Origin of the sequence: Streptomyces fildesensis (assembly GCF_016107395.1) — a bacterium.
GTDB lineage: Bacteria > Actinomycetota > Actinomycetes > Streptomycetales > Streptomycetaceae > Actinacidiphila > Actinacidiphila fildesensis.
In genome coordinates this window covers 1-55,852 of the sequence record NZ_JAAIKO010000021.1, presented here as the reverse complement: position 1 = coordinate 55,852, position 55,852 = coordinate 1, and the positions used below count along the sequence as shown (strand labels likewise).

Below are 55,852 nucleotides of genomic sequence, written 5' to 3'. Positions count from 1 at the left end.
GCCGCCAACTGCGAAAACCCGATCTTTATGGGCGCGTTAAGGGGCCCCTGAGAGCTGATTAAGAACGCGCCCCGGTGATCGGCCGTGGCAGGGTGGCGGCATGACTGAACCGAGCCGACGGCCTGCCGCGCTGGAACTGATCGAGGCCGTCGTCGACGCAGGCAGCTGGCGTCGGTGGGACGAGCCCGTCACCGTGCTGCCCGAGGCGGCGGAGTACCGGGCCGATGTGGAGAAGGCGCGGCTGCGGACCGGACTCGATGAATCCGTCGTCACGGGTGAGGGACGGATCCGGGGTCGGCGGGTGGCGCTGATCGCGGGGGAGTTCGGGTTTCTCGGCGGGTCGATCGGGGTGGCGGCCGGGACGCGGCTGGTGACCGCGGTGGAGCGGGCGACGCGGGAGCGGCTGCCGCTGCTCGCGTCCCCGGCCTCCGGCGGTACGCGGATGCAGGAGGGCACCATCGCCTTCCTGCAGATGGTCAAGGTCGCGGCCGCCATCACCGACCACAAGGCGGCCGGCCTGCCCTACCTCGTGTACCTGCGGCATCCGACCACCGGCGGGGTGCTCGCGTCGTGGGGATCGCTGGGCCATGTCACGGCCGCGGAACCGGGGGCGCTGATCGGGTTTCTCGGTCCGCGGGTCCATGAGGCGCTGTACGGCGAGCCGTTCCCGGCCGGTGTCCAGGTCGCCGAGAACCTGCTGGCCAACGGCCTGGTCGACGCCGTGCTCCCGGCGGGACAGCTGGCCGGGGTCGCGGCGCGGGCGCTGGACGTGCTGTGCGGTGAGGCGGGTGATGACGTGGAGGCTGTTTCCGGTGCCGACCGGCGGGCGGGCACGGTTGCCGAGGTCTCCACCGCCGACTCGATCCGGCGCTCGCGCCGCCCGGACCGGCCGGGACTGCGGGCGCTGCTGGATGGCGCCGGGCGGGAGGTCACCCCGCTGAGCGGTACCGGCGCGGGGGAACGTGACCCCGGACTGCTGCTCGCGCTGGCCAGGTTCGGGCCGACGCCGTGCGTCGTGCTCGGCCACGACCGGCGCCCGGACGAGGCGGGGCCCGCCCCGCTGGGTCCGGCCGGGCTGCGGGAGGCGCGGCGCGGTATGCGGATCGCGGCCGAACTCGACCTGCCGCTGCTCACCGTCATCGACACCGCGGGTGCGGCGCTCAGCCGGGAGGCGGAGGAGGGCGGCCTCGCGGGGGAGATCGCCCGCTGCCTCGCCGACCTCGTCACCCTCCGGGCACCGACCCTCTGTCTGCTGCTCGGCCAGGGCGCCGGCGGCGGCGCCCTGGCGCTGCTGCCCGCCGACCGCGTCATCGCCGCCCGGCACGCCTGGCTCTCGCCGCTCCCGCCGGAAGGCGCGTCGGCGATCCTCTACCGCACGACGGACCGGGCGTTCGAGGTCGCGGAGCGGCAGGGCGTGAGTTCCGCCGATCTGCTCGCCAACCGGATCGTCGACACCATCGTCGAGGAGACTCCCGACGCGGCGGACGACCCCGGCGAGTTCCTCACCCGCCTCGGCGCTCTGCTCGGTACCGAGCTGGCCGCTCTGCGGGCCCGTGACCGCGGCGAACGGCTGGCCGCCCGGCGGGCCAGGTACCGCAACCTCGGGCTGCCTTCGTGAGGCTCGCGCCCTAATGAGAGAGCCCTTCTCCCTCATTAGGGGTCGTAGGCTGGGGTGAGGTCGTCGAACGGCCGGATCCGCGGTGGAGAGGGGAGATCCATGGCACGTCAGCTGGCGTTGGAGCTGGTGAGCACCGTCCGGCACGACGGGGACGGCGGCGTCGCCGACGACCTCACCACCGTCGAGGAGACGACCCGCTGGATCCAGGAGTGGGCCGGCCTGCTCTCCGTGCACAGCGCCGCCGGCGCGGAATTCGCCGCGGACGAGGAGCTCAGAGACCGTGTCGTCGCCCTCCGGCAGGCGGTCCGGGCGCTCTTTGCCCTGGCCGTGAGCCCCGCCCCGCCGAGCCGCGCGGACGCCGACCGCCTCCTGCCCGCCGAGCAGGCACTCGACCGGCTCAACTCCGCGGCCGCGGGTGAACCGGTCGCCCCTCAGCTGGTCTGGCTTCAGGGTGAGACTCCGGCCGTCCGGCTGCTGTCCACCGCAGACGACCCGGGGGTGCGGATCGTCGCCGCTCTGGCCCGTGCCGCCATCGAGTTCCTGGCGGGTCCGCAACGGGAACTGCTGCGGGCCTGCACGGCACCGCGCTGCGTGCGCTACTTCGTCAAGGGACACGGCCGGCAGGAATGGTGCAAGCCGGCGTGCGGCAACCGGGCCCGGGTCGCCCGCCACTATCAGCGCACGCGCACCGGGGCGGACACGGAACCGGACCGGAGCTGACGCGCGCCGACCTGGTCGTGGGTGAACTCGTCGGCCGGGCCCGTTGTGCCAGGATCGCCGCCATGAGCCTGAGGATCACCGTCGCCGCCGACGCGGCCACCGCCCCCTTCGAGCAAGTGCGTGAGCAGATCGCCGATCAGGCGCGCACCGGCCGACTCCCCGTCGGCCACAAGCTCCCGACCGTCCGGGGCCTCGCCGAGGAGCTGGGCCTCGCGGCCAACACGGTCGCCAAGGCCTACCGCGCCCTCGAGGCCGACGGCGTCGTCGAGACCCGCGGCCGGAACGGCACCTTCGTCGCCGCCGCCGGCGACGCCGCCGAGCGCCAGGCCGCTGCCGCCGCCGCGGAGTTCGCGCAGCGCGCTCACCGCCTCGGGCTGGACCGCACGGCCGCCCTCGCCGCCGTCCAGGAAGCGCTGCGCGCCGCCTACGACAGCTAGGCCCCCTCCGGCGGGCACGCCCCCTCCGACGGACAGGCCCCCGCCGTTGGGCAGGTCCTCGCTCCGGGGCGCGCGCCGCACCTGCGACGTCCGCGACACCCGGCCGAAGCCCCACCCGAACCCGGTACCGATCAGAGGTACAGACCGTCCGAGGTCGGGGCCGGAGCCGGGATGGTGGAGCCGGCGCCGCGCCGCAGCGCGTACAGCTCGGCGAGGGTGGCGCCCTCGCGCCCGATGCCCTCGGTGGTGCCGAGCCAGGCGGCGGACTCGTCGCGGGTCAGCGGGCCGACCTCGATCCGCGACAGGCAGCGGCCCGGCCGGACGACGGCGGGGTGCAGCCGTTCCAGGTCCTCGTTGGTGGTGATGCCGACGAGCACGTTGCGGCCCTGGCCGAGCAGGCCGTCGGTCAGGTTGAGCAGCCGGGAGAGCGCCTGGCCGGTCTGGTGCTTGGCCTGACCGCGGATCAGTTCGTCGCAGTCCTCCAGGAGCAGCAGCCGCCAGCGGCCGCCGGCCGTGCCGTCGTCCTCGCCGATGGCGATGTCCATCAGATAGCCGACGTCGTTGAAGAGCCGCTCGGGGTCAAGGACGCAGTCCACCTGGCACCAGTCGCGCCAGGAGCGGGCCAGGGTGCGCAGCGCCGAGGTCTTGCCGGTGCCGGGCGGGCCGTGCAGGAGCAGCAGCCGGCCGGTGATGTCGTCCTTGGTGAGCTTCATGAGGCCGTCCATGGCCTCGGCCACCGGGGCCGTGTAGTTGCCGCGGAGCTCTTCCCAGGTGGCGGCGGAGATCTGCCGGGTGGTGCGGTGCGGGCCGCGGCGCGGTGAGACGTACCAGAAGCCCATGTTCACGGTCTCGGGCTGGGGTTCGGGCTCGTCCTCGGCGTCCTCGACGGCCCGCGCGAGCACCTGATCGGCCAGTTCGTCGGTGACGGCGGCGACCGTGACGTCCGCGCCGCGGTTCCAGCGGGAGATCAGGATCGTCCAGCCGTCGCCCTCGGCGAGCGTGGCGCTGCGGTCCTTGTCGCGGGCCTGGCGCAGCACGGCGGCGTCCGACGGGATCAGCGTCAGGCCGGACTTGACGTTCTCCAGGGACGCGCCGCGGGAGTACGGCTGCTCGCCGGAGGTGAAGCGCCCGAGGAAGAGCGCGTCGACGACGTCGGACGGCGAATCGCTGTCGTCCAGGCGCAGATGGACGGGTACCGCGCGGTGCGGCGGGCGCGGGGCGTGCCGGGCGTGTGCGGGGTCGGGCAGGCTCTGCGGCACAGGCCTCCTCGGGTCATGGGGCTTTGCGGACATGCGGCCCATGATCCGGCACGGGGGCCGCATCCGCCCAGTGCTTTTCCGGGCCGGAAATCAACCCCTGAACCAGGCCGGAAACGCGGCACGGAACGAGGCCGGAACGAGGCCTGGAAGAGGTTTGGACGCGGCCTGGTCGGCGTGGAGTTGAGGCGTTACGGACGTTTCATATGAATGCAATGCACACGACAAAGATTCATGGTCAGGACACTTCCCCCCGTGGGTTACCGGCGGGTACAACAGGTCTCGCAGAGATCCTGCCCAGGGAGGTTCCATGAGACTGTCCCGGTTGGCATCAGCCGTATCCGCGCTGATCCTCACCACTGGCCTCGCGCTCATCGGCGCGGCCCCCGCGCACGCCGCGGCGCCCTCGTACGCAGCCCTCGGAGACTCGTACTCCGCAGGCGTCGGCGCCGGCAGCTACGACAGCTCCAGCGGTGACTGCAAGCGCAGTACCAAGGCCTATCCCGCACTGTGGTCGGCGGCCCACGCCCCGTCCTCGTTCGCCTTCACCGCCTGCTCCGGTGCCCGTACCGGTGACGTCCTCAACAACCAGCTCGGTCCGCTCAACGCGTCCACCGGACTGGTGAGCATCAGCATCGGCGGCAATGACGCGGGCTTCTCCGACGTCATGACCACCTGTGTGCTCAACTCCGAGAGCACCTGTCTGGCCCGGATCGCGCAGGCTCGCACCTACGCGGACAACACCCTCCCCGGTCTCCTCGACAACGTATACGACGCGATCCACGCCAAGGCCCCCAACGCCCATGTGGTCGTGGTGGGCTACCCGCACTTCTACAAGATCAACGGAAATTGCTGGGGCGGGCTCAGTGACACCTCCCGTGCCGCGATCAACGGCGCGGCCGACGAGCTCGACACCGTGACGGCCAAGCGCGCCGCCAACCACGGCTTCAGCTTCGCCGATGTGCGCGGCACCTTCACCGGGCACGAACTCTGCTCGGGATCACCCTGGCTGAACAGCCTGACGTTCCCGATCGACGAGTCCTACCACCCCAAGGCGGCCGGCCAGTCCGGCGGCTACCTGCCCGCGTTCAGCTCCGCCGCCTGATGCGCTGACCGATGCGCTGACCGATCCGTACCGTTCACCCCGGCCGCCGGCGTCGTCGACGTCGGCGGATCCGGTCGGCAGTCCACGGTGAACGACACCGGGTCGGACCGGAACTGCTTCGGGGCCCCGACCTCCACCACGATCCGGTCGGTGCTCTGCTTGCCCGCCTCGAACGACAGCTCGGTGTGCTGGTACGTCCGGGACTTCGGGCCGTCCGCGGCGAACTCGGCGGTCTTCCACCCGGGGTCGGAGTTGCGGCCGCTGTCCGTCGTCCAGCGGAACACCACCGTCGCCGGAGTGCGGTCCACCGTGATCACCGCGGTGAACTCCGGTGCCTGGCCGGACGGCGCCGGGCATGGCCCCGTATAACTCTCCCGCTCGGCGGTCACCTTGATGGTGACCTTGACGACCGGAATGCCGGACGACGAAGGGGACGCCGTGGTCGTCGTGACCGTCGGACCCGCCGTGGTCGTCGGCGGAGTGGTCCGGGTCGTGGACGTTCCCGTGCCGGTGGACGGGGTACTGCTGCTTGAACTCGCTCCGGTCCCGCCGGTGGACGCCTTGTCGTCCTCCGTCCCGTGGTCCAGCAGCGTCCAGGCCACCACGCCCGCCGTCAGGGCGAGCACCAGCGCCCCCGCCGCCAGCACCGTCGCGACCCGCCGGCGCCGCGTCGGATCCGGCTCGGCGCCGTAGGACGAGGGCCCCGGCCCGTACGGGGATCCGTACCCCGGGACGGTCGGCGGTGTCGGGCCGCCGGTCCCGCCGGATGGCATCGGCTGCGGCATCGGCTGCGGCACCGGTCGCGGCAGCGGTTGCGGTAGCGGCTTCGTCCGGGGCGAGGAGCCGGAAGCGGCCGGGGGATACCCGGTGGACGGCGGCCCGGTGCGGCCGGCCGCAACAGCGTCCAGCATCTCCTGGGCCTCGCTCCCGCTGATGCGGTCCGCCGGGCGCTTGCGCAGCAGCCCCTCCAGCACCGGACCCAGCGGCCCCGCCCGGCGCGGCTCGGGCAGTTCGTCGTCGACGGCCGCGCGCAGCGTGCTCAACGCCGAATCGCGGCGGAACGGCGACGCCCCCTCCACCGACCGGTAGATCAGCACCCCCAGGGACCACAGGTCCGACTCCGGCCCGGGGGCGTTCCCCATGGCCCGCTCGGGTGCGAGGTATTCCGGCGATCCGATCAGCTCGCCGGTGCGGGTCAGCGCCGCGGTGCCCTCGATCATCGCGATGCCGAAGTCCGTGAGGACGACCCGGCCGTCATTGGCGATCAGGACGTTGCCGGGCTTCACGTCCCGGTGCAGCACCCCCGCGGCGTGCGCCGCGCGCAGACCGGCCAGGACGTGCGCGCCGATGTCCGCCGCCCGCCGCGGGGTCATCGGGCCGTCCGCGTCGAGGACGTCGGCGAGGGTCAGCCCCCGGACGAGCTCCATGACGATCCACGGCGCGCCGCCGGCCACCGCCACGTCGTACACCGTGATCACGTTCGGGTGGATGATCCGGGCCGCGGCCCGGCCCTCCTGCTCCAGGCGGGCGTACAGCTGCCGCACTTCGCGCTCGTCGAGGCCGGCGGGCGCCCGCACCTCCTTGACCGCGACCTCCCGGCCGAGCAGTTCGTCGCGGGCCCGCCACACGACGCCCATGCCGCCGCGGCCGAGTTCGCCGATCAGCCGGTAGCGGTCCGCGAGCACCCGCTCACCGCCCGTGCCTTCGCTCATGTGCGAACCCCCGCCCGTAACCGGAGTGATTCGGAGGAAATCTACCTCAAGCACGCGTGGTTGAAGCCGGTCCCGGCGATGATGGTGGGAGCGGCCGGGGGTAGGCTCCGGCTGTCGGGTGGCCGCCAACTGCCTTGCGTGCGGCGGCAATTCGCTGTTCAGTCGTCAACACCCAGGACCGGAAGGTGAATCCGGGACCTGGGATGCGCAGGTGACGCGTCGGGGCGATAGGGTTACCCTGCCCGGGCCGGGTGCCCTCGTACGGGTGGGGAGTGTCATGGAACAAATAGCTATGCGAAGCAGGCCGAGAGTGCCTGCCATCAACTGCGGAAGCAGCACGACCAGCACACGTCTGGACCGTCATCTCGCGATACTGGGCGGCCCTGCCGTACCGCACCGCGAGAGTGCGGAGGCGACGTTGCTGATGCGGGAGCTGACATCGCGGGATTCGGCGCGCACCAAGGCGAGCCGCAGTGCACGGGTGTCGCTGTTCGCGCCTCTGCGACGCCTGCGGCGCTCGCTGTTCGGCAGCCGCGGCTGATCCCACCTTCCGGCGGTCACACCGTCCCGGCACAGCGCTGCGGCCAGCGGCGTTGCGGTGTGCTCGCCGTGAACGGCAGGAGCTCTACGCGCGTCCGCGTGCGTTCGGACACCTGTGGCGACCACCCGCGCCGTCCGAACGTGCCACCGTGCGAGCCGACCTGTGCGCCTCGGCCCACGGTTCACAGCAACGCGAACTGACCGTCCGGCCCTTCCTCGTGATGGTCCAGCACCGAGGCGGGGCGCCGTGCTCCCGCGGGAGCGGGCAGCACCCCCGCGAGGCGCAGCGCGTCGGCGGAGATCCCCGCCGCGCGCGCCCGCCGCGACCCCGGTTCCGCCGCCAGCCGCTCCGCCAGCTTCCGCCGCTCCGGACGGAGCGCGGCCAGCAGCGTGAGCACGGTGACGAGTTCGAGCAGCTCCGTGGTCGTCTCCCGGGTCCAGCGCGCGGGGCGGAGCGCCTCCAGCGTCCCCGGGGCCGCGACGGCCGTCCGCCGCTCGTACCAGGCCTCCAGCACCCGCACCCCGCCCGCGTGGAACTCCCAGGCGGCGGCCGGCACCGGTGAGACCAGCCCGTCCCCGATCCGCAGCGCCTCCTCCTCCGGGTCGTACTCCAGCTCCCCGGCCCGTGGCGCGGGGGGAAGCGGCGCGCGCACGTACGGGCGCCGGCCGCCGGGCAGCCGGGGATGGCCGGCGGGCCGGCCCACGGCGGGATCCGCGCAGCGCTCGCCCCGGGTGTGCAGCCAGATCGACGTACGGCCCAGCTCGACGGCCGCGAGCCAGAGTTCCGGGTCGCGGGTGAGCGGCACCACGACACCGTCCCGCTGGTCCCGGGCGGGCAGACTCGCGACGGTGATCCAGGCGAGGAGGTCCTCGGCGCCCACCGGCAGACCGAGGAGCTCACCGAGCAGTTCGGTCAGGCCGGGCGCGAAGTTCGGGTCCTGCCCGCCGGGCCGCCGGTACAGCGGCCGGATCCGGCCCGGTTTCCCAGCGGGGGACCGGCCGTCGGGCAGCACGGCGCCGAACGCCAGTGCGGGACCGGGGACGTTCGGGAGCCGGGCCTGCTCCACGGCGAAGATCTGCCGCTCGTCGGCGACCCGCCACAGCTCCGGGCGGGCGGCGTCGATGAGCCGGTGGTCGGGGATCAGCCACTGCAGGTCGAAGGCGCCGTGCAGGACGCGGACCGGATCAGGGCACGGCCCGCTCTCGCGGGCGAGCCGGGTGGTGGCCGCAGGCGGCCCGTCCCGTCCCGGGACCGCGAGCTGGGGCGCCGGGGTGTGCAGTCCGCGGGCCCGGCTCGGACGCAGCAGCCGCTCACGTTCCGCGTCGTCCGGCGCCGCCAGCAGCGCGTCCCAGCGGGCCCGCAGCGCCTTCGCGTCGGGCGCCACCGCCCAGGACCGCCCGTACAGCAGCGGCGGCACGGACCACGGCATCAGATCGGCGAGCACGGGAGCGCCATGGCCCGCCCCGGAGTTGGAGCCGGCAGCTCGTGGCGGCGTCACGTCACGGGCCTCCCCAGCGCCTGGATTCGCGGATGCGCTTCCCACCGTCGGCATCGTACTGAGCCGCGCTCGCGGCCGCACCGCCACCCGGGAAGCGCGACCTGTGCGGATTGCCACCGACAGCAAAGCGACGGGCGCCCGGTGTCAGCGCGCCTCCATCGTCACGGTGAACGAGAACCGGTCCCCCCGGTAGTGGATCCGCACCACGTCCACCGCGCGGCCCGAATCGTCGTACGTCACCCCGGTGTAGTGCAGGATCGGGCTGAGCAGCGGGACCTGGAGCAGCCGCGCCGTCTCCGGGTCCGCCAGCCGGGCCTCCACCGTGTCGGTGATGCGGCTGATCCGCACGCCGAGCGCGTCCCGCAGGACCTTCGTCATCGGCCACCGTTCGAGATCGGCCAGATCGATGCGCTCGGCGAGTTCCGGACGGACGGAGTTCTCCGCCCAGTTGGTCGGCTCGCCGCTCTCCTCGCAGCGCAGCCGCCGGAAGAAGGCCGCCTCCGCCAGATCGGGGAAGTGCTCGGCGGCCCAGGACGGCACCGGCGCGGTCCCGTGCCCGAGCACCGCGGTGTGCTCACCCGACTGCTGGGCCACGATCGCGTCGACCGAGCCCAGCAGCCGGACCGGCGCGCCGCGCAGCGCGGTCGGCTCGATGAAGGTGCCGCGCCGCCGGTGCCGGCTGATCAGCCCCTCCGTCTCCAGCTCCTTGAGGGCCTGCCGCATCGTCAGCACGCTCACGCCGTAGTGGCCGGCCAGGTCGTCCTCGGTCGGCAGCCGCAGCGGGGCGTCCGGCCGGCGGCCCAGTATCGAGGCGCGCAGCGACTGCGAGACCTGGTACCACAGCGGCAGTTTGCGGTTGAGGACGATCGAGTCCGGGGCGAAGGCGGTCATGAGGTGGGGAAGTGCCGCTCAAGGCCCTGCCACACCTCGTCGTAACCCTCCTGCCGGTGATCGGCGGCGAGCGCGCCGCTGGTCGGTACGACGGGCCAGCGGGTCTCGAACATGAACGCCAGCCCGTCGTCGACCTTCTGCGGCTTCAGCTCGGCGGCGCTGGCCTTGTCGAAGGTGGCGCGGTCCGGGCCGTGCGCCGACATCATGTTGTGCAGCGAGGCGCCGCCCGGGACGAATCCCTCGGCCTTCGCGTCGTACGCGCCCTCGATCAGGCCCATGAACTCGCTCATGACATTGCGGTGGAAGTACGGCGGGCGGAAGGTGTCCTCGCCGACCAGCCAGCGCGGTGCGAAGACCACGAAGTCGGCGTTGGCCAGCCCGGGGGTGTCGGAGGGGGCGGTCAGCACGGTGAAGATCGACGGGTCCGGGTGGTCGTAGCTCAGCGACCCCAGGACGTTGAAGCGCCGCAGGTCGTAGACGTACGGGACCAGGTTGCCGTGCCAGCCGACGACATCGAGCGGCGAGTGGTCGTAGGTCGCGGCCCAGAGGTTGCCGCCGAACTTGTTGATCACCTCGACCGGTTCCTCACGGTCCTCGAAGGCGGCCACGGGCGCCAGGAAGTCCCGTGCGTTGGCCAGCCCGTTCGCCCCGATCGGGCCGAGGTCGGGGAGCCGGAACGCCTGCCCGTAGTTCTCACAGACATAGCCGCGGGCCGTCGGGTCCAGCAGTTCCACCCGGAAGCGCATCCCGCGCGGGATCAAGGCCACCTCGCCGGGGCCGGCCTGGAGCAGGCCCAGCTCGGTGCGGAGCAGCAGGGTGCCGTGCTCGGGCACGATCAGGAACTCGCCGTCGGAGGACGAGAAGACCCGGTCCGCCATCGACGTGTTGGCCGCGTACCAGTGGATGCCGATGCCCTCGCGGCGCAGCACGTCACCGTTGCCGCCGACGGAGACCAGGCCCTGGACGAAGTCCGTGGGGACGTCCGGCAGCGCGGGCGCGCTCCAGCGCAGCCGGTTGGGGTCCGGTTCCACGTCGAGGAAGGGCGCGCTGCGCAGCGCGCCGTTGTCGACCCGGCGGAACGGCGGATGCGCGGCCGAGGGGCGGATCCGGTACAGCCAGCTGCGGCGGTTCTGGTGCCGGGGCTCGGTGAACGCGGTGCCGCTGAGCTGCTCCGCGTACAGGCCGAGCGGGGCGCGCTGCGGAGAGTTCCGGCCGATCGGCAGTGCTCCGGGCACCGCCTCGCTGACGTGCTCGTTCCCAAAACCGGGGGAGTACGTGAGGTCCGTGTCGTGCGTGTTGCCCATCGTGCGCTCCCGGTGCCGTTGTCCCATTCCTATGGTCGACCATAGGAATGGGACCGGCGAACCGTCAATGACCTTGGACCCCGCCGCCGCTAGGGTGGCCGGAAAAGGAGGGTGTGCCGTGACCGGCCAAGGGCTCCGCCGAACCCCGGTGCAGCAGCGCAGCACCGAACGCCTCAGCCGCATCCTCGACGCCTGCGCCCAGCTGCTGGACGAGGCCGGGTACGAGAGCCTCAGCACCCGCGCGGTCGCCGTACGCGCCGGCGTCCCCATCGGCTCCGTCTACCGGTTCTTCTCCAACAAGCGCGCGATGGCCGACGCCCTGGCGCAGCGCAATCTCGACCGGTACCTGGACCGCGTCACGGCCCGCCTCGCGGAACCGGGAGGCGGGGCGGCGCCCGGGGCGGGCGCCGGTGCCGGGCCGCTGTCGCTCGATGTCGCCGTCGGGGTGGTCGTCGACGAGTACATCGCGATGAAGGGCGTCACCCCCGGCTTCGAGCTCGTCGACTTCGGCATCCCCGGCGAATCCGAGCCCAATCGCCACGTCGCCGACCGGCTGCTGGAACTGCTCGCCGGGCGGCTGGGCCTCGACCCGGCGGACGCGTACGCCCGGCTCACCTTCGTGATCAGCGTGGAGGCCGCCGACGCCCTGCTCCAGCTGGCCTTCCGTACCGATCCGGCGGGGGATCCGGCCGTGATCGCCGAGACTAAACGCATGCTGCGCGCTTATCTCGCACGGTAGGCCGCCTCTCTTGGACGGCAGGCCGGTTCGTCGAGCCCTCGCCCCGATTGGGGCCGTCCTGGGGGTTCCCACATGCATACCGGTCGGTATGCTCGCCTGTACGTGCGCTGCCGTCGTCCCAGGAGAGCCCGATGACCCGTACCGCCCTGCGTATCTGCCCGCTGTGCGAGGCCACCTGCGGTCTGACACTCACCCTTGACGGTGACACGGTCACGAGCGCCCGCGGCGACCGCGACGACGTGTTCAGCGCCGGCTTCATCTGCCCCAAGGGTGCGACCTTCGGCGCCCTCGACGCCGACCCCGACCGGCTGAGCCGCCCCCTCGTACGCCAGGACGGCCGGCTCGTCGAGACCGGCTGGGCCGAGGCGTTCGCCGCCGTCGCCGCCGGGCTCGGCGCGGTCACCGCCGCGCACGGGCCCGACGCCGTCGGCGTCGTCCTCGGCAACCCCAACGTCCACACCGTCGCGGGCGGCCTCTACCCCGCGCAGATCGTCGGCGCGCTGCGCAGCCGCAACATCTTCTCCGCCAGCACCCTGGACCAGATGCCCAAGCACGTCGCGTGCGGCTATCTCTTCGGCGACCCGAACGCGATCCCGGTTCCCGACCTGGACCGTACCGATCATCTGCTGATCATCGGTGCGAACCCGCTGGTCTCCAACGGCAGTCTGTCCACCGCCGCCGACTTCCCCGGCAAGCTGAAAGCGCTGCGTCGGCGCGGCGGACGGATCACCGTGATCGACCCCAAGCGCACCCGCACCGCGGAGGTCGCCGACCGGCACGTCTCGCTGCGGCCGGGCACCGACGCCGCGCTGCTCTTCGCCGTCGTGCAGGTGCTGTTCGCCGAGGGCCTCACCGATCTCGGCGCGCTCACGGACCAGGTGACCGGCGTGGAGGAGGTACGCGCGCTCGCCGCCGCCTTCACCCCGGAGGCCGTCGAGGGCGTGTGCGAGGTGCCGGCCGCCGAGATCCGCGCCCTCGCCCGCGAACTGGCCGCCGCGCCCAGCGCCGCCGTCTACGGGCGGCTCGGCAGCACCGCCGTCGAGTTCGGCACCCTGTGCAGTTGGCTCGTGGACGTGCTCAACGTGCTGACCGGCAACCTCGACCGGCCCGGCGGCGCCATGTTCCCGCTCTCCCCGACCGCACGGGCACCCCGGCCCGCCGCGCCCGGCAAGGGCTTCACCGTCGGCCGCTGGCACAGCCGGGTCTCCGGCCACCCCGAGGTGAAGAGCGAACTCCCCAGCACCGCCCTCGCCGAGGAGATCGACACCCCCGGCGAAGGCCGCGTCCGGGCCGTCATCGCCCTCGCCGCCAACCCGGTGCTCTCGGCGCCCGACGGCCACCGCCTCGACCGGGCGCTGGCCGGGCTGGACTTCATGGTCAGCGTCGACCCGTACCTCAACGAGACCTCCCGGCACGCCCACGTCGTCCTGCCGCCGCCGCGGCCGACGCAGAGCGCGCACTACGACTTCGCCTTCTCCACGCTCGCCGTCCGCAACACCGTGCGGTACAGCCGCCCGGTCGTGGAACTGGAGGACGGCCGCCCCGGCGAGCCCGAGATCTACGCCCGGCTGGTCCAGATCCTGTCCGGCGCCGGGCCGGACGCGGACCCCGCCGCCGTGGACGAACAGGCCATCGTCCGGCTGCTCGCCCGCGCGACCGCCGACCCGCTCTCGCCGCTGCACGGCGGCGACCCGGCCGAGCTGGCGGCCCGGCTCGGCGGCCGGACCGGATATGAGCGGCGGCTCGACCTCATGCTCCGCCTCGGCCCGTACGGCCTCACCCTCGACAAGGTCCTCGCCCAGCCGCACGGCATCGACCTCGGTCCGCTCGCCCCCCGCATCCCCGAGGTGCTCCGCACCCCGTCGGGCCGGATCGAACTCGCCCCGGCGCCGATCGCCGCCGACGTGCCGCGGCTGCTGCGCTCCCTGACCGAACGGGCCTCGGGGCCCGTCCTCATCGGCCGCCGCCACCTGCGCTCCAACAACAGCTGGATGCACAACCTGCCGGCGCTCTCCGGCGGCACCAACCTGTGCACCCTGCAGGTCCACCCCGAGGACGCGGCCCGGTTCGGGCTCGCGGACGGGGGGACCGCCCTGGTGAAGGGCGACGGCGGCGAGATCGAGGCACCGGTCGAGGTCACCGACGCCGTACGCCCGGGCGTGGTCAGCCTGCCGCACGGCTGGGGCCACGACCGCGGCGGCACCCGGCTCGCCACGGCAGGGCTGCACCCCGGGGTCAACGTCAACCAACTCCTGGACGGCAGCCGCCTCGACCCGCTCTCCGGCACGGCCGTCCTCAACGGCTTCCCGGTGCAGGTCTCGGCGCTGCCGGGTCTCCCGGGTCTCCCGGGTCTCCCGGGCGGTGACTGATCTCCGTCCGGCGGGCGTGGGCGGTCGCCCGATCCGTCCTGTCAGGGCGGCGCGCGGGCGTGGGTCCGCACGTGAGCCAGAGCACGGAAGGGCCTCTGGCGTGCGAAAACTAACGGCGCTAGTTTGGGTGGGTCAGGCAGACCCGCCCCCTACCGGGAGGACGACGACGTGAAGGCTCACGACGGCATGTACATCGACGGGGCCTGGCGCCCCGCCGCCGGGCACGAGTCGATCGAGGTGGTCAATCCGGCGGACGAGCAGGTCATCGGATCCGTGCCGGCCGGCACCTCGCAGGACGTCGACGCCGCCGTACGGGCCGCGCGCGCCGCGCTCCCCGCGTGGGCCGCGACCGCCCCCGCCGACCGCGCCGCCCTCATCGGCGCGCTGCGCGACCGGCTGGCCGCCCGCCGCGAGGAGATCGCCGGGACGATCAGCGCCGAACTCGGCGCCCCGCTCGGCTTCGCCGCCGCCGTCCACACGGACCTGCCGATCGCCGTCGCCGGCTCGTACGCGCAGCTCGCCGCGTCGTACGCCTTCGAGGAGAAGGTCGGCAACTCCACCGTCCTGCAGGAGCCGGTGGGCGTCGTCGGCGCCATCACGCCCTGGAACTACCCGCTGCACCAGATCGTCGCCAAGGTCGCCCCCGCGCTCGCCGCCGGCTGCACGATCGTCCTCAAGCCCGCCGAGGACACCCCGCTCACCGCGCAGCTCTTCGCCGAGGCCGTCGACGAGGCGGGCATCCCGGCCGGGGTGTTCAACCTCGTCACCGGCCTCGGCCCGGTCGCCGGACAGGCGCTGGCCGCCCACGACGGCGTGGACCTCGTCTCGTTCACCGGCTCCACCGCCGTCGGCAAGCAGATCGGCGCCACCGCGGGCGCCGCCGTCAAGCGCGTCGCCCTCGAACTCGGCGGCAAGTCCGCCAACGTCATCCTGCCGAGCGCCGATCTCGCCAAGGCGGTCAACGTGGGGCTCGGCAATGTCTTCGCCAACTCCGGCCAGACCTGCAGCGCCTGGACGCGCATGCTCGTCGACGCCGACCGGTACGACGAGGCCGTGGAGATCGCCACGGCCGCCGCCGCCAAGTACGTGCCGGGGGACCGGCTCGGGCCGGTCGTCAACGCCAAACAGCGCGACCGGGTCCGCGGCTACATCCGGCGCGGCATCGAGGAGGGCGCCAGGGTCGTCGCGGGCGGGCCCGACGCCCCCGAGGGCTTCGGCGACGGCTACTACATCCGGCCGACCGTCTTCGCCGACGTCACCCCGGACATGACCATCGCCCAGGAGGAGATCTTCGGCCCGGTCGTCGCGATCCTGAAGTACCAGGACGAGGACGACGCCCTGCGCATCGCCAACGGCACCGTCTACGGTCTCGCGGGCGCGGTCTGGGCGGCCGAGGAGTCCGAAGCCGTGGCCTTCGCCCGCCGGATGGACACCGGGCAGGTCGACATCAACGGCGGCCGGTTCAACCCGCTGGCGCCGTTCGGCGGGTACAAGCAGTCGGGTGTCGGCCGGGAGCTCGGTGCCCATGGGCTGGCGGAGTACCTGCAGACGAAGTCGCTGCAGTTCTGAGGTCCGGTTCTCCGGTCCGGTGCTCAGGTTCGGTTCCGAGGGCCGGTTCCGGGTCCGGCCCCCGTCCGGTGTTCCGCAGTGATTGAGTACCGTGCTTCCGGCTGCCCGAACACCGTCAGAGCCGGGTGACCCGAGCAGTCCCAGCAGAGAGTCCGAGAGGAACCCCGTGGTCCGCGCCGCCGTCCTTCCCGCCGTCAGCCAGCCCCTGATCGTCACCGAGATCGAGATCCCGGCACCGGGCCCCGGCCAGGTCCGGGTGCGTCTCGCCGCCGCGGGTGTCTGCCACTCCGACCTGTCGCTGTCCAACGGGACCCTGCGCCAGCCCGTCCCGGCCGTCCTCGGGCACGAGGGTGCCGGGACCGTCATCGAGGTGGGCGAGGGGGTCACGGCGGTCGCTCCTGGCGACCGCGTCGTCCTCAACTGGGCGCCCTCCTGCGGGGCCTGCCACTTCTGCGCCCTGGACGAGCCCTGGCTCTGCGCCAACGCCGGCGCCGCCGCCACCGTCCCGTACGCGAAGCTCTCCGCCGACGGCAGCGAGCTGTACCCGGGCCTGGGCACCGCCGTCTTCGCCGAGGAGACGGTCGTCCCTGAGAACGCGATCCTGCCGCTGCCGGACGGGATCCCGCTCACGGACGCCGCCCTGCTCGGCTGCGCGGTCCTCACCGGTTACGGGGCCGTCCACCACGCCGCGCGGGTCCGCGCCGGGGAGTCGGTCGCGGTCTTCGGGGTCGGGGGCGTCGGGCTGTCCGTGCTGCAGTCCGCCCGCATCGCGGGCGCCGGGCCGGTGATCGCCGTCGACGTCTCGCCGGCGAAGGAAGAACTGGCGAGGGCGGCGGGGGCCACCGAGTTCGTGCTCGCCTCCGACGACTCCTCCGGCACGTCGGACACCGCGAAGCGGATCCGCAAGCTGACGGGCGGGTACGGGACGGACGTCGCGATCGAGTGTGTCGGCCGCGCCGACACCATCCGGACCGCCTGGTCGGCGACCCGCCGCGGCGGGCGGACGACGGTCGTCGGCATCGGCGGCCAGGACCAGCAGGTCACGTTCTCCGCGCTGGAACTGTTCTACTTCGGCCGTACCTTGTCCGGCTGCGTGTACGGGAACAGCGACCCGGCCAGGGACCTGCCGGTGCTCGCGGAACACATTCGGGCGGGGCGTCTCGACCTGGGCGCGATGGTGACGGAACGCATTGGCCTGGACGGCATCCCGGCGGCGTTCGAGGCTATGACGGCTGGGCGGGGTGGCCGGGCTTTGGTGGTTTTCGACTGATGGTGCGTGGTGGGTGCGGTGCCCGGGTCCTGCGGGGCGGCGGTTCGAAATCGACTGCCGCGCCGTCTCTACTCGACCTGGGCGAGCCACCCGCGGTAGGCCGTGGTGAACGGCTCGGCTCCGTCGCCTACTTGCTGCATGAGCCATTGCGCCGCTCCGGCGGCCTGCTCGATGACGTCGGCCGGATATCCGTAGCGCACCTGATGCTCGGCGAACTCGTCCTCGTCCACCAGGAGCGGTGTCGGCTCGCCGCGCTTGCGGATGACGTCGAGATCCAGGTCGATCATGGTGACCTCGGTGGGGGAGAGCCACTGCGGCGGCGTGGTGATGTCGCAGTAGATCTCGGTGCGGCGGGGCGCCGCGTTGAAGGTGCCGGTCCACCACGCTTCGCGGGGGAACAGCAGCACGTACGCGTCGGCGAACACGATCTCCGGGCCGTGGCCCTTCCGCGAGACGCTTCCCTTGGGCGCCCCGAGCCAGACGCCGTGCTCGTCCTCGCCCAGTCGGCGCATGGCCATGTTCCAGTGCAACGATCCGTCGTACTTCCGGTACTCCACCCGCACGTCATCAGACATGCGGGGCATCGTAACCGCCGTCCTTGAACTGGATGGAGAGTCCGTCGACCAGGGCCTGCAAGCCCTGGTCGAAAGCCCCCTCGTCGACCTGCTGCTGATGTTCCGCCAGCAGATGCGCGCTGCCCAGGTGCGGGTAGTCGGCCGGGTCGTACGCTCCCGCGTCGTCGACGAAGCCGCGGGCGAAGGAGCCGAGCGCCGAGCCGGCCACGAAGTACCGCATCAGCGCGCCGATGCGGGTCGCGTGGGCGGGGGGCCAGCCGGCGTCGACCATGCCGCCGAAGACGGCGTCGGCCATGCGGAGGCCGGCCGGCCGGCGGCCGGGGCCCTGGGCGAGGAACGGCACGATGTTGGGGTGGGCGGTGAGGGCCGCGCGGTAGGAGCGGCCCCATTCCAGGAGCGCTGTCCGCCAGTCGGGGCCGCCCTGGAACATCGACAGATCGACCTGGGAGACGACCGTGTCGGCGACCGCGTCCAGGATGTCGTCCTTGACCTTGAAGTGGTTGTAGAGCGACGGCCCGCTGACCCCGAGTACGGCCGCGAGCCGCCGGGTCGAGAGCGCCTGCAGGCCTTCCGTGTCCACGAGCGTGAGCGCCGCGGCGACGATGAGTTCGCGGTTCAGGAGGGGCTTGCGAGGGCGGGCCATGCCACGCATAGTAGGGCCTGCGTACTGAAAACTAGCGGTGCTAATTTATGGGAGGTGCCCCCCGTGGACCTTGCGCTCTCGCAGGAGCAGACCGCCGTCCGGCAGCTCGCCAGGGACTTCACGGAGCGCGAGATCACGCCGCACGTGGTGGAGTGGGACCGCGCCGAGAGTGTGGACCGGGGGATCGTCAAGAAGCTCGGCGCGCTCGGGTTCCTCGGGCTCACCATCGACGAGGAGTACGGCGGCTCGGGCGGTGATCATCTCGCGTACTGCCTCGTCACCGAGGAGCTGGGGCGTGGCGACTCCGCCGTGCGCGGCATCGTCTCGGTGTCGTTGGGGCTGGTCGCCAAGTCGATCGCGTACTGGGGGAGCGAGGAGCAGAAGCGCGCGTGGCTGCCGCGGCTCACGTCCGGTGAGGCGGTCGGCTGCTTCGGGCTGACCGAGCCCGGTACCGGCTCGGACGCCGCGAACCTGACGACGCGGGCGGTGCGCGACGGGGACTCGTACGTCATCACCGGCTCGAAGATGTTCATCACCAACGGCACCTGGGCCGATGTCGTGCTGCTCTTCGCGCGCACCGGCGACCCCGCGACGGCGCCGGGTCACAAGGGCGTCAGTGCCTTCCTGGTGCCCACCGACACCCCTGGGCTGACCCGCACGGAGATCCACGGGAAGCTCGGGCTGCGCGGCCAGGCCACCGCCGAGCTGGTGCTCGACGGTGTCCGCGTACCGGCCTCCGCGATGATCGCGCCCGAGGGCAAGGGCTTCTCGGTCGCGATGTCCGCCCTGGCCAAGGGCCGGATGTCGGTCGCGGCGGGCTGTGTCGGGATCGCCCAGGCGTGCCTGGACGCGGCCGTGGCGTACGCGGGGGAGCGCGAGCAGTTCGGCAAGCCGATCGCTCACCACCAGCTGGTGCAGGAGCTGATATCCGACATCGCCGTGGACGTGGACGCCGCCCGGCTCCTCACCTGGCGGGTCGCCGACCACATCGACCGCGGGCTGCCCTTCGCCACCGAGTCCTCGGTGGCGAAGCTCTACGCGAGCGAGGCCGCGGTGCGCGCCGCCAACAACGCGCTGCAGGTGTTCGGCGGGTACGGGTACATCGACGAGTACCCGGCGGGGAAGCTGCTGCGGGACGCGCGCGTCATGACGTTGTACGAGGGCACCAGTCAGATCCACAAGCTGCTCATCGGGCGCGCCCTGACCGGGGTCTCCGCCTTCTAGCCCGGTCCGATTGACCGACCGGCCGGTATCTAAGCGCTTGCTCACCTTGGCTGTAGGGTGTCGGCCATGGATGTGGAGGCAGGAACGCCCGACGCGTGGAGCGACGTCACCCCCGATGCGGCCCGTCGGCTGGTGATCGCCGCGGTCGAGGCGTTCGCCGAGCGCGGGTATCACGCGACGACGACCCGCGACATCGCCGGGCGCGCCGGGATGAGCCCCGCCGCGCTCTACATCCACTACAAGACCAAAGAAGAGCTGCTCTACCAGATCAGCCGGGTCGGCCATCTGCGCTCGGTCGGGCTGCTCGAAGAGGCCGCCAACGGCGCCGGCGCGCCGGGCGAGCGGCTCGCCGTCGCCGTCCGGGCCTTCGTCAGCTGGCACGCGGAGCGGCACACCACCGCGCGCGTCGTGCAGTACGAGCTGGGCGCCCTCGCCGAGGACCACTACACCGAGATCGTCGCTCTGCGCCGCAAGTCCGAGCGCGCGGTCCGCTCGATCATCGAGGACGGCGTACGGACCGGCGAGTTCGACGTGCCGGACGTCGCCGGTACGGCGCTCGCCATCCTGTCGCTGTGCATCGACGTCGCCCGCTGGTTCAACCCCGACGGACGCCGTACGCCGGACGACGTCGGCGTGCTCTACGCCGATCTCGTCGGGCGCATGGTCGGCCCGCGGCAGCCGTAGGGCTCTCAGAGGTAGAAGCGGGCAACCGTCTCCGCGACGCACACCGGCTTGTCCCCGCCCTCGCGCTCGATCGTCACCTTGGTGACGAGCTGGACGCCGCCGCCGACCTCGGTGACCTCCGCGATCTGCGCGGTCGCCCGCAGCCGGGAACCGACCGGGACGGGCGCCGGGAAGCGGACCTTGTTGACGCCGTAGTTGACGCCCATCTTCACGCCCTCGACCCGGAAGAGGTCGGGCGTGAGCGACGGGATCAGCGACAGCGTCAGATAGCCGTGCGCGATGGTGGTGCCGAACGGTCCCTGCGCGGCCTTCTCCGGGTCGACATGGATCCACTGGTGGTCGCCGGTGGCCTCCGCGAACAGGTCGATCCGCTTCTGGTCGATCTCCAGCCAGCCGGTCGTACCGAGCTGCTCGCCGACCGCCGCCCGGAGATCGTCCAGCGAAGCGAAGATCCTGGCCTGCGACATCTGATGCCTCCTGTGCCCAACTGTCCGACGGGTTACTAAGCGCTTGCTCAGCATGGTTCCGTGCGTCGGCCGTGTCAACGCCCGGACGGCGGACACAGGAGGGTTCAGCGTTGCCTGACGGGTCCGCTCACCACATCGAGGGCCGCCGGTGCGCCCACGGCCGGGCCGCCTCCAGCTGCGCCGACAGCGCGATGAGGGTGGCCTCGTCCCCGTACCGGCCGCCGAACATCACGCCGATCGGCAGACCGGCCGGCGTCCAGTGCAGCGGCACGCTCACCGCCGGCTGGCCGGTGGCGTTGTAGAGCGGGGTGAACGGCGTGAAGGCCGCCAGGCCGGCGAACTCCGCCTCCGGGTCGGCGTCATTGCGCAGCCCGCCCACCGGGGCGGGCGGCTGGGCCAGCGTCGGGGTCAGGATGACGTCGTACGAGGACAGCAGCGCGTCCGCGATCAGCTGTCCCAGCGCGCGGAACGCGTACAGCGCCGCCGCGAACTCCGCCCCCGACACCCGGCCGCCCTGCTCACGCAGATGCCGGGTGAGCGGCATCAGCAGCTCCTCGTGCTCCGGGGCGACCGGGTAGACGGTCGACATCACCCCCCACGCCTTGCTGAACGCGTCGCGGATGCTGTCGTCCACCGGCAGTTCCATCTCGTCCACCTGGTGGCCGAGGCCCCGCAGCAGCTCCGCCGCCGCGTCGTACGCCGCCCGGCAGTCCGGGTGCAGCTCGACGCCCGGCACCGGCGGGGTCGGCAGCGCCACCACCCGCAGCCGCCCGGGCTCGGCCCCGGCGTACGAGGCGAAGCTGGCGCCCGGCGGCAGCGAGGGCGCGGCGTACGGGGCGCCCGGCATCGGGCCGGCCAGGATGTCGAGCAGCGTGGCGGCGTCCGCGACGCTCCGGGCGATCGGCCCCGACGTGCTCAGACCGCTCACGTCGTGCTGCACGGGACCGCCGCTGATCCGTCCCCGGCTCGGCTTGATGCCGAACAGCCCGCAGACCGACGACGGGATGCGGATCGAGCCGCCGCCGTCACTGCCCTGCGCGATCGGCGCCAGCCCGGACGCGACCGCCGCGGCGGCGCCCCCGCTGGAACCGCCGGCGGAGAGCTCCAGGTCCCAGGGGGTGCGGGCGGGCGGCGCGAGCTGGTTCTCGGTGTAACAGGGCAGCCCGAACTCGGGGGTGTTGGTCTTGCCGAGCAGGATCGTCCCCGCCTCGCGGAGCTTCGTCACCACGTGGTCGTCGATGTCGGGAACGTGGTCGGCGTACGCCCGCGAGCCGAGCGTGCAGCGCACCCCCGCCACGAAGTTGAGATCCTTCACCGGCACCGGAACCCCGTGCAGCGGCGGCAGCTCCCGCCCCTCGCGACGCGCGGCCACCGCCTCGCTCTCCGCGTCGGCCGCCTGCTTGCGGGCGATCTCGGGGGTCACGGTGATGTACGCACCGACGGTCTCGTTCAGCCGCTCGATGCGGTCGAGATAGTGCTCGGTCAGCTCGACCGGCGAAATGGATCCGCCTCGTACCTGTTCCGCCTGCTCCACCGCGGTCAGATCGTGCAGCTGCGCCATGGCTGTCCCGTCCTCTGCTTGTTCGACGTCACGTCACCGTGCGTCGCGATCCTCGCACTACCCGCCGGTAGCGACCAGACCCCGCCCGAAGCCGCCGCCCGGAACCGGCCGCGCACCGGCCGGTCAGCTCTCGGCGGAACGGCGGGGCGCGGGACGAGCCGGGCGTGAGGATGGCCGGATGAAGGGTGACACGGCGGTGCGGCGGCTTGATCTCGGCTATTTCGTCCGGCCTGCGGAGGAGGCCGGTCAGGCGTATCCGCGGGTCGAGGCGGTGCTCGGGTATCTGGTGCGCAGGGATGAGGGGCTGATCCTGTTCGACACCGGGATCGGGGACGCCGGTCCGGAGACGGAGGCGCATTACCGGCCCAGGCGGCGTCCGCTGGAGGAGGCGCTCGCGGCGGCCGGGGTCGCGGTGCGGGACATCGCGCTGGTGGTCAACTGCCATCTGCACTTCGACCACATCGGGGGGAACCCGCTGCTGGCGGGCAGGCCGGTCCTGGTGCAGGCGCAGGAGCTGGCGGCCGCCCGGCGGGGCGGGTACACGGCCGGTCAGCTCGTGGACTTCCCGGGCGCGGTCTACGAGGAGTTGACGGGGGAGGCCGAGATCTGGCCCGGGGTCCTGGTCGTGCCGACGCCCGGGCACACCGACGGGCACCAGTCGTTGGTGGTGCGGCAGGGCGACGGCACGGTCGTGCTCGCGGGGCAGGCGCGCGATGCCGCGTCGCACTTCGCGGCGGACCAACTGGCGCGGCGTGCCGCGCTCGACGGCGTGGCGCACCCGCTGCCGCCCTACCCGTCGTGGCTGGACCGGATCTGCGCGTTGGACCCGCGGCGGGTGCTCTTCGCGCACGACGGGTCGGTGTGGGAGCCGGCCGGCGGAGGCGACGTGATTGGGTGAACGGCATGACTGGTACCCCTGCCTTCCGTATCGAGTTCGACGGCCACCCCGCCACCGCCGAGACCCTGGCGCGCTTCGTCATGGTCAGCAGCTACGGCCACTTCACCGCCATGCAGGTCAGAGGGCGCGCGGTGCGCGGTCTCGACTTCCATCTCGACCGGCTGGACCGCGCCACCCAGGAGCTGTTCGGTACCGGCCTGGACGGAGGGCGGGTGCTGGACGCGGTCCGGCACGCGCTGGGTGACGACGTCGACGCGTCGGTGCGCGTCAATGTCTTCCGCCCCGACGAGGCCGGCGACGTCTCCCTCATGGTGACGGTCCGGGGTCCGGGACCCGCGCCGAGCGGTCCGCAGAGCCTGATGTCCGTCGACTACCAGCGGCCCGTGGCCCAGGTGAAGCACGTCGGAGGCTTCGCCCAGGGCTACTTCGGCAACGCCGCGCACGACGCGGGGTTCGACGAGGCGCTGCTCGTCGGACCCGGCGGCGTGATCGCCGAGGGTTCGATCACCAACGTCGGCTTCGCGGACGGCGACACGGTCGTCTGGCCCGACGCGCCCGCCCTGCACGGCATCACGATGCGGATCATCCAGCGGGAGATGGACGCGGCGGGCCTGCCGTGGCGGCACCGGCGGGTCACGGTGGCGGACGTGGCATCGTTCGACGGCGCCTTCGCCTGCAACTCCCGGGGGATCGCTCCGGTCGGCCGGCTGGACGAGCTGATCCTGCCGACGGATGTGGATCTGGTGAAGCGGGTGATCGGGCTCTTCGACTCCGCCCCGTGGGACGCCCTCTGAGCGGTGGTCCGAAACGTCGGTCACGACCGCGGTCGAAACGTCGGTCCCGACTGCGTACTCAACGGCGGTCCCAACCGCCCTCCCAGCGGCGGACGTCCTCTCCTACCTCCCGGTACGGCTGTTGCTTGTCGGTAAACCCGTTGGCGGCCGGAAAAGCCGAACAAAAAGGTGACGCATGTTCACCTTCCGGCGTGAGCGTACCGGCGGTAACCTCCGGCGCATCGGCCTCCGGGAGGAGCAGGAATGCCACAACGCAACGGCAGACTACGCACCGGCAAGGTAGGCACCCGCAAGGGCAAGGCAGTCACCCGCACGTTCAGACGGGTGACCGCCGCGGCGCTGCTCGCGCTCGGCGTCACCCTCGTCGTACCGCTGCCGCAGGCGGCCCAGGCGGCGGACCCCACCACCGACTACTGCCAGGGCCAGTGCGGCGACATCCTGCCGCCCGGTGAGAACGGCAACGCGACGCTCGCCGACATCCTCGCCCACAAGGTCTTCGGCACCCGGCCGGCGCACGCCGCCGACCAGCTCGGACCGTACGCCAACCTGGCCACGGGCTATCCGTCGCTCACCGATGCCACCATCACCAACTTCTTCAACGACGCCTCCTTCGGCGTCCCGTCCGGCCAGGTCGCGTCGGTGACGACACCGCGCGCCGACGTCACCATCACCCGCGACAAGAAGACCGGCGTCCCGCACATCAAGGGCACCACCCGCGACGGAACGGAGTACGGCGCGGGGTACGCGGCAGCGCAGGACCGGCTGTGGCTGATGGACCTGTTCCGGCACGTCGGACGCGGTCAGCTGTCGTCCTTCGCGGGCGGCGCGGCCGCCAACCAGCAGCTGGAGCAGGAGTTCTGGCGGGCCGCCCCGTACACCGAGGCGGACCTCCAGGCGCAGGTCGACCAGATCACGGCGGGCAACGGCGCACGCGGGCAGCAGGCGCTGGCCGACGCGCAGGCGTACGTCAACGGCATCAACGCCTACATCACCCAGTCCAAGAACGGCCGTTACTTCCCCGGCGAGTACGTGCTGACCGGCCAGATCGACGCGATCACCAATGCCGGCGAAATCCAGCCATTCAAACTCACCGATCTGATCGCTCTCGGCTCGGTCATCGGCGCGCTGTTCGGCTCCGGCGGCGGCGGTGAGGTGGAGAGCGCGATCTCGCTGCTCGCCGCGCAGCAGAAGTACGGAGTCACCCAGGGCACCACGGTCTGGGAGACGTTCCGGGAGCGCAACGACCCCGAGGCCATGCTCACCGTGCACGACGGATCCAGCTTCCCGTACGCGGGCAAGCCGGCGAACCCGCAGGGCGCGGCGATGCCCGTGCCCGGAACGGTCGTCGCGGAGCCGCTGGTCTACGACCGGACGGGCGGCGCGGCGACCGCCGCCAAGACCCCGGTCAAGGCAGGCCCGCTCAAGGACGCGCAGGGCATCTTCGACAACGGGGCGCTGCCGGCGAACCTGTTCTCCACCAAGAAGGGCATGTCCAACGCGCTGGTGGTCAGCGGCGCGCACACCGCCAGCGGTCATCCGCTCGCCGTGTTCGGCCCGCAGACCGGCTACTTCGCACCTCAGCTGCTGATGCTCCAGGAGCTCCAGGGCCCGGGGATCAGCGCGCGCGGCGCCTCGTTCGCCGGGCTCGGGATGTACGTGGAACTCGGCCGCGGCCAGGACTACGCCTGGAGCGCCACCTCGGCCGGCCAGGACATCACCGACACCTACGCCGTCGAGCTGTGCCAGGACGCCGTGCACTACGTCTACCACGGTGTCTGCACGGCCATGGAGAAGCTGGAGCGCGTCAACTCCTGGAAGCCCACCGTCGCCGACTCGACCGCCGCGGGCTCCTACCGGATGCAGGTCTACCGCACGGCGTACGGGCCGGTGGAGTACCGCGCGACGGTCGGCGGCAAGGCGGTCGCGTACACGACGCTGCGCAGCTCGTACCGGCACGAGGCCGACTCGATCATCGGCTTCCAGATGCTGAACGATCCCGGCTCCGTCCATGACGCGGCCACGTTCCAGCAGGCCACCCAGCACATCAACTACACCTTCAACTGGTTCTACGCGGACTCGCGGCAGACCGCCTACTACAACAGCGGGACGAATCCGGTGCGCGCCGCCGGCGTGGACCCCTCGTTCCCGGTGAAGGCGGAGGCCGCCTACGAGTGGCAGGGCTGGGACCCGGCGTCGAACACCGCCACCTACACCCCGCCCGCGCAGCACCCGCAGTCCGTCGACCAGGACTACTACGTCTCGTGGAACAACAAGCAGGCCAAGGACTTCACCTCGGCCGGCTTCGGCAACGGCCCCGTGCACCGCGGGGACCTGCTGAACGACCGGGTGAAGAAGCTCGTCGCCGCGGGCGGGGTGACCCGGTCCGCGCTCACCAAGGCGATGGCCGACGCCGCGCTGACCGACCTGCGCGGTGAGGACGTCCTGCCGGAGCTGCTGCGCGTGCTGCGCAGCGCACCGGTCACCGACCCGCAACTGGCCACCGCCGTCCAGCAGTTGTCCGACTGGGGCACGGCGGGCAGCAAGCGCAAGGAGACCTCCGCGGGCTCCCACGTGTACGCGAACGCGGACGCGGTCCGCACCATGGACGCGTGGTGGCCGCTGCTGATCGACGGCGCGTTCCGGCCCGGTCTCGGCGACGGCCTGTACACGGCGCTGACCGCGAACCTGTCGATCGACGAGTCACCGTCCGCCGGCCACGGGCCGACCGGAGCGCACGCGGGCAGCGCGTTCCAGTACGGCTGGTGGAGCTACGCGGGCAAGGACCTGCGGACGGTCCTCGGCGACCCGGTGCAGGGCTGGACGCCGCAGGCCTTCTGCGGCGGCGGCACCCTCGGCGCCTGCCGTGACGTGCTGCTGGCCACGTTGAAGCAGGCGGTCGCGAAGCCCGCGACCACCGTCTACCCGGCCGACGCCAACTGCTCGGCGGGCGACCAGTGGTGCTCCGACACGATCATCCAGCGGCCGCTGGGCGGGATCACCCAGGACAAGATCAGCTGGCAGAACCGGCCGACGTTCCAGCAGGTCGTGGAGTTCCCCGCGCACCGGTAGCGGTTCCGGTCGCGGTTCAGGAAGCACGTGCACGCCGCGGGACGGGGACTCAGTGCGAGATCCGTCCCGCGGCGAGCACCACCCGCGCCAGTTCCTCATGGCATATGTCACTGTGCGCGCCCGCCGGCGGAGAGCCGCTGCACACCACGGCCGACACGTCCACGCTCACACACCCGGACACCGGGAACCGGCCGGCCCGGGCGTCCTCGATCGTCGCCCGCCGGGTGCCGTCGACGGCCTGGATGCCGTCGTGGCCCATCGCGCCCCAGCGGTCGCCGAGCCCGATGAGCGAGGAGTCGTCGCGCGACAGCCGTGACGCGAGCGGGTAGATCACCCCGAGCGCGGTGTCGTGGCTGGAGAAGCAGGACACCACGGGCCCGTCCACCCGGTTCTCCGCGTCGCGCAGCGCCCCCGAGTGCGACGCGTCGCCGGGCAGCCGGCGCGCGTACGCGTAGTGCGAGAACGCGCCCTGGAGCAGCGTCACGGACTTGACGTTGTGCGCCCCGGCGGGCAGTCCGAGCAGCGCGAACGACACCAGGCGGGCGCCGAAACTGTGCCCCACCAGGTGCACCCGTACCGGTCCCGCCGCCTGCGACAGCCGGCCCAGCGCCGGGCCGAGACCGTGCTGCCCGACCGTACCGGCCCGCCGCTTCATCGCGAAGTACGTGGCCTGCCGGAGCAGTTCGTGAGCGCCGTTCCACAGCTTCTTCCCGAGCCCGCCGAACAGTTGCTGTCCACCGGGTTCGTCGGGCCCCAGATCGACCCCGGTCTCCTGGAGCGCCGCGGTGAGCTCCGCGCAGAGCCCGACCGGGTCGTCCGCGAGAATCGCCGGGTCGGGCTGCGGCCCGCCGTCGCCGGAGTCCGCGGCGAACGCGGCGGCGGGGCTGCCCGCCGGCAGTGCCACGAGGTCGCGGACCAGCCGCGCGAACTCCCCTAACGCCTCGGGGGAGTCGGGACACTCCCGCAGTAGCTCCGCCAGTCGCCGCACCGTCGCGTCCTGGCCGGGGAACGTGCCGGTCAGGGCCCGGCAGGTCTCCTCGCTGAGCTCCGTCCGGCCGCCGGGGGCGGCCGGGACGGTCGCGGTGGCTGGGAGGGGGGCGATCAGCGAGGGCGTGAAGTCCGGGATGGGCTCGTCGCTGAACCGCATGGCGGGCCACAGCACGCCGACGTAACCGAGCCGTATCCGCGTGCCGGTGCCGAGCAGCCCGGGGAAGGGCGCGAAGAACCGGTCGTAGAGCCAGGTCGCCATGGACTGGTCGTTGTTCCAGCCGTGCGAGAACATCACCAGATCGGTGACTCCCTCAGCGGCCACTCCCGCCAGTAGTTGATCACGCTGCCGGGTGTCCACGTCCCCGTCCGCGTCGAAGGTCAGTTCCCAGTAGGGCTGCACACTCATCGCTGTCACGGCGGTCCCCCTCGGTCGTATCGCCGAAGTCCCTCTCCCAGCCACCGCTGGGAGGTGCCCCCCAGCCGGCGCGGCCTGCCACGCACGCTCGTGGCCTCGATCCGCGCCATGTGCGCGCATCATCCCGAACAGGGAGGAGACCGGCCATACCCCGCGCAGACGATTTTGCTCTTCCGTCGACCTGACCGACCGCTTAGTATGCGAGAGGAGCCGTAGCCAGTCGAGTCGAAGGAGACACGATCGTGGTCGTGGAAACACTGCGCGATGCCCGAGTGGTCGTCACCGGGGCAGGTGGCGGCATCGGTGCCGCGCTGGCCCGCAGATTCGCCGCCGAGGGCGCGCGGGTCGTGGTCAACGACCTGAACGCCGGAGCCGCGCAGGCCGTCGCCGACGAGATCGGCGGCATCGCCGTACCGGGCGACGCCTCGGGCATCGTCGGCAAGGCGCGCGACGCGCTCGGCGGCACGATCGACGTCTTCTGCGCCAACGCCGGTATCGGCACCGGCGGCCCCGACGCCACCGACGAGGAGTGGGAACGCTCCTGGGACGTCAACGTCATGAGCCACGTCCGGGCCGCCCGCGAGCTGCTGCCCGAATGGCTCGAACGCGGCAGCGGCCGCTTCGTCGCCACCGTCTCCGCCGCCGGGCTGCTCACCATGGTGGGCGCCGCGCCGTACTCGGTCACCAAGCACGGCGCCTACGCCTACGCCGAGTGGCTGTCGCTCACCTACCGGCACCGCGGCATCCGCGTGCACGCGGTCTGCCCGCAGGGCGTGCGGACCGACATGATGCGCGCCGCCGGCACCGCGGGCGAGTTGGTGCTCGCGCCCACCGCGATCGAGCCGGAGGAGCTCGCCGACGCCGTCATGGCGGGCATCGCCGCCGAGCAGTTCCTGATCCTGCCGCACCCCGAGGTCGCCGGGTACTACGCGGCCCGCGCCGCGGACCCGGAGCACTGGATCGACGGAATGAACCGCCTGCAGCAGAAACTGGAGCACATCACGGGCTCCGAGGGCGGGGACCGCACGTGATCTCGTACGCGGCCAAGCCGTGGCTCCAGCACTTCACCGAGGAGCAGCGTGCACTGCCCGACGCCCCGCCGAGCGTGCTGCACGCCTTCCGCGCCTCGGTCGCCCGCGTACCGGACCGCGCCGCCCTCGCCTACTTCGACGGACGGCTGTCCTACCGCGAGGTCGACGAGCTCTCCGACGGCCTGGCGAACCATCTGGCGGAACGCGGCTTCGCACCCGGCGACCGGCTCGCGGTCATGCTGCAGAACATCCCGCAGTTCGTGATCACGCTGCTCGGCGCGTGGAAGGCCGGCGGCACGGTCGTGCCGGTCAATCCGATGTACAAGACGCATGAGCTCGCCCACATCCTCGCCGACGCCGGGGTCCGGGCGATCGTCTGCTCCGACCGTGCCTGGGACGGCTACGTCCGGGAGACCGTGGCCGGCTCGCAGGTCTCGATCGCGCTCGTCACCAGCGAGCTGGACCTGCAGACGCGCGACGACCACCGCGTCCTGCCCGGCGACCGGTTCCCCGCCACGGATGCCGAGGACCTGCTCACCGCGGCCCGCGCCGCCGCGGGACCGCCGCCCACCGCGGCCCCCGAACGCCACGGCACCGCGCTGATCAGCTACACCTCCGGTACCACCGGCGCCCCCAAGGGCGCGATGAACACCCACGGGAACATCTCCTACAACGCCGACCGGCAGCGCTGCATGCTCGCCCTGCCCGACGGCTCGGTGATCTTCGCGATGGCGCCGCTGTTCCACATCACCGGGATGGTCGCCCAGCTCTCCTCGGCCATCGCCAACGGCGCCACCCTGGCGCTCACCAACCGCTTCGAGGCGGGCGTCGTCCTGGAGGCGTTCCAGGAGTACCGCCCCGCCTACACCGTCGGCCCCGCCACCGCCTTCATGGCGCTGATGGCCCGCCCGGAGGCCACCCGGGACCACTTCGCGTCGTTCCACTACATCTACTCCGGCGGCGCCCCGCTGCCGCCCGCCGTCGTCGAGGGCTTCCGCGAGAAGTTCGGGCCCTACATACGCAACGGCTACGGGCTGACCGAGTGCACCGCGCCCTGCGCGAGCGTCCCGGCCGGCCAGGAGGCACCCGTCGACCCGGAGTCCGGCACGCTGTCCGTCGGCGTCCCGGGTCCCGACACGGTGGTGCGGATCTTCGACGAGCTCGGCGCGGACGTACCGTTCGGCACGCACGGCGAGATCGGCGTCCGCGGCCCGATGGTGGTCCCCGGCTACTGGAACCGCCCCGAGGAGTCGGCGGCGGCCCTGCCCGGCGGCGAACTGCGCACCGGCGACATCGGCTTCATGGACGAGGCCGGCTGGCTGTACGTCGTCGACCGTAAGAAGGACATGATCAACGCGTCCGGCTTCAAGGTCTGGCCGCGCGAGGTCGAGGACGTGCTCTACACCCACCCCGCCGTCCGCGAGGCCGCCGTCGTCGGCATCCCCGACGCCTACCGGGGCGAGAGCGTCAAGGCGTACGTCAGCCTGCGGCCGGACCGGCCGGCCGAACCCGCGGATCTCATCGCGTACTGCAAGGAGCGGCTCGCCGCGTACAAGTACCCGCGCGAGGTGGAGATCCTCGAGGAGCTGCCCAAGACCACGAGCGGCAAGATCCTCCGGCGCGAACTGAAGGCCCGCGCCGGATAGGGTCCATACCGGTCGGAATGTTCGACCGGCGCATCGGTACGGAGAAAGGGCAGGCCATGGCACGCAGCACGACCACCAAGGCAACCGCGGTCCCTGAGCGGCTGCTCGCCGAGGCCACCCGCCTCTTCGCCGAGCGCGGCTACGACCGCACCTCGGTGCAGGAGATCGTCGAGGCGGCCGGGGTGACGAAGGGCGCGCTCTACCACTACTTCGGCTCCAAGGACGATCTTCTGCACGAGATCTACGCCCGCGTGCTGCGGCTGCAGACCGAGCGTCTCGACTCCATCGCCGCCCAGGCCGCCCCCGTACCCACCCGGCTGGCCGAGGCCGCCGCCGACGTCGTCGTCACCAGCATCGAGAACCTGGACGACACCAAGATCTTCTTCCGGTCGATGCACCAGCTGAGCCCGGAGAAGCAGAAGGCGGTACGCGCCGAGCGCCGCCGCTACCACGAGAAGTTCCGGGCCCTGATCGAGGAGGGCCAGCGCGAGGGGATCTTCCGCGTCGAACTGCGGCCCGACCTCGTCGTCGACTACTTCTTCGGCTCGGTGCACCACCTCGGCACCTGGTACCGCGCGGACGGCCCGCTGTCCGCCACCACGGTCGCCGAGGACTTCGCAGACATGCTGCTGCACTCGGTGCGGCAGCCCCGATAACTGGAGGTACCTGGTGAAGGCATGGCGCGTGCACGAGAACGGGGAGCCGCGCGAGGCGATGCGCCTCGACGAGGTACCGGACCCGCAGCCCGGCCCCGGTGAAGTGCTGGTGCGGGTACGCGCCGCGAACATCAACTTCCCCGACGCCCTGCTCTGCCGCGGCCAGTACCAGATCCGCCCGCCGCTGCCGTTCACCCCCGGCGTCGAGCTCTGCGGCGAGATCCTCGCCCTCGGCGAGGGCGTGACGGGCCTCGACATCGGCGCCCGCATCATCTCCCCGGCATCCCTGCCGCACGGTGCCTTCGCGGAACTCGCCGTCATCAGCGCCGCGACCGTACTGCCCGCCCCCGACGCCCTCGACGACGCCGAGGCCGCCGCCCTGCACATCGGCTACCAGACCGGCCTGTTCGGACTCCACCGCCGCGCCGCCCTCCAGCCCGGCGAGACCCTCCTGGTGCACGCCGCCGCCGGCGGCGTCGGCAGTGCCGCCATCCAGCTCGGCAAGGCCGCCGGCGCCACCGTCATCGGCGTCACCGGCGGCCCCGACAAGGCGAAGGTCGCCCGCGACCTGGGCGCCGACCTCGTCGTCGACCGCTCCAGCGAGGACTTCGTGGCCGTCGTCAAGGAAGCCACCAACGGCCGCGGTGCGAACGTCGTCTACGACCCGGTCGGCGGCGATGCCTACACCAGGTCGACCAAGTGCATCGCCTTCGAGGGCCGCATCGTCATCGTCGGCTTCACCAGCGGCACGGTCCCGACCCCGGGCCTCAACCACGCCCTCGTCAAGAACTACTCGATCCTCGGCCTGCACTGGGGCCTCTACAACACCAAGGACCCCCAAGCAGTCCTCCAGGCCCACGAAACCCTCACCCGCCTCGCCACCGAGGGCAGCGTCAAGCCCTACATCAGCGAACGGGTCCCCCTGGCCGGGGCGGCGTCCGCCGTACAGCGAGTAGCAGACGGCAAGACCACCGGCCGCGTGGTCGTCGTCAACGACTGACCCGACCACGGTCGCGCAGCGGTCCCGCCCACTGAGGGCGGGACCTTCCGCGCCCCCGGCTACCGGGCGCCGTGCCCCGTCGCTGTCACTTGCCCCACCGGTAGAACACCTTTCCGTCGCGAGGCTCCGCCCCGAACGCCTCGTAGAACGCGAGCGCTGGCGGGTTGTCCCGGTCCGCCGTCCACTCGATCCGGGTGCAGCCGGCCTCATCGGCAGCCTCACGCAGCTTGGCCATGAATACACCGGCCACACCGCGACGGCGGGCCGTCTCCCGGACGTACAGCTCCTTCAGGTAGAGCGACGCTTCGGCGCCGGCCGCAGGCCACAGGAACGAGTAGCTGGCCAGGCCGACGACATCGCCGCCCTCGCGCGCGAGCAGGACCGTAGCCATGGGCAGCGCGCTGAACAGTGCCGCGTGAATCTGGTCGATGTCGCCGGGCACTGACTCGCCGCCGTAGTACGCCTCGATCTCGCCGAGGAGTTCGGAGATCGTCTCGGCGTCCGCCGCGGTCGCCCGCTCGATGTTCACCATGTCAGCTGTCCCTCTCACCGGGGGGCAGCGCCAACACCTCGCGCAGAGCCCGCACTTCCTGTGCCTCGGGAACACTAGTTGCCAGCTCCCGGGCGCGGTAGATGATCAGCGCGGAGCGGTGGTCGGCCGGCAGCGTCACGATGGTGTCGGTCGCCAGGACGGCGGCCCCCGCGGGATCCCCATCGGCCGCCAGACACACTGCCTGATCAAGGTGGATGAGCGCGCGGTCCGTGTGGTCACCGAGCGGGTACAGCTCCAGCGCGCGGGCCTGCTGCTCACCGGCACGGGCCGTCTCCCGCAGGTGCGTCCAGGCGTTGCCGCTGTGGAACCTGAACTGCGACTCGCTGTACCCGAAGGCGCTACCGATCCGGTCCGCCGGATCGAGCCGACCGAGCGCGGTGTCCGCCGCTGCAAGTGCCGCGACGGCTTCCTCTCGGCGGCCCAACAGAGCGTGAGCGCGGGCCTCCAGCGGGGCTGCGAGGGCGGGCCCTACGCACGGCAGACCGCCCGCGAGATGCTGCGCCCGGCAGGCCAACTCGACGGCGCCCTCTATGTCGCCGCTGTAGTACTGCTGGTACGCCTCTTGCGCGTACATCCATGACAGGACCTCTCGGTCCTCCGCTGCCGCCGCGGCTGCCCGGCCGGTGCGCCACCAATCGCGGCTCGAAGCGTCACCGAGCTTGAGCAGCGTGAGGGCCATCAGCCCCGACATGTGCGCCACGGCCAGCGTGAGCCGCCGCCGGACGTGAACGGAATGACGGTGCCCGAGGAGCCTTTTCAGGTCGGCGAAATCGCTGAGCAACTCGGGTAGCAGTTCGCCCTCGGGACGGAACCGTGTCGCCCGCCCGTGCCGCGCGACGGTGTAGTCCCACTCGTTCAGGCTCGCGTCCGTCATGGGCCCTGCGGCGAGAGCGTCGGACAACCCAAGCTGAAGGGCCGCTGCTTGGGCGAGGACAGGCATGTCCGCGCGGACACCGGCGAGTGCGATCAACGCGCCGTGTGCGTCGAGGGCCGTGTCCAGGGCAGCGGCAATCGCCTCCGTCGGACGGCGCCGGCCGGTCTCCAGATCGGCCACGTAGGACTTCCCACAGGTGGCACGCTGTGCAAGATCCCGTAAGGAGCGGCTGCCGCGCAGCCTACGGAGTGCCTGTCCGAACGTCTCTTCGCTCATCATCGCCCCGTGTCCGCAGTGTCCGCAGGGGTGCGGACGGCAGCGGACACTCATGTCCTGGGCCCTGCTGCCCGTGCACGTAACGCTACTCCTACAAGCCGATCACTCATGGTGACAGGGAGAAGTCGTGGGCACGGAACACGAGCAGCCGCTGGCGATCGACCCGGAACGGCTGGCGATCAACCAGCTACAGGGGTTGAACTGCGCGCTCTGCAAGGCACGCCTGTACCGCGCCCGGTCGCTCGGTCCCGTGCCCATGGGCACGGGTGTACATGCCGACTACGTCGAGCTCTACGCGTGCGAGCCGTCCTGCGGCGCGACCGTCGTCGCCGAGCCGCACGACTGGTGTTACTACTGCCACGACCCGATCCTCGCCCAGGCCGCGGTTCCCATCGGGTACCGACCCGGGGCTTCCGGTCCCGGCCGCCTCCTCTACGCGGACGCCAAGTGCCGTGTCGCGTACCGGGTGTACCGGCTCGACCAGCACCCTGCGGGCACCGACGGCAGGCCCCGCTACCGCGACCGGGAGCCCTTCGCGCCGCGTTCCGGCTGATGTCGAGCCGTGCGGGGCCCCGACTCCCCGCTGCGGTCCGGCAACCGGGTCGAGCCGGGCGGGCCCGAACGCGAGGGGCCGGGATCGCAGCTGGGGGCACCCCCGGCCGGAGGTTGGGGGAGGGTTCGAAATGCTGCCGAGCTATTTGTGGGCCGCCAGGCCCGTAAATAGTCGATTTCGAACCCTCGCGCCGGAGAGCCCGGCCCCGCCCCACGACGGACCGCCAACTACGCGTACTTCCTCAGCTCACGACGCGCCAGCGACCGCTTGTGCACCTCGTCCGGCCCGTCCGCCAACCGCAACGTTCGCGCCGCCGCCCACAGCTCCGCCAGCGGGAAGTCCTGACCCACGCCCCCCGCGCCGTGCACCTGGATCGCCCGGTCGATGATCGCCTGCACCGCGGCCGGAGTAGCGATCTTGATCGACTGGATCTCGGTGTGCGCGCCCCGGTTGCCGACCGTGTCCATCAGCCAGGCCGTCTTCAGCACCAGCAGCCGCAGCAGTTCGATCTCGACCCGCGCCTCCGCGATCCACTCCTGGACCACACCCTGCTCGGCGATCGGCTTGCCGAACGCCACCCGGTCCGTCGCCCGCCGGCACATGAGCTCGAGGGCGCGCTCCGCCATGCCGATCAGGCGCATGCAGTGGTGGATCCGGCCCGGTCCGAGCCGTGCCTGGGCGATGGCGAAGCCGCCGCCCTCCTCGCCGATCAGGTTCTCGGCCGGCACCCGGACGTCGGTGAAGACCACCTCGGCGTGGCCGCCGTGGTCACCGTCGTCGTAGCCGAACACCCGCATGCCGCGGCGTACTTCGACGCCGGGGGTGTCACGCGGCACGAGGATCTGGCTCTGCTGGCGGTGGCGTTCCGCCGACGGGTCGCTCTTGCCCATCACGATCATGATGGCGCACTTGGGGTTCATCGCCCCGGAGATGTACCACTTGCGGCCGTTGATGACGTACGAGTCACCGTCGCGCTCGATCCGCGTCTCGATGTTCGTGGCGTCCGACGAGGCGACGTCCGGTTCCGTCATCGCGAACGCGGATCGGATCTCACCGGCGAGCAGCGGCTCCAGCCACTGCTTGCGCTGCTGCTCGGTGCCGAACTCGCTCAGCACCTCCATGTTCCCGGTGTCGGGCGCGGCGCAGTTCAGCGCGGGCGGCGCCAGGTGCGGGCTGCGGCCGGTGATCTCGGCCAGCGGCGCGTACTGCAGGTTCGTCAGCCCCGCCCCGCGCTCGCCGGGCAGGAAGAGGTTCCACAATCCCTGCCGCTTGGCCTCCGCCTTCAGCTCCTCCACCATGGGCGGCGCGGACCAGCGGGCGTCGCCCTCGGCCTGCTCGCGCTGGAGGGCGAAGACCGGCTCCGCCGGGTGGACGTGCTCCTCCATGAACGCGGTCAGTCGCGTCCGCAGTTCCTCGGTACGGGCGTCATAGGCGAAATCCATCAGTCCTCAGTCCTCCTGGGGCTGGAGCCGGAGCTTGAGCAGCCCGCGGTCGATGAACGCGGGGACCAGGGAGCCGATCCGGTCGAAACCGGCACCGACGGTCTGGCCCAGCGTGTAGCGGTAGTGGATGCCCTCGAGGATCACGGCGAGCTTGAAGTACGCGAAGGCCGTGTACCAGTCGATGGCGGAGGTGTCGCGGCCGGACCGCTCGGCGTACCGCTCGACCAGTTCCTGGGCACTGGGGTGGCCGGGCGCGTCGCCGGTGGTGGACACGGGCGCGTCCGGGACGGTCTCCTGCTCGCTGTACATCACCAGCAGGCCGAGGTCGGTGAGCGGGTCGCCCAGCGTCGACATCTCCCAGTCCAGGACGGCCCGGACCTGGTCGTCGTCGCCGACGAGAACGTTGTCGAGCCGGTAGTCGCCGTGCACGACGGTGGGCGCGGGCGAGACGGGCAGCGCCTTGCCGAGGGCGGCGTGCAGTTCCGCGATACCGGGCAGCTCCCGGCTGCCGGACGCCTCCAGCTGCTTGCCCCAGCGGCGCAACTGCCGTTCCAGGAAGCCCTCAGGACGTCCGAAGCCGTCGAGACCGGCTGCTGCCGGGTCCACCGCGTGCAGGTCCACCAGGGTGTCGACGAGCCCCAGCACGACGGCGCGGGTGCGCTCCGGGCCGATCCCGGCGAGCTGCGCGGAGGTGCGGTACGGGGTGCCGTCCACGAAGTCCATGACGTAGAACGGCGCGCCGATCACCTCGGGGTCCTCGCACAGCAGCACGGTGCCGGGCACCGGAACCGGGGTGTCGCTCAGCGCGCTGATCACCCGGTGCTCGCGCGTCATGTCGTGCGCGGTGGCCAGGACGTGCCCGAGCGGCGGCCGCCGCACCACCCACCGCGAGACGCCGTCGGTGACGGCGTACGTCAGGTTGGACCGGCCGCCCTCGATCAGCCGGGCGCGCAGTGCGCCGCGCACCAGTCCCGGCCGCTCCCGGTCCAGATGTTCGCGCAGCCGACCGAGGTCGAGCCCCGGTGGATCGGCCGGGGGATTGTCCGGCGAACCGGCCGGCGGATTGCCCGGCGGATTGTCCGGCGAACCGGCCGGGGGATTGCCCGGTGGATTGTCCGTACCGCTCATCGTCTGCTCCTCACCACCCGGCACACCTTGGTCCTGGCGTTCCTGCCATCATGCCGACCAGTCGGTATGTCGTCCAGTAGGGATCCGGAATCCGGTGTTGTGGGCCGGTTCCGGCTGGGAGACTGGCGGCCCGTCCATGCCCTTCGAGGAGCCTAGATGTACATCCCCGCCGCCGCCCTGGACTCGCTCCACGGACTCGCCCACGGGGACGCCTTCGGCGACCGCTGGTTCTCGATGTTCCGGCTCGCGGGCCCCGAGGCGCTGGAGAAACGTGTCCTGCCGCCGCAGGACACCTGGTTGTGGAGCGACGACACCGCGCAGGCGCTCGCGCTCTTCCGGGAGCTGTCGGAGAGCGGCGGCGCGGTCGACCAGGACCGGCTGGCGCGCCGCCTCGCCGACGAGTACGCCGCCGACGACCACCGCGGCTACGGTCCCTCGATGCACGACGTGCTCCGCCGGATCGGTGCGGGGGAGCCGTGGCAGGCCGTGGTGGGCGAGCAGTTCGAGGGCCAGGGCTCCTGGGGGAATGGGGCCGCCATGCGGGTGGCCCCGCTCGGCGCCTGGCACAGCGGCGACCTGGACACGGTCGCCGAACTGGCCGCCCGCCAGGCCGCCGTCTCGCACCACCACCCCGAGGCCGTCGCCGGAGCCGTGGCGGTCGCGGTCGCCGCCGCGCTCACGGCCCGCGGCCGGGGTGGTCCCGCCCCCGCCCGTGCCGAGTTCCTGAGCTCCGTCGCGGACCGGCTCGACGTCTCCGACGTCCGCTCCGGCCTGCGCACCGCCTCCCGGATGTCCGAGTACGCCTCGGTCCGCCATGCCGCCGAAGTGCTCGGCTCCGGATACCGGGTGTCGTCCCCCGACACGGTCCCGTTCGCGCTGTGGTGCGCGGGAAACCACCCCGACGACCTCCAGGAGTGCCTGTGGGCCACCGTCTCCGGCCGCGGCGACATGGACACCACCTGCGCGATCGCGGGCGGTGTGGTCGCCGCCCGCACCGGGGTCGCGGCCCTGCCGGCGGCCTGGCACGCGGCCAGGGAGGCGCTCCCGGCGTGGGTTGACGCGGACTCGGCCCCCGCCTAGCCTCTGGACTTATGGGTGAACAGGATTCACATACGCAGACAGCGGCGGCGAACGCCAGGGCACTGAGGGACTCCGGGGCACTGACGGTGACGGAGGTCAGGCTCACCCCGATCCTGATCGCCGACCCGCCGCTGCTCAACACCCAGGGCGTGCACCAGCCCTTCACCCCGCGCCTGATCATCGAGGTGGTCACCGCCGACGGCACGGTCGGCGTCGGCGAGACGTACGGCGACAGCCGGTACCTGGAGCTGGCCGCGCCCCTGGGCAAGGCTCTGCCCGGCCATGCGGTCAGCGATCTGAACGGGCTGTTCACGCTCGCCGAGCAGGTCTGCGGCGACCCCGACGACGTCTCCGACTCCGTCGACGTCGGCGGGCTGCGCGGGGTGCAGACCGCCGACAAGCTGCGGCTCTCCGTCATCTCCGGGTTCGAGGTCGCCTGCCTCGACGCGCTCGGCAAGATCCTCGGGCTGCCCGTGCACACCCTGCTCGGCGGCAAGGTCCGCGACACCGTCGAGTACAGCGCGTACCTCTTCTACCGCTGGGCGCACCACCCCGGCGCGGACACACCCCGTGACGACTGGGGCGCCGCGCTCGACCCGGCCGGAGTCGTGGCCCAGGCCCGCCGCTTCGCCGACACGTACGGGTTCGCCTCCTTCAAGCTCAAGGGCGGCGTCTTCCCGCCCGACGAGGAGATCGCCGCCGTCAGGGCGCTGGCCGAGGAGTTCCCCGGTCAGCCGCTGCGGCTGGACCCCAACGGCGCCTGGTCCGTGGAGACGTCGCTGCGGGTCGCCGCCGAACTGGGCGACGTCCTCGAATACCTGGAGGACCCGGCCAGCACCACCGCCCGCATGGCGGAGGTCGCGGCCGGCACCGATGTGCCGCTGGCCACCAACATGTGCGTGACGACCTTCCCGGAGATCCGGGAGGCGTTCGCGACGGGCGCCGTCCAGGTCGTGCTGTCCGATCACCACTACTGGGGCGGGCTGCGCAACACCCGTGAACTGGCCGCGATCTGCCGCACCTTCGGCGTCGGCCTGTCCATGCACTCCAACACCCACCTGGGAATCAGCCTCGCCGCCATGACCCACGTGGCCGCGACCGTCCCCAACCTCGACTACGCCTGCGACTCGCACTACCCCTGGCAGACCGACGACGTCATCACGTCCCGGCATGTCTTCACCGACGGCCGGCTCACCGTCTCCGACGCGCCCGGCCTCGGCGTCGAACTCGACCGGGACGCCCTCAAGGTGCTCCACCAGCGCTGGCTGGACGACGACGGCACGATGCGGGACCGCGACGACGCGGCGGCCATGCGCGAGGCCGACCCGCGGTGGTGCACGCCGTCCGTTCCGCGCTGGTGACATTGCCGCCGGGCGGCACCTTGCGGCCCGATAGACACCGCTGAGGCCCGTCCGGCCGATCACGCGCGGCCCCACCCGGAACGGCGGCTCCCGGTGTCGCCGAGGACCGGTCACCGCCGCGTGAACGGGTGCCGGGGGAGCCGCCCGTTCTGCCGCGACGGGCCACCTGCCGGCCGGAGACCGGCTGGACCGGACAGCCATGATCCGCCGGAAGGGCATTACGCGTGGCAGGCCACCGGCACGCCGCCGTTCATCTCCGTCATGTCGGCGAACGCCGCCGCCACGTCCAGCGGGGCGCCCGGCGCGATGCCGTCGAGTTCGGCGTAGACCCGGTGCAGGTTGGCGACCAGCCGCTCGGACTCACGGAGTTGGGCGAAGGCCCCGAGGTCGGCGGCGCGGGCGGTCTGCAGCGGGGTGTGGCCGGCGGCGCGGCCGGTGTCCGCGAGACAGCCGAGGTTGCGCAGATACCGCTCCATGGTGTCGTAGACGCCGGGGTCGGTGACCGGGCCGTGCCCGGGGACGACGATCTCGGCGTCCAGCGACCGCAGCAGGTCCAGCGCGCGCAGCGACCCGGTCAGGGACCCCATCAGGATGAACGGCGTGCCGCCGTTGAAGACCAGGTCACCGGTGAAGACGATGCGCTGGCGCGGCAGCCACACGATGGTGTCGCCCGGCGTGTGGGCCACCCCGGGGTGGAACAGCCGTATTTCCGAGCCGGCCGTGTGCAGCCGCATCGATTCGGAGTACGTGACGGTGGGCGCGGTGATCTCGATGTCGCCGTAGTCGACGTCGGGCCAGACCCCGTGCAGCTGGCGGCCGGCCGCCAGCAGCTCCAGGCGGCACGCGGTGTGCCCGACGACGGTCGAGCCGCCCGCCGCGAACAGGCCGTTGCCGTAGGTGTGGTCGCCGTGGTGGTGGGTGTTGACCACGTACTCCGGATGCGGCACGCCCGCCGTCGTGATGGCGTCCCGCAGCAGCCGGGCACGGCGCTCGGTGGCGGCGGTGTCCACGAGCAGCGTGCTCGTGCCGTCGCTGACGAAGCCCGCGTTGCTCAGGCACCAGCCGCCGTCGGGCTGGCAGAACGCATGGACGTCCGGAGCCAGTTCCATGAGATACGGCTCCGTGCCCGTTGTATCGACAATCGCCGTCGTGCCCATGCGTGCCCTCCCCAGGACTGTCCTCTGACGCCGCCTCGCACTACAGAACGAGCGAGAGCAGCAGGACGAAGCCTAGGGCCACCACCGAGATCACTGTCTCCATCGTCGACCACGACTTGAGGGTCTGCGGGACATCCATCCCGAAGTACTCCTTCACGAGCCAGAACCCGGCGTCGTTGACATGCGAGAAGAACAGCGAGCCGGCTCCGACGGCGAGTACCAGCAGCGCCGCATGAGTTGTCGACATGTCGGTCGCGAGCGGTGCCACGAGGCCGGCCGCGGAGATCGTGGCGACGGTCGCGGAGCCGGTGGCGACCCGGATGAGGACGGCGATCAGCCAGGCGAGCAGCAGCGGTGAGATGTTCCAGCTGTCGGACCAGTTGAGGATCATGTTGCCGACCCCGGCGTCGATCAGCGTCTGCTTGAACCCGCCACCCGCGCCGACGATGAGCAGGATGCCGGCGATCGGGGCGAGCGACTTCTCGACGGTCGAGGAGATCCGTTCCTTGGTGAACCCGGCCGCGCGGCCCATGGTGAACATGGCCAGGACGACGGCGGCGAGCAGCGCGATCAGCGGCGTGCCGAGCACGTCGAAGGTCCGGTAGACCAGGCTCTGCTGGTCGTCGACCATGACGTCCACCAGCGCCTTGGCGAGCATCAGCGCCACCGGCAGCAGCATCGTGCACACCGTCGCGGTGAAGCTGGGACGCCGCTCGAGGTCGTCCGAGGCGCGGGCCGGGGTGAGGTTCTCCGGCGGGTCGACCTTCACCCAGCGGTCGGCCACCCGGCCGAAGAGCGGCCCCGCGATGGCGAGAGTGGGCAGCGCGACGAGGACACCGAGCGCCAGGGTGGTGCCGAGGTCGGCGTGGATGGCGTCGATGGCGGCGAGCGGGCCGGGGTGCGGCGGCACCAGGCCGTGCATGACGGAGAGCCCGGCCAGCGCCGGGATGCCGACCCGCATCAGCGAGTAGTTGCCGCGCCGGGCGACCAGCAGGACTACGGGTATCAGCAGCACGATGCCGACCTCGAAGAAGAGCGGCAGCCCGATCAGGCCCGCGATCCCCGCCATGGCCCATGGCATCCGGCGTTCGCTGGTGCGGGCCAGGATGGTGTCGACGATCTGGTCGGCGCCGCCCGAGTCCGCCAGCAGTTTGCCGAGGACGGCACCGAGCGCGATGAGCACGCCGACCCCCGCGACCGTCGAGCCGAGACCCGTCGTGAAGCTCGTGACGGCCTTCGCCAGCGGTGCGCCCGCCACCGCGCCGAGCACGAGCGAGCCGATGGTGAGGGCGAGGAAGGCGTGCACCTTCCAGCGGGTGATCAGCACGATGATGACGGCGATGCCGACGAGTGCGGCGATGCCGAGCCGGGTGTCACCGGCGGAGGTGATGGGCGGCGCGGTCGTCGCGGCCAGCAGCTCGACGCTGAGTGCAGACACGTTCGTACTCCAGGGGGACGGCGGCGGATGTGGGGGTCAGCGGGGAAGCGCGGCGTACGCGCGCTCGGCGATCTGCTGCGGGCCGCCGTCGATCGTGACGACGGCACCCGCCTCGTCGGCGTCCAGCGGTTCGAGGGCTTCGAGCTGGGAGCGCAGCAGACCGGGCGGCATGAAGTGCTGCATGCGGGCCGCGAGCCGCGCGGCGATCAGCTCGGGCGGGCCGTCCAGGTGCAGGAAGAACAACCGGGGGGCGGCGGCGCGGAGCCGGTCGCGGTAGCGGCGCCGCAGGGCGGAGCAGCTGACCACACCGCCCAGCCCGTCGCGTTCGGTGACCCAGTTCGCGATGGCGTCCAGCCACGGCTCGCGGTCGGAGTCGTCCAGCGGATGGCCGGCCGACATCTTGGCGATGTTCGCCGGCGGGTGGAAGTCGTCCGCCTCGGCGTAGGGGACGCCCAGCCGTTCGGCGAGCAGGCCGCCGACCGTGGACTTGCCCGATCCGGACACGCCCATGACGACGACGACCGGGGGGCTCGGCTGGTGCTGCGGCTGGTGCTGCGCGGGTTCGGCAGTCATGCGCTCGTACCTCCTTGTGCAAGCGGCTGGCACCAATAAACGCCATAGGTACTACTTATTCAAGAGCTCGATATGAAAACGTCATACCAAGGTGGTGGCACATAGGCTGTCACCCATGCCTCAGCAGGGAGAGAGCGGCGGCCTGCACGCCCGCGTACTGGCCGAACTCGGGCCCGCCATCGCCTCGGGCGGCTACCCGCCCGGCACGGTGCTGCGCATCGACGAGCTCGAAGTGCGGTACGGGGTGTCACGCACCGTCGTCCGTGAGGCCGTCCGCGTCCTGGAGGCCATGCACTTGGTCGAGACCCGCCGCCGGGTCGGCGTCACGGTGCGGCGCACCGAGGAGTGGAACGTCTTCGACCCGGCGGTCATCCGCTGGCGGCTGGCCGGCGCCGACCGCCCCCGCCAGCTGCGTTCGCTGACGATGCTGCGCACCGCCGTCGAGCCGGTGGCCGCCGGGCTCGCCGCGCTGGCCGCCACCCCGGGCCAGTGCCGGGAACTGACGGTGCTCGCGTCCGACATGGCCGCGGCCGGCCGGGCCGCGGATCTGGGCGAGTACCTGGTGCACGATGTCGCGTTCCACCGCGTCATGCTCCAGGCCTCGGGCAACGAGATGTTCGCCCGGCTCGGCGATGTCGTGGCCGAGGTGCTGACCGGCCGTACCGAACACCACGTGATGTTCACCGCTCCCGACCCCGAGGCGGTCACGCTGCACGTACGGGTCGCCGAGGCGGTCCGGGCGCGGGACGCGGCCGGCGCGGAGAGCCTGATGCGGGAGATCTGCCTGGGCGCGCTGCGCGAACTGGATATCCTCGCGCCGTAGCGACCATGGGCAGGCGGCTGGAAAACCGGATGACCCGGTCGGCCGGTGGTGATCCACTGGGGCGTATGCCCGCTCGACCGACCGCGTCCCCCGCCGCCCCGCCGCAGCCGTTCCGCTGGAACCTCGCCACGTCCGCGGGTGCCGGCCCGGACCGGCTCGGCACGCTCACCGAGGGCGCGCCGCCGGTCCGGCTCCGCTATCTGCCGTCGCTCACCGAATGCGCCGCGAAGGTGCTGGCCCGCTCCGACGGCGCCGAGCTGTGCTTCGTCGGACGGTCGCTGGACAGCATGTACGACCTGCTGACCGGCGCGTTCGAGGGCTCGTCGTGGGAGGGCCGGCTGCTGCGGCTGCCGGTGTCGTGCACCAGCGACCAGGGCTGGACGCCCGCGATGCGGGCACGATTCCGCGAGCACCTCGCCGCGGCGGGGCTCGACCCGTACGCGCTGGCCCGCCGGAAGCGGCCGGTCGCCCTCGTGGACGTCGTGTTCCGGGGCAACACCTTCGACACCCTGCACCGCGCGCTCGCCGGCTGGATCGAGGAGAGCCGCGAGCCGTGGCCGGTGATCCGCCGCAAGCTGCGCTACGTGGGTGTCACCCAGCGGGGCAGGACCAGCCCGGGCCACTGGCGCTGGCAGCAGGACGCGTCACGCCCGTGGGTGCGTACGCTGCCCGCCGGCCATGTGGTCAATGTGTCGCTCGACCCCGGGACCTGGTCGTGGTTCGGCGACCACCAGCCCAAGGTGCACAGCTCGTTCCCGGCCGTTCGCTGGTTCGACGAGGACGCCGCGGAGCCCTGGTACCACCCGTCGCTCCCGGCCGCGCTCGCCGAATCGCTGGCGCTGGTCGCGGCGGGACGCACCCGCGCGGTGCGAGACGACCTGGTCCGCGCGCTGGGGCGGGAGCCCGGTTTCGCGGGCCGTGAGGTGCGCGCGCTCGCGGCGGCGCTGCGCCGCCGCTGATCCGGACGGGTCTCAGGCGCTTTACCCGGACGGGTCAGGCGTTGTTCTCCATCGCCGGGCGGAGCCGTCCCAGCAGGGCGTAGAGCGTCGCGCTCTCGTCCTCGTCCAGGGCGTCGAGCGCGCCGTGCGTCGCCTGCATCTCCTCGCGCACGCGCCGGATGGTGTCGCGGCCCTCGTCGGTCGCCACGACGTTCTTGACCCGGCGGTCGGCGGGGTCCGCCTCGCGGCGGACGAGCGACCGCGCCTCCAGCCGGTCCACGATCCCGGTGACGTTCGACGCGTCGCACACCAGCAGCGCCGCGAGACCGCGCATCGGCAGCGGGCCGTCGAGCTGGGCGAGGACCTTGGCCTGGGTGGAGGTGAGGCCGTGGTGGGCGGCGGCGGCCGCGAAATCCCGCCACTGGGCGGTGCCGATGGCGGCCAGCAGCTCCAGGAGCTCGAGCTTGGTCGGGACGTTCGGGGTGGTGGCGCTCATGGGTCGAGTGTACTCAAAATGCTTGACGACATCAATCATTAACTTGACGTCCTTAACTATTGAGGTCTACCGTCTGTCGAGTTGCTTGACGACATCAAGCATCCAAGTTGTGAAGCAATGGTGTGAAGCAATGAGAAGGACCCGCCAGCCATGAGCCAAGCCACCACCGCACCCGCCGAAGCCGGGCACCGGAACGAGACGGTCATCGTCTTCGCCCTGAGCCTCGCCGCCATGGTCGTGTCGATGATGCAGACCCTGCCCGTCCCGATCCTGGGCCTGATCCGCAACGACCTCGGCACCTCGACCGCCAACGTCAGCTGGGTGACCACCGCGACCCTGCTGTCCGCCGCGGTCTTCACCCCGCTGCTGGGCCGCTTCGGCGACCAGCACGGCAAGAAGCCGACCCTGGTGGCCGTACTCGGCGTCATGGTCGCGGGTTCCGTCATCGCCGCCCTCGCGACCTCCCTGCCGCTGCTGATCCTCGGCCGGGTGCTCCAGGGCGCCGCCACCGCGATCTTCCCGCTGGCGCTGTCGGTGCTGCGCGAAGAGGTCCGCCCGCAGAAGCTTCCCGGTGCGATGGCACTGGTCAGCGGCACCCTCGCCTTCGGCAGCGGTCTCGCGCTGGTCGCCACGGGCCTGCTCACCTCCGGCCCCGACGCCGACTACCGCAACGCGTTCTGGATGGCGACCGGCTTCGCCGTCCTCGCCCTGGTCGCGGTCGTCACCATGGTCCCCGCGACCCGGCACAAGACCGGCGGCCGCACCGACATCCTCGGCGCGCTCACCCTCGGCATCGCCCTCCTGCTGCTCCTGCTGCCGATCTCGCAGGGCCACGAATGGGGCTGGGCCTCCGGCCGCACGCTGGGCAGCTTCGCCGGCGCCGTCGTCATGGGCGCCGTCTGGGTGCTGACCGAGCTCAAGGTCCGCGAGCCGCTGGTCGACATGCGGATGTTCGTCCACCGCCCGGTGCTGATGGCCAACCTCGCCGGGATCCTCGTCGGCTTCGGCATGTTCGCGAACTTCCTGGGCGTCTCCTACCTCGTCCAGATGCCCAAGGCGCTCACGGGCTACGGTTTCGACGCATCCATCCTCCGGGCCTCCGTCGAGTTCCTGCTCCCCGGCGCGATCGTCTCGCTGCTCGCCTCGCCCATCGGCGGCCGTCTCGTCCGGCACCGCGGCCCGCGGGTCGTGCTCGGCCTGGCCGCAGTGCTCGGCGCCGCCGGCTTCGGCTGGCTGGCCCTCGACCACAGCCACACCGCCTCGGTGATCGGCGCCGGCCTCATCGTCGGTGCGGCCGTCAGCTTCGGCTACGCGGCCATGCCCGCCGTCATCATGGCGAGCGTCCCGCACCACCAGAGCGGTATCGCCAACGGCATCAACTCGATCTCCCGCTCCACCGGCAGCGCGATCGGCAGCGCCGTGGTCACCACCATCCTGGCGTCGAAGACGATCGAGCACCTGCCCGCCGGAGCACCGCCGCTGCCCGCCGAATCCGGCTTCAGCCTCACCTTCGGTATCGCGGCCGTCTCCTTCGCACTGGTCGGGCTGGTCAGCTGGCTCGGCTTGCGGACCAACCACGGACCCCGGACCGTCGAGGTGACGGCTTCCGCCGCCGGTACCGTCCCGTCCCCCCTCAAGGCGGCCGAGCAGTCCGACGCGACCGACAAGGCCGGCGTCGTCTGATCCCCGCCCGATCCCCCCACGGCGTACAGGAGCCATCACCATGAAGGCCGTCAGTTACCGCAGCTACGGAGGGCCCGAGGCCCTGGAGTACGGCGAGCGCCCCGACCCCAAGGTCGGACCGGACACCGTCCTGGTGAAGGTCAGGGCCGCGGCGGTCAACCCCGTCGACTGGAAGGCGCAGGCCGGCTACCTGGACTCGATGCTCGACGCGGTCTACCCCGTCATTCCCGGCTGGGACGTCTCCGGCGTCGTCGTCAGGACCGGTCCCGACGTCCCGGAGTTCGAGGAGGGCGACGAGGTCATCGGCTATGTGCGCGAGGACTTCCTGTCCCGCGGCACGTTCGCCGAGTACGTCGGCGCCCCGGTCCGCACGCTGGCCCGCAAGCCGTCCAACCTCAGCTTCGAGCAGGCCGCCGGCCTTCCGCTGGCGGGCCTGACCGCCTACCAGGCGCTCCTCGGCGAGCTGAACGTCGGCAAGGGCGACACGGTCCTCATCCACGCCGCGGCAGGCGGCGTGGGCTCCATGGCCGTCCAGATCGCCAAGCACCTCGGCGCCCGGGTGATCGGCACCGCGGGCGAGCGCAACCACGAGTACCTGCGCGGGCTGGGCGCGGAACCGGTGACCTACGGGGACGGCCTCGCCGACCGCGTACGGGCGCTGGCCCCAGACGGCGTGCACGCCGTACTGGACCTGGTCGGCGGCGACGCCCTGACCGTCTCCCCGGGCCTGCTCGTCGACAGCGGCCGGCTGGTCTCCATCGCCGACCCGGCGGTGCTGGGCATGGGCGGCCGGTTCCAATGGGTGCGCCCGGACGCCACGGACCTCTCGGCCCTCAGCGACCTCGCCGAAGCCGGTGTGATCACCGTGGAGGTCGCCGCCGCCTTCCCGCTGGAGCGGGCGGCGGACGCGCAGCGGCTCAGCGCCGAGGGCCACACCCGCGGCAAGATCGTCGTCACCATGTGACCCGTCCGGTCCCCGGCCCGGGCGTCACCACAGCACGGCCGCCCCGAAGACGGCCAGCGCCACCGTGCACCCCACCACCGCCGCGGCCGCCCGTGATGTCATCACGGGCGGCCGCGGCGCGTCCATGAGGCGGATCCTGCGCTGGGCGACGAGCAGGAAGGCGAGCCAGACCAGGGCACCGAGCGCCACTCCCACGATCCCCACGCCGGACAGCCCCCGGTGGACCGCCTGCCGGCCCGCGAGCACCGCGGCGACCGCGCACGACAGGGTCGTCCGCCGCCAGGCCAGCCGGGTCCGCTCCGGCTGCAGACCGGGATCGCGGTCCCGCACTCCCGCGGGCCTTTCCGGCAAGGCCTAGCCCGCCCGGCCGAGCAGCACGATCGCCACCATCACCACCGCGATGCCCGCCACGAGCACGGCCAGCAGCGTCGGGAAGCGGGAGAGCGGCAGGTCCTCGTTCCGGCGCATGGCCCGCTCGCAGCGCACCCAGTAGTTGACGGCCCGCACCGCGCACATCGCGCCGCCCACCAGCAGCGCCAGCGCCAGGACGACCCGGACGGTCCGCGGCAGGTCCGGCAGGAACTGGTCCACCGCGAAGCCGCCGCCGATCAGCGCCAGCGCGGTCCGGATCCAGGCCAGGAACGTGCGCTCGTTGGCCAGCGAGAACCGGTAGTCGGGCGTCTCGCCCTCCGCCTGCACCCGGGCCGGCGAGAACCACAGCCCGACCGCCGACACCCCGGCCCGCAGCCTGCCGGGCAGCGCCCGTACGAAGACGATCACCCGGTCACTGTACGTCCGGACCCGGTACCGGACCCGGACGCCGGGTGTCCGGCCGGTGTCCGGCGCGCGTGTGTGCGGTGAGGGGAGCCTCCACCGGCACGTTCTTCGGCCGGCACGTTCTTTGGCCAGGACGACTACGCCACAGGAGGCCGCCCACGCCACTCGCGCAGCCTGTGGAACGCGTCGAGGCCGTCCGGGACCCACTCCCATTCGGACAGCCGCCGCTCCAGCTCGCCGTCGGTCAGGAAGGTGTGCCAGGCGACCTCCTCGACCTGCGGGGAGACCGGGAGTTCGCACCGCACCTCGTACACCTGGGACCACCAGGAGTGCCCGTCCCGCTCGTAGAGGAACTTGAACAGCGGTACGGGCCGCGCCAGTCCCGACACCCCCAGCTCCTCCTCGGCCTCCCGCAGCGCGGCCTCGTCGTACGTCTCGCCCGCTCCGACGACCCCGCCCACGAACATGTCGTACAGCGACGGGAAGACCAGCTTCACCGCGGTGCGGCGGTGCACGAACGTCCGTCCCTCGCCGTCCTTCACCAGCACGAACGCGCAGCGGTGCCGCAGCCCGCGGGCGTACGCCTCGGCCCGCCGCTCCTGGCCGACGACCTCGTCGTTCTCGTCGACGATGTCCAGCAGCTCGTCCGCGGAACGCGGTCGGGCGGGGGCGCCGGTCACCGGGTCGAGGCGTTCCACGACGCGGAACCGCTGGGCGACGACCAGGGTCTCGTCGGTGACGGTGAACTCCGGGTCGCCGATCGCGTCGCGCATCTCCTGGCTGTGCCAGAACCCTTCATGGTTCGCCCGCCACTGCGCGACGGTCCGGTCGCCCTCGCCCTCGTCCACCGCGTGCGCCAGATCCACCTCGGCGAGCGGCAGGACGCGGACCTCCGTGGTCTCCAGCACGGCCACCGGCCGGTCCGCCGAATCGATCAGGGCGGACCGTTCGCCGACGACGGGCAGCGCGTCGCCGCAGTACTCGTAGTCCTCGACGAGCCCGGTCGTGGAGATCTTCTCCCCGGACAGGACCGCGGCGACCAGCCGGTCGCGCAGCGGACCGGGGAAGGCGAGTTCGAACGGCGGGAGATCATCGTAGGAGCCCATGGAGCCAGCCTAGGTCGCGGCGTCAAAGGCTGGGCAATGGCGTCAAAGGCGTTTCCTGGGACGGCTCCTGGCCCGTGACGGCGGCGCGCGTGGCGCGCAGTTCGCGGATCAGGACGCGCACGGCGAGCGACCGTGCCATCTCCGGAGTGGTGACATGGCCGACGTGCCGGGTCGGGCGGCCCCAGGGACTCCCCACCGCCGGGAACTTCGCCTTCGTCGAGGAGGCCGTCCCGGTACCGGGCCCCGGTCCCGCCCCGGTCGAGAACATCTACCTGTCCGTCGATCCCTGCATGCGCGAGGTGATGGACGAGGGCGGCTGGGATCTCCACGCGCCGCTGGACGGCCGCGCGATCGGCCGCGTCGTCGAGTCCCACGACCCGGCGCCGGCCGTCGGCGGCCTCGTCCGGCACCGGGTCGCCTGGCACGCCCACGCGCTGGTGACGGCCGCCGGCGCCCGGGTGCTGCCGGATCTGCCGGGAGTCCCGCGGCGCGCCACCTCAGCGTGCTCGGCGGCACCGGCCTCAGCGCGTACGTCGGCCTGGCGAAGGTCGCCCGCGTCCAGCCGGGGGAGACGGTGTTCATCTCGGCCGCCGCCGGCGGCGTCGGCACCGCGGCCGGTCAGATCGCCCGGCTGCTCGGCGCCGGGCGCGTCATCGGCAGCGCCGGATCCGCCGCCAAGGTCAAACACCTCACCGAGGACGAACACCGGCAAGGCGATCGTCCAGGTCAGCCCGGTGTGACCGCACCGGTCACGTCAGCCTGGTGTGACCGCCCCGGTGACAGGATCCGCGACACCGTCGGTACCGGACCCCGCCCGGCGGTCGCGTACCACGACGGTCGCCATCGCGACGACGACACCGGCGACCGCGTACGCCGCCAGCACCCACAGCGGGCCGGCCGTTGCGCTCCCGCCGAAGTACACGGTGTTGCGGACCGCCGTGGTGCCCGCGCCCGGCGGCAGGGACTGCCCGATCGCGCTCCAGAAGCGCGGCAGCAGCGACGCCGGATAGACGCCTCCCGCGCTCGGATTGCCCATCACGACGAAGAGCAGGATCGACAGCCCGATGCCGATGATGCCGAAGAGCGTCTGCAGAGCCGTGGTGACGGCGGCGGCCGCGAAGACCACCAGCGCGCCGATCGCCCACAGCGCCACGAAGTGGCCTGTCAGCGCCGAGAACACCGGATCCACGATGATCGCCCCGCCGAGCCCGGAGACCACCGAGAAGAGCGCGAGGGTGCCGAGCCGGATCGCCGTACGGTGCCGGTTGACCGGCCGGGCGCCGCCCGCCACACCCAGGATCGAGGCGGTCAGATAGCCGCCCACCACCCAGCCGATGACCAGGTAGAACGAGCTCAGCCCGCGGCCGTCCTCCTTGTTGGGGGCCTTGATGTCGGTGACCGTCACCTGCCGGTGCTGGGTCTTCTCGACGCTCTGCGCGATCTGCGCGGCGGTCTGCGACACCGAGGGGCCGCCCGCGGACGCCACCAGCAGCGAATCGGTCTTCCCCGCCGGGTTGATGAGGATCGCGGCGTCCACCGTACGGTTCATGATCTGCCGCCGCGCCTCGGCCTCGTCGGCCACCACGACCGCCTTCACCGGCTCGCCCGGCAGCCCGTTGAGCTGTGCGGCCACCTTGCCCGCCACCTGCGCGGGCGCCACGACGGCGGCCGGGATCCGGTGCGGGGTGGGGGAGTGGAACGCGCCCAGGTACGACACGATGAAGGCCAGCTGGATCAGCAGACCTCCGACGACCAGCAGGAAAGCCCGGAAGCTGATCGCGTCCCGCAGCTCGGCCGCGAACCCGCCCGATCCGTCCGGCAGCGCCGGAACACCCCGTGAGGCGCCGGAATCCGGGGTGGTGGAACCGGAATCCTGGGCGGTGGAAGGTGTTTCGTCCGGCGGCGGAGGGGTCGTCCCTGCAGAGCTCATGCACGAACGTTAGGCGGCCTACGCTTTCGACGCGAGAGGGGGTGCTCCGTACGGGCCCCTTGCCGGGTGGCCACTGCACGCGAAATGCTGCGCGCGGCCACCACTGCCCAGCACCGACCAGGAGTGACCGTCATGCCGGCACCGTTCGACGTCCTGCGTATCGCCAACTGCTCGGGCTTCTACGGCGACCGGCTGTCCGCCGCCCGCGAGATGGTCGAAGGCGGGCCGATCGACGTATTGACCGGTGACTACCTCGCCGAACTGACCATGCTGATCCTGTGGAAGGCACGGCAGCGCGACCCCGACGCCGGCTACGCCGTCTCCTTCCTCGCCCAGATGCACGAGGTGCTCGGCAGCTGTCTGGAACGCGGCATCAAGGTCGTCGTCAACGCGGGCGGCCTCAACCCGGCCGGACTCGCCGCCAAACTCGGCGAACTGGCCGCGCTCGGCGGCCTCCACCCCACCATCGCCCACCTGGAGGGCGACGACCTCCTCGACCGTCTCCCCGAGCTGCGCGAGAAGGGTCACGGGTTCGCCAACCTGTCCACCGGCCGGCTCCTCGCCGACTCCGGCATCGAGCCCGTCACCGCCAACGCGTACCTCGGCGGCTGGGGCATCGCCCGCGCGCTGCGCGCCGGCGCCGACGTGGTCATCTGCGGCCGGGTCACCGACGCCGCGCTCGTCACCGGACCGGCCGCCTGGGCCTTCGACTGGGCGCTCGACGACTGGGACCGGCTCGCCGGGGCGGTCGCCGCGGGCCACATCATCGAATGCGGCGCCCAGGCCACCGGCGGCAACTTCTCCTTCTTCACCGAGATCGAGTACCCGGTGCACCCCGGCTTCCCCATCGCCGAGATGCACCCCGACGGCTCCTGCGTCATCACCAAGCACGAGGGGACCGGCGGCGCGGTCACCGTCGACACCGTCACGGCGCAACTGCTCTACGAGATCGAGCGGCCCGAGTACCTGAACGCCGATGTCGTCGCCCGCTTCGACACCCTGCGCCTGGAGCAGGAGGGCCCCGACCGGGTCCGGGTCACCGGCACCCGCGGCGAGCCCGCGCCCGACACCCTCAAGGTCTGCCTCAACTACCTCGGCGGCTTCCGCAACAGCGCCACCTTCGTGCTGACCGGCCTCGACATCGAGGCCAAGGCGCGGTTCGCGGAGGCGTCCCTGCTCGACGCGACGGGCGGCAGCGACCGGTTCGACGAGTTCGACCTGCGGATGGAACGGCCCGCGGCCGACACCGCCCGGCTGACGCTGACCGTCAAGGACCCCGACCGCGACAAGGTCGGCCGCGCGCTGTTCACCGCGGTCGCCGGCACGGCGCTGGCGAGCTACCCCGGCTTCTATCTGGAACAGGCGTCCCCCCGGCCCACCGAGTACGGGGTGTACTGGCCCGCGCTGGTCGCCGCCGACGAGGTGCCGGCCCAGGTCGTGCTGGCCGACGGCACCAGACTGGACGTGCCGAGGCCGCCGACGGTGGCGCGGGTGCGTCAGGAGCGGCCGGCCGCCGGCTCCGAGCCACGCCCGGCCGTGCCGTCCGGCCCCACCGTCCGGGCACCGCTCGGGCGGCTGGTCGGTGCCCGCTCCGGCGACAAGGGCGGCGACGCCAACATCGGCCTGTGGGCCCGCACCGACGAGGCCTACGCGTGGCTCCGCGCCCACCTCGGCGTCGACGAGCTGCGGCTGCTGCTCCCGGAGTCCGCCGAGCTGGAGGTCGTCCGCTACGAACTGCCCAACCTGCGCGCCCTCAACTTCGTCCTGCACGGCCTGCTCGGCGAGGGCGTCGCCGCCTCCACCCGCCCCGACCCGCAGGCCAAGAGCCTGGGCGAGTATCTGCGGGCCCGCCCGGTCGACATTCCCATGGATCTTTTGCCTGGAGCGTGAATCTCTTTGCCCGGCGTGTAGATCTCTTTGCCCAAGTGCTGACGGTCGTCTGCGTACCGTAGGAAGCGGCCCACCGCAAGAGGCGGGTGGGCATTCCGAGGGGGGCATTTCGATGGACCAGTCGATTCTGCACAAGGCGATCTTCCTGCTGCGCGACTGCCACGAGTCCGAGCAGCAGGTGGTCACCCGGCTCAAGGACTACTTCCCCGACCTGGACCTCAGCGCCCGCGAGCGCTACACCAGCGAGGCGATGGACCTGGTCCACGGAGTGCACCCGGGCATCTGACAGGCGTACGGCATCAGGGACCCGTCGGCAGGGACCCGTCGGCACGGACCCGACGTCCAGGCGGGCCGGTGCGCAATGATCGGGATATGAGCAACCTCGATGTGAAGCCCGCACCGACCGTGTGCGGCGGCCGCGAAGACGTCTCGGCCGAGCCCGTCCACGAGCTCCTCACCGCGCGCACCGTCACGCTCGGCGAGAGCACCCAGGTACGGCGCCTCCTGCCGAACCTGGGCCGCCGGATGGTCGGCGCCTGGTGCTTCGTCGACCACTACGGCCCCGACGACATCGCGCGCGAGTCCGGGATGCAGGTCCCGCCGCATCCGCACATGGGCCTGCAGACGGTGAGCTGGCTGCACGACGGCGAGGTGCTGCACCGCGACAGCCTCGGCAGTCTGCAGACCGTACGCCCCCGCGAGCTGGGACTGATGACCTCCGGCCGGGCCATCTCGCACTCCGAGGAATCGCCGCGCGACCACCCCCGGCTCCTGCACGGCGCCCAACTCTGGGTCGCCCTCCCGGAGGCCCACCGGAACACCGCGCCGGCCTTCGAGCACCACGCCGACCTGCCGGTCGTCACCGGAGGCGGCGGTCTGCACGCCACCGTCATCATGGGCGAACTGGACGGCGCCGTCTCACCCGGCACCACCCACACCCCCCTCGTCGGCGCCGACCTCGCCCTGGCAGCGGGCACCGACACCCGCCTGCCGCTCCGCCCCGACTTCGAGTACGCGGCCCTGACGATGTCCGGCGAGGCCGAGGTCGACGGCGTACGCCTCGCCCCTGGCTCGATGCTCTACCTCGGCTGCGGCCGCCGCGACCTCGCGATCCGCGCCGACGTGGACAGCGGCCTGATGCTGCTCGGCGGCGAGCCCTTCGACGAGAAGATCGTCATGTGGTGGAACTTCGTCGGTCGGTCGAACGAGGACATCGCACAGGCCCGTTCGGACTGGATGAGCGGCTCTCGCTTCGGGGATGTGAGGGGCTACGACGGAGCTCCGCTGCCCGCCCCGGAACTGCCTCCCGTGCCCCTGAAGCCGCGGGGACGGGTGCGCTGAGCCGGGCTTTCGATCCGGGGACGGATCTTTCTTCGGGTGACGGTCGCTCAGGCCGTTCCCGGCTCACCCGTGTTGCTGAGCAGCCGGTCCACGAGGAGTTCCGGGTAGCCCGTGGCCGGGGGGTCGATGCCGAAGATCGCTCGTACGTAGAGCGGTGCGATGAGCTGGTCGAGGATCTCTTCGAGGGGCGGGGGGATCTCGCCGCGGGCCGCGGCCCGCTCACGGATGCGTTCGATGGACTGGATCCGGCGTTCGAAGTGCTGGGCGCGTTCCCCCTGCGCCGGGGCGCTGCCCGGCATCGACAGGGCGACGGCCCGCACGAGGAGCCGGCCTTCGGGTTTGCGGATGCTCGCGACCCCCGCTTCCGCCCAGGCGATGAGGTCGCCGCGCAGGGTGCCGGTGTCCGCCAGCGGCCAGTCGCGCTCGAGCCGGGCGACGACCACGTCGGCCAGGAGCGCCTCACGGCTGCCCCAGCGCCGGTAGACGCTGGTGTGGTTCACCCCGGCGCGCTGCGCGATCGCGGGAATGGTCAGGTCCGCGCCCCCGGGGTCGGACAGCAGGTCGATGACCGCCTGATGGACGGCCGAGCGGACCTGCTCGGGGCTCTTGCGGATGCGGGGAGTCGACGGTTTCGGGGTCACCCCCACATCGTAAGCACAAATATTTGCTTCGCTGCGCTCGGAGGGTCTACAGTTCTGGCGTACGCACAGATCTGTGCTTAAGGAGAGCGTGATGAAGCAGCTGCTGTTCCCGGACAACACCCAGTTCTGGTACGAGACCCTGCGGT

52 protein-coding genes and 1 pseudogene are annotated in these 55,852 nt (G+C 72.1%); 29 read left to right on the top strand and 24 right to left on the bottom strand.

Features of this window, described 5'->3' with window-relative positions; all coding sequences use genetic code 11:
- Positions 1–100 precede the first annotated feature (100 nt).
- The 3 genes from C6N31_RS24895 to C6N31_RS24885 all read left to right on the top strand — a co-directional run bounded on the left by C6N31_RS24895 (position 101) and on the right by C6N31_RS24885 (position 2,775).
- Positions 101–1,618 (top strand): carboxyl transferase domain-containing protein, encoded by a 1,518-nt coding sequence (locus C6N31_RS24895; protein WP_138353319.1) that lies wholly within the window; start codon positions 101–103, stop codon positions 1,616–1,618.
- Positions 1,619–1,717: 99 nt separating this feature from the next.
- On the top strand, positions 1,718–2,338 hold the full coding sequence (locus C6N31_RS24890; protein ID WP_138353318.1) for a CGNR zinc finger domain-containing protein: 621 nt from the start codon (positions 1,718–1,720) through the stop codon (positions 2,336–2,338).
- A gap of 62 nt (positions 2,339–2,400) precedes the next feature.
- Positions 2,401–2,775: a GntR family transcriptional regulator gene (locus C6N31_RS24885; RefSeq protein ID WP_198358254.1), complete on the top strand. Its 375-nt coding sequence runs from the start codon at positions 2,401–2,403 to the stop codon at positions 2,773–2,775.
- 131 nt (positions 2,776–2,906) lie between these two features.
- On the opposite strand, the gene C6N31_RS24880 is transcribed toward C6N31_RS24885, so the two are convergent.
- A complete protein-coding gene (locus C6N31_RS24880) occupies positions 2,907–4,097 on the bottom strand; it encodes a DUF5925 domain-containing protein (RefSeq protein WP_198358253.1) in 1,191 nt (396 codons plus the stop codon).
- A gap of 244 nt (positions 4,098–4,341) precedes the next feature.
- Between C6N31_RS24880 and C6N31_RS24875 the strand changes: the two genes are divergently transcribed.
- Positions 4,342–5,136, top strand: a complete 795-nt coding sequence (locus C6N31_RS24875) for an SGNH/GDSL hydrolase family protein (protein WP_138353315.1) — start codon at positions 4,342–4,344, stop codon at positions 5,134–5,136.
- Here the strand turns inward: C6N31_RS24875 and C6N31_RS24870 are convergent.
- Positions 5,106–6,848, bottom strand: a complete 1,743-nt coding sequence (locus tag C6N31_RS24870; protein WP_198358252.1) for a serine/threonine-protein kinase — start codon at positions 6,846–6,848, stop codon at positions 5,106–5,108. The genes C6N31_RS24875 and C6N31_RS24870 overlap by 31 nt on opposite strands.
- Before the next feature lie 277 nt (positions 6,849–7,125).
- Here C6N31_RS24870 and C6N31_RS24865 point away from each other — a divergent pair, with 277 nt between their 5' ends.
- Positions 7,126–7,389 (top strand): hypothetical protein, encoded by a 264-nt coding sequence (locus C6N31_RS24865; RefSeq protein WP_138353313.1) that lies wholly within the window; start codon positions 7,126–7,128, stop codon positions 7,387–7,389.
- A 181-nt stretch (positions 7,390–7,570) separates the two neighbouring features.
- Here C6N31_RS24865 and C6N31_RS24860 read toward each other — a convergent pair whose 3' ends face one another.
- From C6N31_RS24860 to hmgA, 3 genes are all read right to left on the bottom strand, one after another.
- Entirely contained in the window at positions 7,571–8,941 is a 1,371-nt protein-coding gene (locus C6N31_RS24860) for a type ISP restriction/modification enzyme (RefSeq protein ID WP_187144816.1), read from the bottom strand.
- A 90-nt stretch (positions 8,942–9,031) separates the two neighbouring features.
- Positions 9,032–9,778 carry a GntR family transcriptional regulator gene (locus C6N31_RS24855; RefSeq protein WP_138353311.1) on the bottom strand — a complete coding sequence of 249 codons (747 nt, stop codon included), beginning with the start codon at positions 9,776–9,778 and terminating at the stop codon, positions 9,032–9,034.
- Positions 9,775–11,082 carry a homogentisate 1,2-dioxygenase gene (gene hmgA / locus C6N31_RS24850; protein ID WP_138353310.1) on the bottom strand — a complete coding sequence of 436 codons (1,308 nt, stop codon included), beginning with the start codon at positions 11,080–11,082 and terminating at the stop codon, positions 9,775–9,777. The genes C6N31_RS24855 and hmgA overlap by 4 nt, the downstream gene beginning before the upstream one ends.
- 118 nt (positions 11,083–11,200) lie before the next feature.
- Here hmgA and C6N31_RS24845 point away from each other — a divergent pair, with 118 nt between their 5' ends.
- The 4 genes from C6N31_RS24845 to C6N31_RS24830 all read left to right on the top strand — a co-directional run bounded on the left by C6N31_RS24845 (position 11,201) and on the right by C6N31_RS24830 (position 17,029).
- Positions 11,201–11,821 (top strand): TetR/AcrR family transcriptional regulator, encoded by a 621-nt coding sequence (locus tag C6N31_RS24845; protein WP_244809108.1) that lies wholly within the window; start codon positions 11,201–11,203, stop codon positions 11,819–11,821.
- Positions 11,822–11,952: 131 nt separating this feature from the next.
- Positions 11,953–14,190, top strand: a complete 2,238-nt coding sequence (locus C6N31_RS24840) for a molybdopterin-dependent oxidoreductase (RefSeq protein WP_138353308.1) — start codon at positions 11,953–11,955, stop codon at positions 14,188–14,190.
- Positions 14,191–14,358: 168 nt separating this feature from the next.
- Positions 14,359–15,759: an aldehyde dehydrogenase family protein gene (locus tag C6N31_RS24835; protein ID WP_138353307.1), complete on the top strand. Its 1,401-nt coding sequence runs from the start codon at positions 14,359–14,361 to the stop codon at positions 15,757–15,759.
- A gap of 166 nt (positions 15,760–15,925) precedes the next feature.
- Positions 15,926–17,029 carry a Zn-dependent alcohol dehydrogenase gene (locus C6N31_RS24830; protein WP_164293779.1) on the top strand — a complete coding sequence of 368 codons (1,104 nt, stop codon included), beginning with the start codon at positions 15,926–15,928 and terminating at the stop codon, positions 17,027–17,029.
- Positions 17,030–17,097: 68 nt separating this feature from the next.
- Here the strand turns inward: C6N31_RS24830 and C6N31_RS24825 are convergent, their stop codons facing one another.
- Both C6N31_RS24825 and C6N31_RS24820 read right to left on the bottom strand, forming a co-directional pair.
- Positions 17,098–17,604 (bottom strand): DUF402 domain-containing protein, encoded by a 507-nt coding sequence (locus C6N31_RS24825; RefSeq protein ID WP_198358251.1) that lies wholly within the window; start codon positions 17,602–17,604, stop codon positions 17,098–17,100.
- The gene (locus C6N31_RS24820) at positions 17,597–18,247 is read right to left on the bottom strand and encodes a TetR/AcrR family transcriptional regulator (protein ID WP_138353304.1); all 651 of its coding nucleotides are present in this window, start codon (positions 18,245–18,247) and stop codon (positions 17,597–17,599) included. Before C6N31_RS24820 ends, C6N31_RS24825 begins: the two co-directional genes overlap by 8 nt.
- 63 nt (positions 18,248–18,310) lie before the next feature.
- Here C6N31_RS24820 and C6N31_RS24815 point away from each other — a divergent pair, with 63 nt between their 5' ends.
- Complete coding sequence (locus C6N31_RS24815) at positions 18,311–19,471, top strand: acyl-CoA dehydrogenase family protein (RefSeq protein ID WP_138353303.1); 1,161 nt, start codon at positions 18,311–18,313, stop codon at positions 19,469–19,471.
- Between the two features lie 66 nt (positions 19,472–19,537).
- Positions 19,538–20,155 carry a TetR/AcrR family transcriptional regulator gene (locus C6N31_RS24810; protein WP_138353302.1) on the top strand — a complete coding sequence of 206 codons (618 nt, stop codon included), beginning with the start codon at positions 19,538–19,540 and terminating at the stop codon, positions 20,153–20,155.
- A gap of 5 nt (positions 20,156–20,160) precedes the next feature.
- Here C6N31_RS24810 and C6N31_RS24805 read toward each other — a convergent pair whose 3' ends face one another.
- Positions 20,161–20,622 carry a MaoC family dehydratase gene (locus C6N31_RS24805; RefSeq protein ID WP_138353301.1) on the bottom strand — a complete coding sequence of 154 codons (462 nt, stop codon included), beginning with the start codon at positions 20,620–20,622 and terminating at the stop codon, positions 20,161–20,163.
- Between the two features lie 127 nt (positions 20,623–20,749).
- The gene (locus C6N31_RS24800; protein ID WP_138353300.1) at positions 20,750–22,183 is read right to left on the bottom strand and encodes an amidase; all 1,434 of its coding nucleotides are present in this window, start codon (positions 22,181–22,183) and stop codon (positions 20,750–20,752) included.
- A gap of 178 nt (positions 22,184–22,361) precedes the next feature.
- Here C6N31_RS24800 and C6N31_RS24795 point away from each other — a divergent pair, with 178 nt between their 5' ends.
- The 3 genes from C6N31_RS24795 (at position 22,362) to C6N31_RS24785 (ending at position 26,944) form a co-directional block, all read left to right on the top strand.
- On the top strand, positions 22,362–23,081 hold the full coding sequence (locus tag C6N31_RS24795; protein WP_138353299.1) for an N-acyl homoserine lactonase family protein: 720 nt from the start codon (positions 22,362–22,364) through the stop codon (positions 23,079–23,081).
- A 5-nt stretch (positions 23,082–23,086) separates the two neighbouring features.
- A complete protein-coding gene (locus tag C6N31_RS24790) occupies positions 23,087–23,875 on the top strand; it encodes an aminotransferase class IV (protein WP_138353298.1) in 789 nt (262 codons plus the stop codon).
- Positions 23,876–24,118: 243 nt separating this feature from the next.
- Positions 24,119–26,944: a penicillin acylase family protein gene (locus C6N31_RS24785; RefSeq protein WP_138353297.1), complete on the top strand. Its 2,826-nt coding sequence runs from the start codon at positions 24,119–24,121 to the stop codon at positions 26,942–26,944.
- A gap of 49 nt (positions 26,945–26,993) precedes the next feature.
- Here C6N31_RS24785 and C6N31_RS24780 read toward each other — a convergent pair whose 3' ends face one another.
- Positions 26,994–28,340 carry an alpha/beta hydrolase family protein gene (locus C6N31_RS24780; protein ID WP_138353376.1) on the bottom strand — a complete coding sequence of 449 codons (1,347 nt, stop codon included), beginning with the start codon at positions 28,338–28,340 and terminating at the stop codon, positions 26,994–26,996.
- Positions 28,341–28,597: 257 nt separating this feature from the next.
- Between C6N31_RS24780 and C6N31_RS24775 the strand changes: the two genes are divergently transcribed.
- The 4 genes from C6N31_RS24775 to C6N31_RS24760 are packed head-to-tail and all read left to right on the top strand — an operon-like array spanning position 28,598 to position 32,682.
- Positions 28,598–29,380: an SDR family oxidoreductase gene (locus C6N31_RS24775; RefSeq protein ID WP_138353375.1), complete on the top strand. Its 783-nt coding sequence runs from the start codon at positions 28,598–28,600 to the stop codon at positions 29,378–29,380.
- The gene (locus C6N31_RS24770; protein WP_138353296.1) at positions 29,377–31,026 is read left to right on the top strand and encodes a class I adenylate-forming enzyme family protein; all 1,650 of its coding nucleotides are present in this window, start codon (positions 29,377–29,379) and stop codon (positions 31,024–31,026) included. The genes C6N31_RS24775 and C6N31_RS24770 overlap by 4 nt, the downstream gene beginning before the upstream one ends.
- A 56-nt stretch (positions 31,027–31,082) precedes the next feature.
- Positions 31,083–31,682 carry a TetR/AcrR family transcriptional regulator gene (locus C6N31_RS24765; RefSeq protein WP_138353295.1) on the top strand — a complete coding sequence of 200 codons (600 nt, stop codon included), beginning with the start codon at positions 31,083–31,085 and terminating at the stop codon, positions 31,680–31,682.
- A 13-nt stretch (positions 31,683–31,695) separates the two neighbouring features.
- Entirely contained in the window at positions 31,696–32,682 is a 987-nt protein-coding gene (locus tag C6N31_RS24760; RefSeq protein ID WP_138353294.1) for an NADPH:quinone oxidoreductase family protein, read from the top strand.
- Positions 32,683–32,767: 85 nt separating this feature from the next.
- Here C6N31_RS24760 and C6N31_RS24755 read toward each other — a convergent pair whose 3' ends face one another.
- Together C6N31_RS24755 and C6N31_RS24750 are read right to left on the bottom strand one after the other, a co-directional pair.
- A complete protein-coding gene (locus C6N31_RS24755; RefSeq protein ID WP_138353293.1) occupies positions 32,768–33,214 on the bottom strand; it encodes a GNAT family N-acetyltransferase in 447 nt (148 codons plus the stop codon).
- A gap of 1 nt (position 33,215) precedes the next feature.
- Positions 33,216–34,385 (bottom strand): NsdA family TPR-like regulatory protein, encoded by a 1,170-nt coding sequence (locus tag C6N31_RS24750; RefSeq protein WP_232485611.1) that lies wholly within the window; start codon positions 34,383–34,385, stop codon positions 33,216–33,218.
- 127 nt (positions 34,386–34,512) lie between these two features.
- Between C6N31_RS24750 and C6N31_RS24745 the strand changes: the two genes are divergently transcribed.
- The gene (locus C6N31_RS24745; RefSeq protein ID WP_138353291.1) at positions 34,513–34,938 is read left to right on the top strand and encodes a hypothetical protein; all 426 of its coding nucleotides are present in this window, start codon (positions 34,513–34,515) and stop codon (positions 34,936–34,938) included.
- A gap of 227 nt (positions 34,939–35,165) precedes the next feature.
- On the opposite strand, the gene C6N31_RS24740 is transcribed toward C6N31_RS24745, so the two are convergent.
- Positions 35,166–36,380, bottom strand: a complete 1,215-nt coding sequence (locus C6N31_RS24740; protein WP_138353290.1) for an acyl-CoA dehydrogenase family protein — start codon at positions 36,378–36,380, stop codon at positions 35,166–35,168.
- 6 nt (positions 36,381–36,386) lie between these two features.
- Positions 36,387–37,508 (bottom strand): phosphotransferase family protein, encoded by a 1,122-nt coding sequence (locus C6N31_RS24735; protein WP_138353289.1) that lies wholly within the window; start codon positions 37,506–37,508, stop codon positions 36,387–36,389.
- 156 nt (positions 37,509–37,664) lie between these two features.
- Between C6N31_RS24735 and C6N31_RS24730 the strand changes: the two genes are divergently transcribed.
- Both C6N31_RS24730 and C6N31_RS24725 read left to right on the top strand, forming a co-directional pair.
- Positions 37,665–38,588 (top strand): ADP-ribosylglycohydrolase family protein, encoded by a 924-nt coding sequence (locus tag C6N31_RS24730; protein ID WP_138353288.1) that lies wholly within the window; start codon positions 37,665–37,667, stop codon positions 38,586–38,588.
- An 80-nt stretch (positions 38,589–38,668) separates the two neighbouring features.
- Positions 38,669–39,949 carry a glucarate dehydratase family protein gene (locus tag C6N31_RS24725; protein WP_232485619.1) on the top strand — a complete coding sequence of 427 codons (1,281 nt, stop codon included), beginning with the start codon at positions 38,669–38,671 and terminating at the stop codon, positions 39,947–39,949.
- Between the two features lie 218 nt (positions 39,950–40,167).
- On the opposite strand, the gene C6N31_RS24720 is transcribed toward C6N31_RS24725, so the two are convergent.
- The 3 genes from C6N31_RS24720 to C6N31_RS24710 are packed head-to-tail and all read right to left on the bottom strand — an operon-like array spanning position 40,168 to position 43,117.
- On the bottom strand, positions 40,168–41,106 hold the full coding sequence (locus C6N31_RS24720) for an MBL fold metallo-hydrolase (RefSeq protein ID WP_198358249.1): 939 nt from the start codon (positions 41,104–41,106) through the stop codon (positions 40,168–40,170).
- A gap of 40 nt (positions 41,107–41,146) precedes the next feature.
- The gene (locus C6N31_RS24715; RefSeq protein ID WP_198358248.1) at positions 41,147–42,544 is read right to left on the bottom strand and encodes a GntP family permease; all 1,398 of its coding nucleotides are present in this window, start codon (positions 42,542–42,544) and stop codon (positions 41,147–41,149) included.
- 36 nt (positions 42,545–42,580) lie between these two features.
- Positions 42,581–43,117 carry a gluconokinase gene (locus tag C6N31_RS24710; protein WP_138353284.1) on the bottom strand — a complete coding sequence of 179 codons (537 nt, stop codon included), beginning with the start codon at positions 43,115–43,117 and terminating at the stop codon, positions 42,581–42,583.
- A gap of 115 nt (positions 43,118–43,232) precedes the next feature.
- Between C6N31_RS24710 and C6N31_RS24705 the strand changes: the two genes are divergently transcribed.
- Together C6N31_RS24705 and C6N31_RS24700 are read left to right on the top strand one after the other, a co-directional pair.
- A complete protein-coding gene (locus tag C6N31_RS24705; RefSeq protein ID WP_138353283.1) occupies positions 43,233–43,940 on the top strand; it encodes a FadR/GntR family transcriptional regulator in 708 nt (235 codons plus the stop codon).
- A 65-nt stretch (positions 43,941–44,005) separates the two neighbouring features.
- Complete coding sequence (locus tag C6N31_RS24700; RefSeq protein ID WP_138353282.1) at positions 44,006–44,899, top strand: hypothetical protein; 894 nt, start codon at positions 44,006–44,008, stop codon at positions 44,897–44,899.
- Positions 44,900–44,933: 34 nt separating this feature from the next.
- Here C6N31_RS24700 and C6N31_RS24695 read toward each other — a convergent pair whose 3' ends face one another.
- Positions 44,934–45,374, bottom strand: a complete 441-nt coding sequence (locus C6N31_RS24695) for a MarR family winged helix-turn-helix transcriptional regulator (RefSeq protein WP_138353281.1) — start codon at positions 45,372–45,374, stop codon at positions 44,934–44,936.
- Between the two features lie 150 nt (positions 45,375–45,524).
- On the opposite strand from C6N31_RS24695, the gene C6N31_RS24690 reads away from it, so the two are divergent.
- Both C6N31_RS24690 and C6N31_RS24685 read left to right on the top strand, forming a co-directional pair.
- On the top strand, positions 45,525–47,057 hold the full coding sequence (locus C6N31_RS24690) for an MFS transporter (protein WP_138353280.1): 1,533 nt from the start codon (positions 45,525–45,527) through the stop codon (positions 47,055–47,057).
- A gap of 40 nt (positions 47,058–47,097) precedes the next feature.
- A complete protein-coding gene (locus C6N31_RS24685) occupies positions 47,098–48,021 on the top strand; it encodes an NADP-dependent oxidoreductase (protein ID WP_138353279.1) in 924 nt (307 codons plus the stop codon).
- 24 nt (positions 48,022–48,045) lie between these two features.
- On the opposite strand, the gene C6N31_RS24680 is transcribed toward C6N31_RS24685, so the two are convergent.
- The 4 genes and pseudogenes from C6N31_RS24680 to C6N31_RS44160 all read right to left on the bottom strand — a co-directional run.
- Complete coding sequence (locus C6N31_RS24680; protein ID WP_198358247.1) at positions 48,046–48,351, bottom strand: DUF202 domain-containing protein; 306 nt, start codon at positions 48,349–48,351, stop codon at positions 48,046–48,048.
- 24 nt (positions 48,352–48,375) lie between these two features.
- Positions 48,376–48,801, bottom strand: coding sequence for a YidH family protein (locus C6N31_RS44165; RefSeq protein ID WP_244809106.1), 426 nt, complete (start codon positions 48,799–48,801; stop codon positions 48,376–48,378).
- Between the two features lie 134 nt (positions 48,802–48,935).
- Positions 48,936–49,478: an NUDIX domain-containing protein gene (locus C6N31_RS24670; RefSeq protein ID WP_307811541.1), complete on the bottom strand. Its 543-nt coding sequence runs from the start codon at positions 49,476–49,478 to the stop codon at positions 48,936–48,938.
- 72 nt (positions 49,479–49,550) lie between these two features.
- Positions 49,551–49,904 (bottom strand): annotated as a pseudogene (locus C6N31_RS44160) (ASCH domain-containing protein); the annotation flags it as partial.
- A 149-nt stretch (positions 49,905–50,053) separates the two neighbouring features.
- Here C6N31_RS44160 and C6N31_RS24665 point away from each other — a divergent pair.
- A complete protein-coding gene (locus C6N31_RS24665; RefSeq protein WP_381587941.1) occupies positions 50,054–50,644 on the top strand; it encodes a hypothetical protein in 591 nt (196 codons plus the stop codon).
- 14 nt (positions 50,645–50,658) lie between these two features.
- Here the strand turns inward: C6N31_RS24665 and C6N31_RS24660 are convergent, their stop codons facing one another.
- Positions 50,659–51,834: a DUF3533 domain-containing protein gene (locus C6N31_RS24660; RefSeq protein WP_138353276.1), complete on the bottom strand. Its 1,176-nt coding sequence runs from the start codon at positions 51,832–51,834 to the stop codon at positions 50,659–50,661.
- 132 nt (positions 51,835–51,966) lie between these two features.
- Here C6N31_RS24660 and C6N31_RS24655 point away from each other — a divergent pair, with 132 nt between their 5' ends.
- The 3 genes from C6N31_RS24655 (at position 51,967) to C6N31_RS24645 (ending at position 55,065) form a co-directional block, all read left to right on the top strand.
- The gene (locus C6N31_RS24655) at positions 51,967–53,724 is read left to right on the top strand and encodes an acyclic terpene utilization AtuA family protein (protein ID WP_138353275.1); all 1,758 of its coding nucleotides are present in this window, start codon (positions 51,967–51,969) and stop codon (positions 53,722–53,724) included.
- Positions 53,725–53,836: 112 nt separating this feature from the next.
- Positions 53,837–54,010: a hypothetical protein gene (locus C6N31_RS24650; protein ID WP_187144815.1), complete on the top strand. Its 174-nt coding sequence runs from the start codon at positions 53,837–53,839 to the stop codon at positions 54,008–54,010.
- A gap of 86 nt (positions 54,011–54,096) precedes the next feature.
- Positions 54,097–55,065: a pirin family protein gene (locus C6N31_RS24645; protein WP_198358245.1), complete on the top strand. Its 969-nt coding sequence runs from the start codon at positions 54,097–54,099 to the stop codon at positions 55,063–55,065.
- A gap of 47 nt (positions 55,066–55,112) precedes the next feature.
- On the opposite strand, the gene C6N31_RS24640 is transcribed toward C6N31_RS24645, so the two are convergent.
- Positions 55,113–55,706 carry a TetR/AcrR family transcriptional regulator gene (locus tag C6N31_RS24640; RefSeq protein ID WP_244809104.1) on the bottom strand — a complete coding sequence of 198 codons (594 nt, stop codon included), beginning with the start codon at positions 55,704–55,706 and terminating at the stop codon, positions 55,113–55,115.
- Positions 55,707–55,852: the final 146 nt, after the last annotated feature.

Excerpts from the sequence above, each read along its gene's own strand:
- C6N31_RS24800 (WP_138353300.1), bottom strand. The coding sequence starts at position 22,183 with ATGGCGCAGCTGCACGATCTGACCGCGGTGGAGCAGGCGGAACAGGTA.
- C6N31_RS24765 (WP_138353295.1), top strand. The coding sequence starts at position 31,083 with ATGGCACGCAGCACGACCACCAAGGCAACCGCGGTCCCTGAGCGGCTG.
- C6N31_RS24790 (WP_138353298.1), top strand. The coding sequence starts at position 23,087 with ATGACTGGTACCCCTGCCTTCCGTATCGAGTTCGACGGCCACCCCGCC.
- C6N31_RS24720 (WP_198358249.1), bottom strand. The coding sequence starts at position 41,106 with ATGGGCACGACGGCGATTGTCGATACAACGGGCACGGAGCCGTATCTC.
- C6N31_RS24695 (WP_138353281.1), bottom strand. The coding sequence starts at position 45,374 with ATGAGCGCCACCACCCCGAACGTCCCGACCAAGCTCGAGCTCCTGGAG.
- C6N31_RS24645 (WP_198358245.1), top strand. The coding sequence starts at position 54,097 with ATGAGCAACCTCGATGTGAAGCCCGCACCGACCGTGTGCGGCGGCCGC.
- C6N31_RS24650 (WP_187144815.1), top strand. The coding sequence starts at position 53,837 with ATGGACCAGTCGATTCTGCACAAGGCGATCTTCCTGCTGCGCGACTGC.
- C6N31_RS24865 (WP_138353313.1), top strand. The coding sequence starts at position 7,126 with ATGGAACAAATAGCTATGCGAAGCAGGCCGAGAGTGCCTGCCATCAAC.
- C6N31_RS24655 (WP_138353275.1), top strand. The coding sequence starts at position 51,967 with ATGCCGGCACCGTTCGACGTCCTGCGTATCGCCAACTGCTCGGGCTTC.
- C6N31_RS24895 (WP_138353319.1), top strand. The coding sequence starts at position 101 with ATGACTGAACCGAGCCGACGGCCTGCCGCGCTGGAACTGATCGAGGCC.
- C6N31_RS24860 (WP_187144816.1), bottom strand. The coding sequence starts at position 8,941 with ATGCCGACGGTGGGAAGCGCATCCGCGAATCCAGGCGCTGGGGAGGCC.
- C6N31_RS24785 (WP_138353297.1), top strand. The coding sequence starts at position 24,119 with ATGCCACAACGCAACGGCAGACTACGCACCGGCAAGGTAGGCACCCGC.
- C6N31_RS24875 (WP_138353315.1), top strand. The coding sequence starts at position 4,342 with ATGAGACTGTCCCGGTTGGCATCAGCCGTATCCGCGCTGATCCTCACC.
- C6N31_RS24825 (WP_198358251.1), bottom strand. The coding sequence starts at position 17,604 with ATGTCTGATGACGTGCGGGTGGAGTACCGGAAGTACGACGGATCGTTG.
- C6N31_RS24685 (WP_138353279.1), top strand. The coding sequence starts at position 47,098 with ATGAAGGCCGTCAGTTACCGCAGCTACGGAGGGCCCGAGGCCCTGGAG.
- C6N31_RS24805 (WP_138353301.1), bottom strand. The coding sequence starts at position 20,622 with ATGTCGCAGGCCAGGATCTTCGCTTCGCTGGACGATCTCCGGGCGGCG.
- C6N31_RS24820 (WP_138353304.1), bottom strand. The coding sequence starts at position 18,247 with ATGGCCCGCCCTCGCAAGCCCCTCCTGAACCGCGAACTCATCGTCGCC.
- C6N31_RS24870 (WP_198358252.1), bottom strand. The coding sequence starts at position 6,848 with ATGAGCGAAGGCACGGGCGGTGAGCGGGTGCTCGCGGACCGCTACCGG.
- C6N31_RS24705 (WP_138353283.1), top strand. The coding sequence starts at position 43,233 with ATGCCTCAGCAGGGAGAGAGCGGCGGCCTGCACGCCCGCGTACTGGCC.
- C6N31_RS24885 (WP_198358254.1), top strand. The coding sequence starts at position 2,401 with ATGAGCCTGAGGATCACCGTCGCCGCCGACGCGGCCACCGCCCCCTTC.
- hmgA (WP_138353310.1), bottom strand. The coding sequence starts at position 11,082 with ATGGGCAACACGCACGACACGGACCTCACGTACTCCCCCGGTTTTGGG.
- C6N31_RS24690 (WP_138353280.1), top strand. The coding sequence starts at position 45,525 with ATGAGCCAAGCCACCACCGCACCCGCCGAAGCCGGGCACCGGAACGAG.
- C6N31_RS24740 (WP_138353290.1), bottom strand. The coding sequence starts at position 36,380 with ATGGATTTCGCCTATGACGCCCGTACCGAGGAACTGCGGACGCGACTG.
- C6N31_RS24700 (WP_138353282.1), top strand. The coding sequence starts at position 44,006 with ATGCCCGCTCGACCGACCGCGTCCCCCGCCGCCCCGCCGCAGCCGTTC.
- C6N31_RS24810 (WP_138353302.1), top strand. The coding sequence starts at position 19,538 with ATGGATGTGGAGGCAGGAACGCCCGACGCGTGGAGCGACGTCACCCCC.
- C6N31_RS24880 (WP_198358253.1), bottom strand. The coding sequence starts at position 4,097 with ATGCGGCCCCCGTGCCGGATCATGGGCCGCATGTCCGCAAAGCCCCAT.
- C6N31_RS24840 (WP_138353308.1), top strand. The coding sequence starts at position 11,953 with ATGACCCGTACCGCCCTGCGTATCTGCCCGCTGTGCGAGGCCACCTGC.
- C6N31_RS24710 (WP_138353284.1), bottom strand. The coding sequence starts at position 43,117 with ATGACTGCCGAACCCGCGCAGCACCAGCCGCAGCACCAGCCGAGCCCC.
- C6N31_RS24890 (WP_138353318.1), top strand. The coding sequence starts at position 1,718 with ATGGCACGTCAGCTGGCGTTGGAGCTGGTGAGCACCGTCCGGCACGAC.
- C6N31_RS24750 (WP_232485611.1), bottom strand. The coding sequence starts at position 34,385 with ATGAGCGAAGAGACGTTCGGACAGGCACTCCGTAGGCTGCGCGGCAGC.
- C6N31_RS24660 (WP_138353276.1), bottom strand. The coding sequence starts at position 51,834 with ATGAGCTCTGCAGGGACGACCCCTCCGCCGCCGGACGAAACACCTTCC.
- C6N31_RS24855 (WP_138353311.1), bottom strand. The coding sequence starts at position 9,778 with ATGACCGCCTTCGCCCCGGACTCGATCGTCCTCAACCGCAAACTGCCG.
- C6N31_RS24730 (WP_138353288.1), top strand. The coding sequence starts at position 37,665 with ATGTACATCCCCGCCGCCGCCCTGGACTCGCTCCACGGACTCGCCCAC.
- C6N31_RS24735 (WP_138353289.1), bottom strand. The coding sequence starts at position 37,508 with ATGAGCGGTACGGACAATCCACCGGGCAATCCCCCGGCCGGTTCGCCG.
- C6N31_RS24780 (WP_138353376.1), bottom strand. The coding sequence starts at position 28,340 with ATGAGTGTGCAGCCCTACTGGGAACTGACCTTCGACGCGGACGGGGAC.
- C6N31_RS24795 (WP_138353299.1), top strand. The coding sequence starts at position 22,362 with ATGAAGGGTGACACGGCGGTGCGGCGGCTTGATCTCGGCTATTTCGTC.
- C6N31_RS24755 (WP_138353293.1), bottom strand. The coding sequence starts at position 33,214 with ATGGTGAACATCGAGCGGGCGACCGCGGCGGACGCCGAGACGATCTCC.